The organism is Colwellia marinimaniae (assembly GCF_002207865.1).
Lineage (GTDB): Bacteria > Pseudomonadota > Gammaproteobacteria > Enterobacterales > Alteromonadaceae > Colwellia > Colwellia marinimaniae.
The window spans coordinates 1-42,739 of the sequence record NZ_BDQM01000030.1; the positions used below are offsets into that span (position 1 = coordinate 1).

42 protein-coding genes and 1 tRNA gene are annotated in these 42,739 nt (G+C 39.9%); 23 read left to right on the forward strand and 20 right to left on the reverse strand.

Going from position 1 to position 42,739, the window contains the following annotated elements; translation table 11 throughout:
- Positions 1-182 precede the first annotated feature (182 nt).
- The 5 genes from MTCD1_RS14440 to MTCD1_RS14460 all read left to right on the forward strand — a co-directional run bounded on the left by MTCD1_RS14440 (position 183) and on the right by MTCD1_RS14460 (position 3,804).
- Positions 183-953 (forward strand): hypothetical protein, encoded by a 771-nt coding sequence (locus MTCD1_RS14440; protein WP_057181414.1) that lies wholly within the window; start codon positions 183-185, stop codon positions 951-953.
- A gap of 115 nt (positions 954-1,068) precedes the next feature.
- The gene (locus MTCD1_RS14445; protein ID WP_057181413.1) at positions 1,069-1,725 is read left to right on the forward strand and encodes a hypothetical protein; all 657 of its coding nucleotides are present in this window, start codon (positions 1,069-1,071) and stop codon (positions 1,723-1,725) included.
- Between the two features lie 255 nt (positions 1,726-1,980).
- Entirely contained in the window at positions 1,981-2,505 is a 525-nt protein-coding gene (locus MTCD1_RS14450) for a hypothetical protein (RefSeq protein WP_057181412.1), read from the forward strand.
- 441 nt (positions 2,506-2,946) lie between these two features.
- Positions 2,947-3,357: an acyl-CoA thioesterase gene (locus MTCD1_RS14455; RefSeq protein WP_057181411.1), complete on the forward strand. Its 411-nt coding sequence runs from the start codon at positions 2,947-2,949 to the stop codon at positions 3,355-3,357.
- A gap of 102 nt (positions 3,358-3,459) precedes the next feature.
- Positions 3,460-3,804 (forward strand): YajD family HNH nuclease, encoded by a 345-nt coding sequence (locus tag MTCD1_RS14460; protein WP_057181410.1) that lies wholly within the window; start codon positions 3,460-3,462, stop codon positions 3,802-3,804.
- A gap of 21 nt (positions 3,805-3,825) precedes the next feature.
- On the opposite strand, the gene MTCD1_RS14465 is transcribed toward MTCD1_RS14460, so the two are convergent.
- From MTCD1_RS14465 to exaC, 5 genes are all read right to left on the reverse strand, one after another.
- Positions 3,826-4,017 (reverse strand): hypothetical protein, encoded by a 192-nt coding sequence (locus tag MTCD1_RS14465; RefSeq protein ID WP_057181409.1) that lies wholly within the window; start codon positions 4,015-4,017, stop codon positions 3,826-3,828.
- Positions 4,018-4,063: 46 nt separating this feature from the next.
- On the reverse strand, positions 4,064-4,300 hold the full coding sequence (locus tag MTCD1_RS14470; RefSeq protein WP_057181408.1) for a hypothetical protein: 237 nt from the start codon (positions 4,298-4,300) through the stop codon (positions 4,064-4,066).
- A 75-nt stretch (positions 4,301-4,375) separates the two neighbouring features.
- Positions 4,376-5,644, reverse strand: a complete 1,269-nt coding sequence (locus MTCD1_RS14475; protein ID WP_057181407.1) for an MFS transporter — start codon at positions 5,642-5,644, stop codon at positions 4,376-4,378.
- 74 nt (positions 5,645-5,718) lie between these two features.
- The gene (locus MTCD1_RS14480) at positions 5,719-6,528 is read right to left on the reverse strand and encodes a ribonuclease H family protein (protein WP_057181406.1); all 810 of its coding nucleotides are present in this window, start codon (positions 6,526-6,528) and stop codon (positions 5,719-5,721) included.
- A gap of 196 nt (positions 6,529-6,724) precedes the next feature.
- The gene (exaC, locus tag MTCD1_RS14485; RefSeq protein ID WP_057181405.1) at positions 6,725-8,245 is read right to left on the reverse strand and encodes an acetaldehyde dehydrogenase ExaC; all 1,521 of its coding nucleotides are present in this window, start codon (positions 8,243-8,245) and stop codon (positions 6,725-6,727) included.
- Between the two features lie 152 nt (positions 8,246-8,397).
- Between exaC and MTCD1_RS14490 the strand changes: the two genes are divergently transcribed.
- The 3 genes from MTCD1_RS14490 (at position 8,398) to MTCD1_RS14500 (ending at position 10,980) form a co-directional block, all read left to right on the forward strand.
- Positions 8,398-9,315, forward strand: a complete 918-nt coding sequence (locus MTCD1_RS14490) for a helix-turn-helix domain-containing protein (RefSeq protein ID WP_057181404.1) — start codon at positions 8,398-8,400, stop codon at positions 9,313-9,315.
- A gap of 91 nt (positions 9,316-9,406) precedes the next feature.
- Positions 9,407-10,339, forward strand: coding sequence for a ribosome biogenesis GTPase YlqF (ylqF, locus tag MTCD1_RS14495; RefSeq protein ID WP_057181403.1), 933 nt, complete (start codon positions 9,407-9,409; stop codon positions 10,337-10,339).
- Between the two features lie 206 nt (positions 10,340-10,545).
- Entirely contained in the window at positions 10,546-10,980 is a 435-nt protein-coding gene (locus tag MTCD1_RS14500) for an HIT domain-containing protein (RefSeq protein ID WP_057181402.1), read from the forward strand.
- Positions 10,981-11,180: 200 nt separating this feature from the next.
- On the opposite strand, the gene megL is transcribed toward MTCD1_RS14500, so the two are convergent.
- Both megL and MTCD1_RS21260 read right to left on the reverse strand, forming a co-directional pair.
- Positions 11,181-12,422 carry a methionine gamma-lyase gene (gene megL / locus MTCD1_RS14505; protein WP_057181401.1) on the reverse strand — a complete coding sequence of 414 codons (1,242 nt, stop codon included), beginning with the start codon at positions 12,420-12,422 and terminating at the stop codon, positions 11,181-11,183.
- A gap of 132 nt (positions 12,423-12,554) precedes the next feature.
- Positions 12,555-12,695 (reverse strand): hypothetical protein, encoded by a 141-nt coding sequence (locus MTCD1_RS21260; protein WP_157447807.1) that lies wholly within the window; start codon positions 12,693-12,695, stop codon positions 12,555-12,557.
- Positions 12,696-12,832: 137 nt separating this feature from the next.
- Here MTCD1_RS21260 and MTCD1_RS14510 point away from each other — a divergent pair, with 137 nt between their 5' ends.
- Both MTCD1_RS14510 and MTCD1_RS14515 read left to right on the forward strand, forming a co-directional pair.
- Positions 12,833-14,446, forward strand: a complete 1,614-nt coding sequence (locus MTCD1_RS14510; RefSeq protein WP_057181400.1) for a sigma 54-interacting transcriptional regulator — start codon at positions 12,833-12,835, stop codon at positions 14,444-14,446.
- A gap of 119 nt (positions 14,447-14,565) precedes the next feature.
- Positions 14,566-16,425 (forward strand): protein kinase domain-containing protein, encoded by a 1,860-nt coding sequence (locus MTCD1_RS14515; protein WP_057181399.1) that lies wholly within the window; start codon positions 14,566-14,568, stop codon positions 16,423-16,425.
- Positions 16,426-16,743: 318 nt separating this feature from the next.
- On the opposite strand, the gene lipA is transcribed toward MTCD1_RS14515, so the two are convergent.
- The 13 genes from lipA to leuS form a co-directional block, all read right to left on the reverse strand.
- On the reverse strand, positions 16,744-17,730 hold the full coding sequence (gene lipA, locus MTCD1_RS14520; RefSeq protein WP_057181398.1) for a lipoyl synthase: 987 nt from the start codon (positions 17,728-17,730) through the stop codon (positions 16,744-16,746).
- Complete coding sequence (gene lipB, locus MTCD1_RS14525; RefSeq protein ID WP_057181700.1) at positions 17,723-18,355, reverse strand: lipoyl(octanoyl) transferase LipB; 633 nt, start codon at positions 18,353-18,355, stop codon at positions 17,723-17,725. Before lipB ends, lipA begins: the two co-directional genes overlap by 8 nt.
- A gap of 128 nt (positions 18,356-18,483) precedes the next feature.
- A complete protein-coding gene (gene ybeD, locus MTCD1_RS14530) occupies positions 18,484-18,747 on the reverse strand; it encodes a DUF493 family protein YbeD (protein ID WP_057181699.1) in 264 nt (87 codons plus the stop codon).
- A 217-nt stretch (positions 18,748-18,964) separates the two neighbouring features.
- Positions 18,965-20,164 carry a serine hydrolase gene (locus tag MTCD1_RS14535; RefSeq protein WP_057181397.1) on the reverse strand — a complete coding sequence of 400 codons (1,200 nt, stop codon included), beginning with the start codon at positions 20,162-20,164 and terminating at the stop codon, positions 18,965-18,967.
- Positions 20,165-20,356: 192 nt separating this feature from the next.
- Positions 20,357-21,220: a septal ring lytic transglycosylase RlpA family protein gene (locus tag MTCD1_RS14540; RefSeq protein WP_057181698.1), complete on the reverse strand. Its 864-nt coding sequence runs from the start codon at positions 21,218-21,220 to the stop codon at positions 20,357-20,359.
- Positions 21,221-21,310: 90 nt separating this feature from the next.
- Positions 21,311-22,426: a rod shape-determining protein RodA gene (rodA, locus tag MTCD1_RS14545; protein ID WP_057181396.1), complete on the reverse strand. Its 1,116-nt coding sequence runs from the start codon at positions 22,424-22,426 to the stop codon at positions 21,311-21,313.
- Positions 22,426-24,387 carry a penicillin-binding protein 2 gene (mrdA, locus tag MTCD1_RS14550; RefSeq protein ID WP_057181395.1) on the reverse strand — a complete coding sequence of 654 codons (1,962 nt, stop codon included), beginning with the start codon at positions 24,385-24,387 and terminating at the stop codon, positions 22,426-22,428. The genes rodA and mrdA overlap by 1 nt, the downstream gene beginning before the upstream one ends.
- Before the next feature lie 65 nt (positions 24,388-24,452).
- Positions 24,453-24,923, reverse strand: coding sequence for a 23S rRNA (pseudouridine(1915)-N(3))-methyltransferase RlmH (gene rlmH / locus MTCD1_RS14555; RefSeq protein WP_057181394.1), 471 nt, complete (start codon positions 24,921-24,923; stop codon positions 24,453-24,455).
- A gap of 199 nt (positions 24,924-25,122) precedes the next feature.
- Positions 25,123-25,443: a ribosome silencing factor gene (gene rsfS / locus MTCD1_RS14560; protein ID WP_057181393.1), complete on the reverse strand. Its 321-nt coding sequence runs from the start codon at positions 25,441-25,443 to the stop codon at positions 25,123-25,125.
- Positions 25,444-25,536: 93 nt separating this feature from the next.
- On the reverse strand, positions 25,537-26,208 hold the full coding sequence (gene nadD, locus MTCD1_RS14565) for a nicotinate-nucleotide adenylyltransferase (RefSeq protein ID WP_231733044.1): 672 nt from the start codon (positions 26,206-26,208) through the stop codon (positions 25,537-25,539).
- Positions 26,209-26,226: 18 nt separating this feature from the next.
- Positions 26,227-27,291: a DNA polymerase III subunit delta gene (gene holA, locus MTCD1_RS14570; RefSeq protein ID WP_057181391.1), complete on the reverse strand. Its 1,065-nt coding sequence runs from the start codon at positions 27,289-27,291 to the stop codon at positions 26,227-26,229.
- A gap of 61 nt (positions 27,292-27,352) precedes the next feature.
- The gene (locus MTCD1_RS14575) at positions 27,353-27,871 is read right to left on the reverse strand and encodes an LPS-assembly lipoprotein LptE (RefSeq protein ID WP_057181390.1); all 519 of its coding nucleotides are present in this window, start codon (positions 27,869-27,871) and stop codon (positions 27,353-27,355) included.
- Between the two features lie 15 nt (positions 27,872-27,886).
- Complete coding sequence (gene leuS / locus MTCD1_RS14580) at positions 27,887-30,481, reverse strand: leucine--tRNA ligase (RefSeq protein ID WP_057181697.1); 2,595 nt, start codon at positions 30,479-30,481, stop codon at positions 27,887-27,889.
- 196 nt (positions 30,482-30,677) lie between these two features.
- Between leuS and MTCD1_RS14585 the strand changes: the two genes are divergently transcribed.
- The 13 genes from MTCD1_RS14585 (at position 30,678) to MTCD1_RS14640 (ending at position 42,738) form a co-directional block, all read left to right on the forward strand.
- A complete protein-coding gene (locus MTCD1_RS14585) occupies positions 30,678-31,163 on the forward strand; it encodes a zinc ribbon-containing protein (protein ID WP_057181389.1) in 486 nt (161 codons plus the stop codon).
- A gap of 147 nt (positions 31,164-31,310) precedes the next feature.
- The gene (locus MTCD1_RS14590; RefSeq protein ID WP_057181388.1) at positions 31,311-33,728 is read left to right on the forward strand and encodes a Lon protease family protein; all 2,418 of its coding nucleotides are present in this window, start codon (positions 31,311-31,313) and stop codon (positions 33,726-33,728) included.
- 421 nt (positions 33,729-34,149) lie between these two features.
- Positions 34,150-34,446, forward strand: coding sequence for a hypothetical protein (locus MTCD1_RS21810; protein ID WP_231733043.1), 297 nt, complete (start codon positions 34,150-34,152; stop codon positions 34,444-34,446).
- Positions 34,439-34,600 carry a hypothetical protein gene (locus MTCD1_RS21815; protein WP_231733042.1) on the forward strand — a complete coding sequence of 54 codons (162 nt, stop codon included), beginning with the start codon at positions 34,439-34,441 and terminating at the stop codon, positions 34,598-34,600. Before MTCD1_RS21810 ends, MTCD1_RS21815 begins: the two co-directional genes overlap by 8 nt.
- Before the next feature lie 466 nt (positions 34,601-35,066).
- Positions 35,067-36,890: a DEAD/DEAH box helicase gene (locus tag MTCD1_RS14600; RefSeq protein WP_057181387.1), complete on the forward strand. Its 1,824-nt coding sequence runs from the start codon at positions 35,067-35,069 to the stop codon at positions 36,888-36,890.
- A gap of 210 nt (positions 36,891-37,100) precedes the next feature.
- Positions 37,101-37,529 (forward strand): tol-pal system-associated acyl-CoA thioesterase, encoded by a 429-nt coding sequence (gene ybgC, locus MTCD1_RS14605; protein ID WP_057181386.1) that lies wholly within the window; start codon positions 37,101-37,103, stop codon positions 37,527-37,529.
- A complete protein-coding gene (gene tolQ / locus MTCD1_RS14610; RefSeq protein WP_057181385.1) occupies positions 37,519-38,211 on the forward strand; it encodes a protein TolQ in 693 nt (230 codons plus the stop codon). The genes ybgC and tolQ overlap by 11 nt, the downstream gene beginning before the upstream one ends.
- A gap of 2 nt (positions 38,212-38,213) precedes the next feature.
- Positions 38,214-38,639: a protein TolR gene (gene tolR, locus MTCD1_RS14615; protein WP_057181384.1), complete on the forward strand. Its 426-nt coding sequence runs from the start codon at positions 38,214-38,216 to the stop codon at positions 38,637-38,639.
- Between the two features lies 1 nt (position 38,640).
- Entirely contained in the window at positions 38,641-39,585 is a 945-nt protein-coding gene (gene tolA, locus MTCD1_RS14620; protein WP_057181383.1) for a cell envelope integrity protein TolA, read from the forward strand.
- 111 nt (positions 39,586-39,696) lie between these two features.
- The gene (gene tolB / locus MTCD1_RS14625) at positions 39,697-41,046 is read left to right on the forward strand and encodes a Tol-Pal system beta propeller repeat protein TolB (protein ID WP_057181382.1); all 1,350 of its coding nucleotides are present in this window, start codon (positions 39,697-39,699) and stop codon (positions 41,044-41,046) included.
- 62 nt (positions 41,047-41,108) lie between these two features.
- Positions 41,109-41,663: a peptidoglycan-associated lipoprotein Pal gene (gene pal, locus MTCD1_RS14630; RefSeq protein ID WP_057181381.1), complete on the forward strand. Its 555-nt coding sequence runs from the start codon at positions 41,109-41,111 to the stop codon at positions 41,661-41,663.
- Between the two features lie 33 nt (positions 41,664-41,696).
- Complete coding sequence (gene ybgF / locus MTCD1_RS14635) at positions 41,697-42,488, forward strand: tol-pal system protein YbgF (RefSeq protein ID WP_057181380.1); 792 nt, start codon at positions 41,697-41,699, stop codon at positions 42,486-42,488.
- A 174-nt stretch (positions 42,489-42,662) separates the two neighbouring features.
- Positions 42,663-42,738 (forward strand) — tRNA-Lys (locus MTCD1_RS14640).
- Position 42,739: the final 1 nt, after the last annotated feature.

The window sequence follows — 42,739 nt, forward strand, 5'->3', positions numbered from 1 at the left end:
CACCGCCTTTGTTGACGGATAGTTTAAGTAGAGACGAGGTTTGCTTTTTCTGCCGCATAGCGGCTTCGTTCAACAAGCTGTTAAACAAGGACAAAATACAGTTGGCTTTTTGTCACTTCGTTCCTCATTTTAGCCAACTGCATTTTGCCTGTTAACAGGGCGTTATATTTCAATAGGTATCTATGGAAACAGAAGTGCTAGTAAAACGTGTTCTCGAAGAGCACTTTGGCTTTCAAGTTGAGAAAATACCCGAGTCAGATAGAAAAACTCCTGACTTCCTCGTTCACGATAATGAAAATGAATACTTGATCGAAGTTAAAGAGAAAAAAGCAAACCCTTCTCTAGACTTAGCAAGAGAAGCAGCTTTTGCTAAAGGTGAATTATTTGAGGTGTCTGAATCACTTGCGACTAAAAGTGTCCTTCAAAACATAGTTAGAGACGGTCGAAAACAAATCAAAGAGCACGTAACAGACGATTCAACTTTTAGGGTCGTTTGGGTTCATTGTACAGGTCTCGCTTATGATGCAACATTGGAGCAAATTATTACTGGTCTTTACGGCAGTAAAACCGTCGTAGACTTTAGCTCAGATAAAGGTTTTTCTGGAATATGCTATTACTTTGGTGATAGTCAGTTTTTTAAATACAGCGACTCTATAGATGCTGTCATGGTAACTGGTTGCGAAGGCGAAACTACACTCTGTCTCAATAATTTCTCTCCTCGTTATGAACAATTGAAAAAATCATCATTAGTAAAGCTTATACCTGATGGCGTTCGCGATCCCATTCATGAAGAAAAAGAGGGTTCTGCATTTCTAGTTGATGGGGAGGTTAACCGAAAAAACCCAAACGATGTATTGGGTTACCTTAAGGATAAATACAAAACAGGTAAACTTAACGTTATGAATATGCGGCATATGCAACTTCATATGGCAGTCCCGCATAATAAAATATAAGTCATTAAAGCAGGACAAATAACAGTTGGCTTTGCTCCTGCGTCGCTTATTTTAGCCAACATATTATTTGCCTCTTAATGAGGCGTTATATTTTTTATAGGGAGATTTGTCGCTGATGCAGAAAAACTGGAAGTTTAAGTTTGCTTATAGTGCTTTAATAATGGAATTGGATAGTTACAAAGCACATGTTAAAAAAGTTGACTCATTACTTGAAATTGAGAGAACTGATTTTGAGGGGCAACTGCAGTCAGATATTAATCAAATGGACGAGCTAGATGCAAAAGCTTATGTGGATTTTATGCATGAAGAACATTGGGAGCTATTAGAAACACTTCCGTCCATTCAAAGGAAATCTGAACTAATTAGTATGTATACAATTCTTGAAAACGGTTTAAATCAAGTGTGTAAGATTTTCCAAGACGAGATACAAAACCCAGTGAAGCTTTCAGACTTATCTTCTCATGGGATTATAGACAAATCTAAAAAATATTTAGAAAAAGTTGCGTTAATAAAATTTCCGTCAGGAGCTGGAAGTGACTGGGAAGAAATAATTTTCATTCAACAAATAAGGAATGCATTTGTCCACAATGAAGGCTTGGTAAAAGAAGGTAATAAAAAGCTAATCACTTACATCAATAACTCTAAATTTTTCGAATTAAAAGCTGATTCAAAATTGCTTATAAATAAAGGTTTTAGCTGGTATTGTTTACAAGTATTTCAAGATTTTTTTACTTCATTGTTTTCTGAAATAGATCGCTCAACAAAAATATAAGCAAATTAATCAGGACAAATAACAGTTGGTTTTTGCTCCTGTGTCGCTTATTTTAACCAACTATTCTTTGCCCATTATTTGGGCGTTGAGGCTGTAGAATAACTAATTCAGCCAAAACTACTAAAATTTTGTGCTCCTGTATCGAACTGTAGAGGATTAACTCGATATAGGTAATGCATTTACCACCTCGATTTTAGGGGGTAATTCATAATAAACGAGTTATTCTACAAGCTCGTTACGTGCTAGTGAGGTTTAATGAATATCTATAGCCATGAGATTTCATCCTACAAATTAGAAGTCAAGAAGCTTACTCAAGAGTATGAGTCAGGTAGCAATGGCGAAAATAGGACTCATTTTTCATTAGCTTTAAGTAATAGGAGCAACTTAATAATCATTGGATTATGCTCACTTATAGAAGCTTACTTATATGAAGTTGCTGAAAAAGAAGAAGAAAATTCTTCTTTCAAAATTGATGATATAAAAGGAAATGGCCTATCTAGATTACGTCTTTACCTATCACGTTCAAATAAGATTGATTTTGGTACAATGAAAAATTGGGGCAGTTTTAGTCAGGTATATATATTAAGAAATGCCCTTGTTCATGGATATGGTGGGTTAGTTGACTCAGTCGACATTGATAGAGTTAGAAAGGCTTTGAAAGTTTTAAAACTCGAGGAATGTTTAATTGCAGATAGGCGAATACGACTGTCTCCTCCTCATTTATTAAGCATTTGTTTAATCGTAGAAGACATAGTAGATAAGTTAAATGAATGCACGTAACAAGGCAAAGCAATGTGACTCCGCAATCTGTTTGCGGCGTTATCGATACAAAATCTAATCTAACCTGTCCAATTAGCCGTAATAGCTAATGCCCGCAAAGTGGTACTTACCGCCCTTAGCATCTAATTTTAAAAAATTAGTAAATTTCAAAGGAAGTAGCCCTTTTGTTAAAGGCAACTTGGTGGTAAAAGTGATCATTAGAAGTTAATTTCATTTGCGGATTGATAAACTCAAACATAATGCGCAGTCACAAATCATTGTAAATTAATTGTTAAATTTTCTCATCACATGACACATTTCTCATTATTTGTGACGATCCACACATAGCCCAGTGCTAGTCTAGGAAAAGTTAACAGCATAGCCATTAGAGTTAATACTCAATAAATGCTAATAAAAGTGCTATAATAGGTCATACCAGTAAAACCTACCTTAAGGCTTATTATGCATTTCCTTTCCCGTCGTCTTGTTATGCCCAATGATTTAAATTACGCCAACTCTTTATTTGGCGGTCGTGCCCTTGAATGGATTGATGAAGAGGCCGCTATTTATGCTATCTGTCAATTAGAAACTAATTGTCTAGTGACCAAGCATATTGGTGCAATTAGTTTTGAGTCTGCCGCTATGCAGGGTGATGTGGTTGAGTTTGGCTTAGAGACTAAGAAGGTCGGCCGTACTTCTATTACTGTCACTTGTTTGGTGCGTAATAAAGCCACTAAAAAAACCATTTGTTTGGCTGATGATATTGTTTTTGTACAAGTTGATCCGAAAACACGTTTACCTATTCCTCACGGTAAAACGCTGGAACTATTAGAGCAGCAAACAAAAATAGAAATTAATACCCTTAATATGTAGCATTAGCTGACACATCTCTATTGCTAAGCCCTCAGTATTGCTAAGTAAGGTGCTTAGCAATACACTAGCCTTATTGTTTACTTTATTATGTCCTGAAATCCTATGTCCTCAGATCGTTTTGGCACCAGTGCCAACTACAAACAACAAGAAAAAGGTTATCGTGACCGAGCATTAAAATTGTTTCCTTGGGTATGCGGTCGTTGTGCGCGCGCTTTTGAATTCTCTAACTTAAAAGAATTAACCGTACATCATGTTGACCACGATCATAGCAACAATCCTAATGACGGTAGCAACTGGGAATTATTATGCATCTATTGCCATGATAACGAACATGATAAATATACTGATCAAGCTAGGTATCAAAGGGAAGTTAAAGCGGGCGATACCAATCAAGATACTGCCACCTATAATCCCTTCGCCGATTTAAAGTCTATGTTGAAGAAGTAGCACACTCGTTCAACATGGCTTTTAGCTAAGGTACTGTTCATAGCCTGAAATGCCAAAAAAACGAATAGATTTATGCTGTTTGATTTTTTTGGCAATCAACAAGTCACCACAATAAATTTTTACTACTTGTTTATCGCCATTGCTGTCAGTTTCATAATCATGTTTACTGTTGAGTCTAAGGTTATCAAACTCAGTTTTCATAATCAGTTTCATCGCAAGTATTCACCTTAATAAGAGAAACAAAGAGTGATGCACAGCGTTAAAGGTTATTGATATCCTTTTGCACTTGGTAGCCTTCGTCGGTTACTATTTTTTCAAGAACTTGTACTCGTTCATTAAGCGCGTGTATTTCTTTTTTTAACTCATCATTCTTGTCGTCAGTATTGTCATTGTGAGCAAAGGTTTTGGCTTTGAATTCAAGATGTTTGTTATACATCTTATATAAAATACCACAGACCACACAGACAATAACGACCACCATAGTTGTACCACTCATAATCACTTCCTTCTTTATTTATTATTGTTAATGGCTGACGTATTGGTCAGCCGTTATCTTTTTCATCTTAGCAAGTTAATGCTTTACTTGCTCTTGCGCCGATAGCGCTTGCTGATGTTTATGATAAAACGCTAGCACCGCAAAAAGTACTAGGATAAAAGGAATGCTAGTTATCACCACCCAATGCCAGCCAGCATTAAATAGGACCCAGCCCGCTAATAGCGAAGCCGCCGCTTGAAAACCAAATAAAATAAAGTCATTGGTTGCTTGTACCTTATGACGTTCGCTGGCGTGATAACTTTGTGGCAATAAAGAGGTACCGGTTAAAAATAAGAAATTCCACCCAATGCCGAGTAAAATTAGTGCCCACCAATAATGCATCACCTCCTGGCCTGACAATGCTATAAAGGCGACTATGGCATAAATTAATATACCGATAAACATAAGGCCTTTTAACTGCAGGTGTTTGATTAACCAAGGGGTAAACAATGACGGTAGGTACATGGCGGCAATATGGCTTTGAATCACCCATTTTGTCTCTTGCAAGCTGTGTTCTTGCATATGATGCATGCTTATAGGTGTGGCAGTCATTAAATAACTCATCAGGGCAAAGCCGATAGTCGCGGTACAAATGGCAATTAAAAAAATGGGTTGCTTGGTGATTACCTTTAACGGCCTGGCATCACCCACTATTTCATCTTCATTCACTGGCGGGTTTTTGAAGCCTATCATCATCAGCATTGCGCAAAGGATAAGGATGGCCAGTAATAAAAAAGAGCCAGCATAACCATATGGAGAGCTTAATAAATCTTTACCAACTAATGCCACCTCAGGGCCTAAAAAGGCAGCGAAGACGCCGCTGAGCATTAATATCGATAATATTTTAGGCACATCGTCAGCATGCAAACTACTTTCAATCGCGGCAAAACGTAGCTGTTGAGTGAAGGCACCACCAACGCCAATTAATAAGCTAGCAAAACAAAACAGCTGAAACAGGGCGGTTATAGCAGCAAACATGGCAATAATTGCCGCCATTAAAGAGCAGCTTAAACCGGTATATACGGCAAACTTTCGACCTTTATTTTTAGCTAACATAGCCGCAGGAATAGAGCCTGCGGCAACACCGAGAATCATTAAGGTTAATGGCAGTGTCGCCAGCGAAGGATCGCTGGCCATTTTACTCGATAAAATACCACCAATAAAAACGATAATTGACGACGCTGACATCACTAAGGGTTGAGAGACAAATAACAACCAGATGTTTCTCGGTAGGGTAAATATTCGAGAAAGTATTAAGGCCGTTAACAACAAAAACGCGATAGTAATAAGGATATTCGTTGGCATGTTCTTATCCGTTTAATGTAGGTCCGTTCAATTTGAGTTCAGCTTAAGTTGATATTAGTTTAGTGTAAATCAGCCTAACCAGATTGCAGGGCAAGCAGGGCTTTTATGTCGATTACTTCGCTATAACGAATCATCGTTTCTTGGTGTTGCTTTCTTGCTAATACCGCCATTCTATCGGCTAATTCATTACCCTCTATATTGGCATGGGCTTTAACATGGCGAATAGTGATTTTAGTGTGCATGGTTTTATAGAGCGCATAACATTGTTGTACCAGCGCTAAATTTTTGACTTCTTCGCCTTTACCGCGAGTCCAGCCTTTTGCTTGCCAGCCTTTTGCCCACTTAGTGATGCAGTCAATTGAATACTTTGAATCAGAGAGGATACAAATGCTTTGCTCTTTATCTTTATCAATAAAGTGCTGTGCTAATTGAAAGGAAGAAAGTAAGCCATTTAACTCGGCAGTATTATTGGTGCCGTTTTTTTCATACAAGCCATAATATAACGAGGTTACTTTACCTTGTTCATAAACGGCAATGCCGGTGCCTGATTTACCTGGATTAGGTGAGCAGGCACCATCACAATAAATTTCAACATCGCTGGGACCATTAGGGCTGACAGTCGCTGTTTTAGCGCGAGTACCTTTGCTGCTACTGGCTTTACGGCTAGAGTTAGGTGCTGTACTGGCAGTCCCCTTGTTATTTAAGGAGCGCTGCATTAACGCTTTGGTATAAGTTGCGGCAAATGCTTGCTCCGCGGCACCTTTCGATTCAAAGCCCATATATTGTGCATCTGAGCGACCAGCAGTATGTTGCTGTACTTCAGGCCAAGTAGTGAAAATGCCGGTTTTTGCACCTTTCCAGATAACGTAGAATTTTTTACTCATAAATGATTAGCTAATTTTTATAAAGGATAAAGACAATTAATGGTTAGCATTATCATCAAAAAATCAATTCTTTGCTACTAAAAGTAGAGGGAAGTGGTAATAAATTAACAGCGAGTAATAACAGCAGAAAAGTCAGTATAATGTTCATTGAGTATAAAATTATACTGACTAACGTGGCGGCTTGCTAATTTAACGGTTAAAAGAAACCGAGTGAATTAACATCATAACTTACCAATAAGTTCTTGGTTTGTTGATAATGCTCTAAGGCCATTTTATGGGTTTCACGACCAATACCTGATTTTTTATAACCACCAAAGGCGGCATGTGCAGGATATAGATGATAACAGTTGATCCAAACACGACCGGCTTGGATTTTACGACCCATGCGATAAGCCAGGTTGGTATCTCGAGTCCAGACACCTGCACCTAAACCAAACTCAGAGCTGTTGGCAATTTCAATGGCATCTGCTTCATCTTTAAAGGTGGTTACCGAAATAACCGGGCCAAAAATTTCTTCTTGGAAAATACGCATATCATTTGTGCCTTTCAATAAGGTGGGTTGAATATAAAAACCCTGGTCTAAGTCAGTTGAGACCTGTTCAACATTACCACCCATTAATAATTGCGCACCTTCTTGTTTACCAATTTCAATGTAAGATAAAATTTTATCAAATTGCTCTTTTGACGCTTGCGCGCCGACCATGGTTTCAGTGTCTAGTGGATTACCGCGTTTAATGGCTTTAGTACGTTCAATCACCATTTCAATAAATTTAGGGTAAACCTCTTCTTGCACTAAAAGGCGGGAAGGGCTACTACATACTTCGCCTTGGTTAAAATAAGCAAGTACAGCACCTTCTACACACTTACTTAAATAGGCATCTTCATGATTTAAAATATCGTTAAAGAATATATTGGCTGACTTACCACCCAGCTCTACCGTGGAAGGAATAATGTTTTCTGCCGCGCACTTTAAAATATGTGAGCCAACCGGGGTAGAGCCAGTAAAGGCAATTTTAGCAATACGTTTACTGCTTGCTAAGGCTTGTCCCGCCTCACCGCCATAACCATTGACAATATTGAGTACCCCAGGTGGTAATAAGTCTTCAATCAGTTCCATTAATACCAAGATAGAAGCCGGCGTCTGTTCTGCCGGTTTTAGCACAATACAGTTACCAGCCGCTAAGGCTGGTGCAAGTTTCCAAGCAGCCATGAGAATGGGGAAGTTCCACGGAATAATTTGCCCAACAACCCCTAATGGTTCATGAAAATGGTAGGAAACGGTATGTTCATCAATTTCACCGACAGAGCCTTCTTGGGCCCGCAAACAACCGGCAAAGTAGCGAAAGTGATCAACGGCTAATGGAATATCAGCCGCTAATGTTTCTCTTATTGGTTTACCGTTATCCCAGGTTTCGGCCACGGCGAGTAATTCTAAGTTGTGTTCGAGGCGGTCAGCAATTTTTAATAGCGTGTTTGAGCGATCAGTCACCGATGTTGTGCCCCAGGCATCTTTTGCTTTATGTGCCGCGTCAAGCGCAAGTTCAATATCAAGGTGATCAGATTGTGGGATTTGGCAAATAATTTGACCATTTACCGGACTAATATTATCAAAGTATTTACCATTTTGTGGTTCAACCCATTGGCCACCAATAAAGTTTTGGTAGCGTGACTTGAAGTTCATTATGGCATTTTCTGCACCAGGTTTTGCATAAATCATAATATTTCCTCTGAGGTGTAATCGCTTATTTAGCTGGTTATTATGGTTGTGTTTTTGACTAAGTTTATTTACCTTAGTCAATAAGCGATTGCTTAACTGTGCTGTAAATTCAGAAAACTTGCCTACTAGTTCAAATTAGCGGATAAACTTTTATGATCAGACAAGCTATAGATAGTGTCAGAAACCCACTTAAGGTACTGGTTGAAAATAAAATCAGCTTTGCTGGGCCTGAATCGGAATTAAGTATTTATGATACTTATCAACAGGCTACGAAAGTTAAACTAGTGTCTGATCAACTACTTTTTTGTGCCATGGTGACAGGTAAAAAAGTGATGCATAGTGTGCAAGATAACTTTCATGGTGAGTTTTTGCCCCATGAATCCTTTATTATGGCGCCGGGCAGTTCAGTAGAAATTGATTTTCCCGTAGCACAACTTGCTCAGCCGACAAGGTGTTTAGCCATTGAAATATCAAGTGATAGGGTGCAGCAAGTTTCGGCCATGTTAAACCAGCAGCAACCGCTTAATAAAGTCTTTGGTCATTGGCACTATGATAATAAACTGGTGCATACCCATCATAATAGTGCCACACAAAGCGTATTAAACCGTATAGTGCACATCTATACGGAAAACCACCCAGAGCGCAGTGCCATGGTTGCTTTAGCGGTATCGGAGTTAACCATTCGGTTATTACATCAACAAACCCGTGAATTTATTTTGGCATTTTCACAGCAAGAGCCCGATAACAACGGCTTAAATGCCGCGGTAAACCATATTGAATTACACTTACATGAACACCTCAATATTGATGATTTAGCGCGGCTTGCTTGCATGAGTAGGACGAAGTTTTTTCAGGCGTTTAAATTGCATCTAGGCTGCAGTCCGATGGTTTATCAAAGCCAACGTCGCTTAAAAAAAGCCGCTACTCTGTTGAAAAAAGGTCAGCAGATAACTCAAACATGTTTTGCTTTAGGTTTTAGTAATACCAGTCACTTTAGCCGATGTTTCAAAAAGTTCTACGGTATCAGTCCTCGACAGTACAAAGAACGGCATTTAAGTGGTTTGCTATAGCTTGTTTGAACTAAATTGTCAGTATGGCTAGCCACCTGGGCTAAAAACTTGTTAAAATTAGCGCATTATTATTAGCTAGATTAGGATTTTCATGGCGATTAACTGGTTTCCAGGCCACATGCATAAAGCACAAAAAGAAATAAAAGAGATATTACCGCAAATAGATGTGGTAATTGAAGTGTGTGATGCGCGTTTACCCTTTAGTAGTGAAAACCCTATGATCACTGAGATCCGAGGTGATAAACCACTGATAAAGATCCTTAATAAAAGTGATTTAGCCGATCCGGCAATCACCAAAATTTGGTTAGATTATTTAGAATCTCAGCATAATGTAAAAGCGATTGCTTTAACCACGGAACAGCCGAGTGTAGCAAAAAACCTGGTCAAATTAATTCGAAAAATGGTGCCGAATAAAAATCAAGAAGGTAAACAAATTAACGCCATGATAATGGGTATACCCAATGTTGGTAAATCCACATTACTCAATACCTTAGTAGGTAAAGCAAAAGCTAAAGTGGGTAATGAACCAGCAGTAACTAAAGGCCAGCAGCGTATTCGTCTTGAAGAAGGTTTATACCTTTTTGATACACCTGGCATGTTGTGGCCTAAAATTTACAATGAAAACTCGGGCTATCGTTTAGCGGTATCGGGTGCGGTGAAAGATACTGCCTTTGAACATGACGATATTGCCTACTTTGCCGCAGAGTACTTACTGAAGAATTATCCTCAACGGCTAATGGATCGCTATAAGCTTGACGAATTACCTGAGCATGAAGAAGACCTCATTGAAGCCATTGGCAGAATACGCGGTTGTGTTAAAAGTGGTGGTCGGGTGGATTTATATAAAGCGTCGGTCATTCTGATCAATGAAATTCGTGATAAAACCCTAGGGCCTATTTCTTTTGAGTTACCAGATATGGTAGTGGCAGAGAATCTGCACTTTGCCGAATTAGAAGAGAAACGCATTGCGGCGCGAGAAGCTAAAAAAACGGCTCGTGGTCGTGGTCGTAAAAACAAACGTTAAAATTTTTATATGATGACTTAGTGTTAATGTTTGTACTATCTAGATAGAGTGATTGCAGGGCATACCGCTCTCATTGTTCACTCAATTAGAAGATAAACGCATTGTATCACGCACACACAGAAGCTAAAAAAACGGCTCGTGGTCGTGGTCGTAAAAACAAACGTTAATATTTTTATTTATAATATTTTGATTCATAAGGTTTTGATATGAGCGAAGAGATACTTTTTACCCTACATCCACAGTTGGCAAAAGATGGTATTGAGTTGGCCGATTTTCCTTTGTCTAAGTTGCTACTGTGTAATGATAGTGCTTACCCTTGGTTTATTTTAGTGCCAAAAGTAGCTGATATCAGTGAAGTGTACCAACTAGATTGGCAACAGCAGCAACAATTACTCAATGAGTCGAGTTTGCTCAGTGAGTTACTTATGCAAGTATTTAGCGGCGATAAAATGAATGTGGCAGCGCTCGGTAATGTGGTTGAGCAACTGCATGTCCATCATGTGGTGCGCTTTAAAGACGATGCTCAATGGCCAAAACCGATTTGGGGGCAACAAGCATTAACGCCTTATTCCGATGAAGAATTAACGGCATTAAAAGATAAGTTATTACCACAGTTAGCGGTGATTTTTGCGGAGAAGTAGTTTTACCGGTAAGTCACTTTATTAGATAAGTCATTCTTTTGAGTAGTAAATGTTATTTGTATTCATTAAAACCTCAATAGGCTCAGCGCCTATTGAGGTTTTTTATTAGCAGAAATCCAAACACTACCCCCTGAATTAACTCGAGAGGTTAATCACTGATAACATCCATGTACTTAAAGCACAGATGTCATGAATGCCAGCTAGGCAGCATTGGATGTTTTAGTGATAGGGGTAACATTATCGGCTTTACCTTGAGTCACCTGTGCTAAGGCTTGCGATAAATCAGCAATAAGATCGTCGACATGTTCTAAGCCAACTGAAATTCTGATTAAGCTATCGCTAATACCAGCCTCTGCTCGCTCTTCTGGTGTGTAAGGTGAGTGGGTCATGGACGCTGGGTGTTGAATCAATGACTCGGCATCACCTAAACTCACCGCAATGGAGAAAAGCTCCATGGCATCAATAAAGGTTGTGCCACCGGTGAGGTCGGTATTTAATTCAAAAGCAATGACACCACCAGCGGCTTTCATTTGTTTACCAATGAACTTGTACCCTGAGTGGCTTTTAAGACCTGGGTAATAAACTTCTTTCACCATTGGGTGTTGTTCTAAAAACTCAGCGACGGTTTGAGCATTGCTGCAATGTCTATCCATGCGAATAGGTAATGTTTTCAGACCTCGGATGATCAACCAAGCATCATGAGGACTGATTGTTGCGCCTATATCTTTCAACGTGGTCATTTTGATTTCGTTAATCATCTCAAAACTAGCACAGACTATACCCGCAACAACATCGCCATGACCATTAAGGTATTTAGTGGCGCTATGGACAACAATATCGGCGCCAAATTTTGCTGGCTGCTGTAATACTGGGGTAAGGAAGGTGTTATCTACGATTGACAATAATTTATACTCTTTGGCAATGGCGCAGATTTTTTCTAAATCTAATACGACTAAGTTGGGGTTAATGGGCGTTTCAAGAAAGATCAACTTGGTATTTTCTTTAATGGCCGCTTTGATATTTTCCGGCTCGGTCATATCGACAAAAGTTACTTCAATGTTGAATTTTTTTAGCATATGACTCATTAATGCAAAAGAACAACCATAAACCGCTTTTGATGAAATCATATGATCGCCAGCTTGCAAGTTGGTCAATAAGGCAGCAGAAACTGCAGCCATACCCGTTGCGGTTGCAGCAGCATCTTCCATGCATTCCATGGCAGCAACACGTTGCTCTAATTGACGGGTGGTAGGGTTGCCTAAACGGGTGTAGATATAACCTTCGCTTTCACCCGAAAATCGATCGCCACCTTGCTTAGCATTATCAAAAATAAAGGTTGAAGTTTGATATAACGGCGTGGCAAGTGAGCCAAATTGTGTGTCATCTATTCTGCCCGCATGAATGGCTTTAGTTTCTATATTGCTGCTCTTAAACTTGGTCATAGCTTCTCTTCCTAAATAAGGTGTAATTATTATTATTTTGTTTTATCTGGTTTTATTCTCTTTCAAGATGAGCAGGGTCAATACAGGTTTGCGATGTAAGCGGAGTGAATGGTTCACCGTTATAACGCTAACCTAGTCTTGCTCAATGGCATCTAATACTCGTTTACTCTTGCCATTAGCCTTGCAACTATGCTGCCAACAAATAAAGTCTTTATTTTTCAATGAGATAAATTTATCGCAAGGGTAAATAGGTTTTATTTGTAATATTATCATTACAAATAAACTTATTTTTAACGACAATTTTGGTAAATTATTGCTTCAGGCCTTTATTACTGCAGTCATTATGATTTGTACTATTTTTATTACTGTGTCATATTTATAGTACGATCTATTTATTAACATGTCTTTTTATGCGTATTGTTATTGAATCAAGCGACAGAATTGGTATTTCACAAGAAATATTAGCGGTGTTCGCCCAACAAGCTTGGAATTTAAAAGCGGTAGAAATCACCAGCTGTTTTACCTATCTTTATCTTGAGTATGATGGACTAAGTTTGGCGCAAATTAAGCGTTGTTTAGCTCATGTCGCGGGAGTGATAAGTGTCGAGTTAATTAACTTGCTACCTAGCGAGCAGCGAGCCAATCACTTACAAGCATTATTAGACAAAATGCCAGAGCCTATCATTGATGTTGATAGTCAGGGGCTTATTTTAGCGATGAATAAGGCCAGCCATAAACTTATGCCACCAGCCACGGGCGTTAAGCCTGATTTTATGGCTACGGATTACTTAGGCAAACCTATTAACACCTATATAGAGCAAATTAGTAGCGCCATGCTGACGAATACCGCAACGAGCCAGGCCATTACCATTCAAGGAAAAGCCTACATTCTTGATATAAGCCCAGTGTTATCGAATTCCGCCACGAACTCGACAGCTAATAAAGGCAAAGAAGTCAACGGCTCGGTCTTACTGCTGCGCTCTATGAATACCGTAGGACGACAAATATCGTTAATGCAAAGCCATCAAGAGCACAGTTTTGATAATATTATTGGTCAATCAAAAAGTATCCGTTTAATTAAGGCCCAAGGAGAGCGCTTTGCTGCCTTAGATTTACCGGTATTAATCAGCGGTGAAACAGGTACTGGCAAGGAATTAATTGCTCGGGCTTTACATCAGGCGAGTTCAAGAGCTAAAGCGCCGTTTTTAGCGATTAATTGTTCGGCATTACCGGAACATTTATTAGAAAGTGAACTGTTTGGTTATGAAAGTGGTGCCTTTACTGGCGCACAAAAAGGCGGTAAACCAGGCTTAGTTGAGTTGGCGGAAGGCGGCTGTTTATTTTTAGATGAAATTGCTGAAATGTCACCCTATTTACAAGCTAAGCTATTACGTTTTTTACAAGATCTGACTTATCGCCGTGTGGGCGGGACAAAGGAGTTGATCGCCAATATTCGTATTATCAGTGCTACTCACCAAAATTTAGCCAAGTTGATTAGCCAAAAAACCTTTCGAGAAGATCTCTATTATCGGTTAAATGTACTCAGTATTGAGCTGCCCCCCCTGCGCGATCGCATTGCTGATATGAGCTTATTAGCCAACTTATTTATTGACAATGCCGCCAAACAAGTCAGTCATAGTCAACCAAGTAAGCGTGCTAAACCTAAACTTACCGCTTCGGCACTGGCCTTATTACAGAGCTTTGCTTGGCCAGGTAATATCAGGCAATTGCAAAATGTTTTATTTAGCGTGGTAGCCTTAAGTAATGGTGGTGATATTTGTGTTGAGGAATTGTTACCTGTACTCACAAAACATGCAGGTCATAGTCATGCAGGTAATAGGGAACAAGGCGGTAAGCTAGCTATGGAAGATGTTAAAGATTGGTCAAGTGCACAAGCAGATTTTGAAGCTAAATTACTCGGGCATTTTTACCCCTTATTTCCAACGACGCGTAAACTAGCAGAGCGTTTAAAAGTATCACACAATAAAATTGCGATGAAGTTAAGGCAGCATGATATTCGATGAGCGCTGAGCGAGCTTGATAAACCGTCAGCCCGGTACTTGTTATTTAAACCGTAACTACCCCTTTAAGTAGAGACATCCCTGTAGTAAATATAAGTAGTAAATATAAATGGCAAATAAAAGTGACCAATAAAAAATTACAGCATTTCTACATTGCTCAAGAGCAATCCATTTACTTACTCAGTCATAAAGACGCGACTAAGTTAAAACAATGGGTGGAACTTTGCCAGCAGCAATTAAAACAACTCGGCTTTGAGGACGTTGCTCTGTTAGGTAAAGGGGCGTATGGCTTTGTTTTTTCGGCTATTAAGCGTAAAGGCTCTGTTGAGCAAACACAGCCGGTTGTCTTTAAATTCTCGCGCATTAATTTGCCTCAACATGTGCAAGACCGTTTAGCTGAAGAAGCCGATATTCAAGGTCAGCTTAAACACCCACAAATCCCTCATGTGATTGACTACCAAAAAATTAAACGCCAATCTATTTTGCAGATGACTCGGGCCCCAGGCATAGATTTAGAACAATTATCTTTACAAGTTGGCCCTTTATCGCCTGAGTTGGTGGTTAGTATTGCCTTACAATTGGCCGATATATTGCTGTATTTACGGGCAGAAAATAATCATAGGCAGCTAAAACCCATTGTTCATGGCGATATCAAGCCTTCTAACTTGGTTTATGATGAAAATACCGGCAAGGTACAACTCATTGATTGGGGCTCATCAGTGAGTGCACAACTTGATTGTCATCAGCAAAGTACAAGCACTAACGTGATGGAGCTGATGAGCAGTGATTTACAACATAGTAACGCCCGTTTAGGCGATGTCTATTTTATTGGGCCAGAGCAACTTAAGGGCGAATTATCTAGCCCTCGTTTTGATGAGCAAGGCTTAGCGGCAACCTTGTATGCACTAGCGTCAGGGCAATCATGCCGATATGGTATCAAAGTGATACCGCCAAATGCCTTAGGTTTACCTAAGTTATTGGCGCAAGTGTTAACGGGTATGTTAAGTGACGATAAAAAGCTGCGCAACCAAGCAGGGGATTACTTTTTTAATAACCTCAACTACCTCAAACAAGTTGTCTTGGCAGATAAACCGACAAAAATTGCCGCCATTGCCCAGATACCTATTTGGGTAAAACCTCAGAGAGAGCACATTGATACGGTAGTGTATGGCTCGCGCAAGTCATTTTTACGAGAGCAAAGCGGTCATGATAGTTTAGCGGATATTGATGATGCTCAATTGGATAAATACTATAAAAATTACCTTATGGGCATGGGTGATAATGAAAAAGCGTTTATCGCGGCGTTAAGCCGGCTAGGTAATTTCCCTGTGGTTGGTGGCATTGCCATTCGTTGGGCCAAAGAGGGGGTTTACATTGACTCTAATTTAACCTTATTTGATGAAACACTGAAAGCTTCATTTACCAGTGCGGTAAACAATATTATTTATTTGGCGCAAGGTATATTTCGTATCGGGGTCTTTAAAAGTTGTTTATTTAATGCCCGTAATACTTTGCATGTTGAGCGGCTGAGTGAAAGTCAGCCTTTTATTGCGGACAGTAGCCAAGAACTACCCTTTGAAGTAAGTGATGTCGCTGATGTTGATGATATAACCCGATTGCACTCCTATTTTGAGGATGGTAAAGATCCCGATGAATACTTATATCTACCCGATGAGTTAATGACGGTTTTAGCCAGGTTGAACTTAATTCATCATACCGGTTGTATTATCTTTGAAGTTTTGCCCAAACATTTAAAAATCCATAGTTATTTAATGCTGCTAAACCATGAAAAAGAAGCTGAATTTAAAGCCTGTTTGGCGAAAATTTTAACCTTATTACCTACTATCGATGGTATTGGTATTTCGGGCTTTATGAAATTACCTTATAAAGACACCCGGTTTTTTGAACATATTAGTAGCATGCCAGATAAGTTCTATCCAAAAAATCCTAAGCTAAACCGTCAAGCTAGTGAGCAACACTGATGTTGAAGTATGCTGATCTGCCAGCATAGATCCTTATATGCTGATAAAATTCCTGCTGGTACCATGGCATCAATACACTAAAAGGCGTGCTGACTAAGATTGTACCCAGCTCAGTGTTAGCCCAGTAGCCCACGGTTTTTAGGCTATTAATGACTTTGATTGGGCTGCTGCAGGCTACGCCATAAAGGCAGCATCAGCTCTGCGCCCGCAGGTGAACGTAGCAAAGGTGTAAACATAAAAAAGCCAGTAGTGATACTGGCTGTTAATATTTAACGTTAAGTTACTGACTAACTAACTGACTAACTAAAGTGAATAAGGTTATTTTACTTCTTCACCGGCCGCTTGTTTATCAGCATGGTAGCTTGAGCGAACAAGTGGACCACAAGCCGCATGTTCAAAGCCCATTTTGTGTGCGGCGCGTTCAAACATGGCAAAATCGTCAGGGTGAACATAACGCTCAACCGCTAAATGATCTTTACTCGGTTGCAGATACTGACCAATGGTTAACATAGTTACACCATGGTTGCGTAAGTCTTGCATTACTTCTAAAATTTCATCGTTAGTTTCACCTAAACCGACCATTAAACCTGATTTAGTGGTAACACTTGGATTTGCTTCACCAAAACGTTTTAATAGGTCTAGCGACCATTGATAGTTGGCGCCTGGGCGTACCTTAGTATAAAGGCGTGGCGCAGTTTCCATGTTGTGGTTAAACACATGGGGGGGATGTTGATTAAGGATTTCAAGCGCTCGGTCCATACGACCACGAAAATCAGGTACTAAAATTTCTATTTTGGTATTGGGTGCTTGTTTACTAATTTCTCTAACACAGTCGGCAAATTGTTGAGCGCCGCCATCTCGTAAATCATCTCTATCTACCGAGGTGATAACCACATATTTTAAGCCCATATCTTTTAAACTATTGGCAAGTTTTTTCGGTTCATCTTTGTTGGGCGGTAGTGGGCGGCCATGGCCAACATCACAAAATGGGCAACGTCTGGTACATAGATCACCTAAAATCATAAAGGTAGCCGTACCGTTATTAAAACATTCTGCTAAGTTGGGGCATGATGCTTCTTCACAGACCGAGTGTAGATCGTGTTTACGTAAATTAGCTTTGATGGCATCAATACGTTCACTAGAGCGAGGTAACTTGATACGTAACCAACTTGGTTTACGTAACATAGTCGCTTTTGTTGAGCTAACTACTTTAATTGGAATGTGAGCTAATTTATCGGCATCGCGAAATTTTTCGCCGGCGGCACGATTGGCTGTTTTTGTTACTGAGGTTAAATCACTACTCATGATGCGTGTTATTCTCGTTTGGTAAACCGCTTTGATAACTAACATTATTAGCTTCAAGTAAGTTTATTAAATGTTTCACTAACGCAGTACTTGCACTAGCGGTATCTTGTGGGCCTTGTAAATCAGCAGTTTGTATCATTTCTAGACCGGCATAACCACAGGGGTTAATTCGTAAAAAAGGTGATAAATCCATATTCACATTGATGGCTAAGCCATGAAAAGAGCAGCCTTTGCGTACTCTTAAACCTAAGGAGGCAACTTTTTTCTCATCAACATATACACCCGGTGCGTCGGCTTTGGCATAAGCGGCAATATTATAATCCGACAAAGCCGAGACAATACTGGTTTCGATCAAAGTGACTAACTGTCTTATGCCTATTTTCTTACGGCGCAGGTTAATCATACAATAAATAACGAGCTGACCTGGACCGTGATAAGTGACTTGACCGCCACGGTCTACTTTTACTACTTCAATATCGCCAGGTAGTAACAAATGTTCGTCTTTGCCAGCTTGCCCTTGGGTAAAAACAGCAGGGTGTTCTACTAACCATAATTCATCAGCAATGCTGTCATCACGATTATCGGTAAAGCTTTTCATGGCATGCCAAACTTGCTTGTAATCCATGGTATCTAATTGTCGGATGACTAATGAGTCGGCAAGGTTAATAATGTCTCGCTCGACTGTTGAATTTGACTGCACTGGGCAAACCTCGTTAATCTAGGGTGTTGAAAACTGATAGCGTTAAAGGGGGGTTATAAAACGTACCGTACTTGTTCAATAGCCATTAAGGTTTTATAGATAGTTTCAATGTGCTCTTTACTGGTAACGGTTACCGCAATAGAAACCGCATGATAAGTACCTTTGGAACTGGTTTTTATTTTGGGAGAGTAATCTCCGGGTGTGTGTTTTTGTAGTTCGGCAATGATCAAGTCCGGTAATTCGTCACAGGCAAGGCCCATCACTTTAAAATTTAATACCGTTGGGAACTCTAATAATTCGTCAAAATGGGTTTTCATGGTCATTTACTTCTTTATCTAGCGAGGTTTTTACTTTAGCGCCATTTTATCATCAATTATCATGTGCTGATATTGTTTTTATTCTCTGCCTTATATGTTTTGTTGCTAGGGCAGTATTAGTCGTGTTTAAGGGCGGCGATTTTTGCTTGCTAAAAACAAAAAAACCTCAATAAAGAGGCTTTTTTATGCATTGATTATTTACCATAATGAATGCTAATTAATTAGCAAACTGTAGTTTCACATAGTCAACCAAACGACTAATTAGGCTGCCTTCATTTACTTCCTCAAGTGTTACCAGAGGGTATTGTGCTATATCTTTATCATTGAGTTGTAAAAATAAAGTACCAACTACCGTGCCTTTAGCTAATGGCGCTGTTAATTGTTGGTTTAACTCAAAGTTTGCTTTTAAATTTTTACGTTGGCCGCGAGGAATAGTGATCGGGGTATCATAGAGAATACCTAAGTCAACATTCTCTTTGTCGCCCATCCAAACACGGTTAGAAATAAATATTTCACCAGCTTTGTAAGGTGTTATGGTTTCAAAAAAGCGGAAACCATAATTTAATAATTTCTTACTTTCTACTTTTCGTGCTCGCTCACTTGCCGTGCCCATAACAACGGTAACTAAACGCATATCGCCTTTAGTTGCTGAGGTCACTAAACTGTAGCCAGCATTTGAAGTGTGACCGGTTTTCATACCGTCAACGTTTAAGCTTTTATCCCACAATAAACCATTGCGGTTATACTGTTTGATATTGTTATAGGTGAAAGATTTTTGTTTATATATCGCATACTCTTCTGGCACATCGCGGATCAGCGCGATAGCTAGTGTTGCCATATCTCTAGGCGTAGTCATATGTGAGTCGCTGTCTAAACCGTGACTATTTTCAAAGAAGCTGTTGGTCATACCAAGTTGCTGGGCATGGGCATTCATTAAATCAGTAAAAGCACTTTCACTGCCGGCAATATGCTCAGCCATAGCAACACAAGCATCATTACCCGAGGCAACGATTATCCCTTGGTTTAATAAGCTAACCGTTACTTCAGTACCCACTTCGATAAACATCTTGGAGGAGTCAGGGAATTTTTTCGCCCAAGCCTTTTCACTGATCAACACTTTGTCAGTGTTTTTAATATTACCGTTTTGAAGCTCTTTACCAATAATGTAACTGGTCATTATTTTGGTTAAACTTGCTGGCGCTAACAGAGTATCTGCATTTTCTTCAGCAATAATTTTACCTGTGGTGTAATCAATTAAGATAAAACCTTTGGCATTAATTTGTGGCGCGTCGGGGATAATGGTAAGGGCATAAGCCGTTGGTGTAAGAATAACGGCCGCGCTAAAAACAGCGCCACTGAAAAAGGTAAATAAATTGTTGGCGCTATATTTGCCAGAAAGTTTTGTTGTTTTAGTCATAGTGTTAGTCGTGTGTGAAAAGTAAGGGAAAGCAACTGAACGAAAGTATACCACTTATAAAAAACTTGGCTACGGGAAAAAAACCGATATTATCAATAATTTCGCCGATAAAAGCTTATAAATGTAACAAGATTTATAAGCTTTTGTTGTAGATACTGCTGCTGGCTTCTTTTTAGCTTCTTTTTAGCTTTGTTATGGCGAGGTTCTTGGATAAGCATTAGGGTAGCCATTTTGTTTTAAGGCCAATAAAAGCGCATTTAACGTGGCAAGATCGCTAATAGGTCCAAGTTGAATACGATAAAGTCCTTGATGTTCTGCATAGTTAGTTTCTTGTTTGTATTGACTTTTTAGCAGCTTGGCTGTGCGGCTAGCTAATTCTATGTTGCGGGTTGCCAATACTTGAATAAAAGGTGTGGCAATGCCCATGTTATCTGGTGTGTTTGGGCTGACTGGCTTTTCCTTAATGGCTGGACTTACTATGACTTGAGATGTTGCTTGGATAGTAGTGACATCTTTAACTTTAGCCGTTTGTTTATCGAAATTAGTAATTGCGCTTATTTTAACGTTTGCGGTGCCGGTTTTTAACATGTCGAGCTTATAAGCGGCACTATAGGATAAATCAATAATACGTGACTGATGAAAAGGACCCCTGTCGTTCACGCGGACAATAACCGATTTATTATTGGCGGTATTGGTGACTTTTAAATAGGTGGGTAAAGGTAAATTTTTATGGGCGGCGCTCATGGCATACATGTCATAGATTTCACCATTGGAGGTGAGGTGGCCATGGAACTTTTTCCCGTACCAAGAGGCAGTGCCGGTTTGTTCAAAGCCTTGCGCCGTGGTTAATACTTGGTAAGGTTTACCAAATACTTGATAATCTTTATTACCGCCGCGACTATAGGGCTCTGCGCGGGCTATAGCATCTTTCAATTCTGCTTGGCTTGGTAGACGTATAGGTGTACTGTCATGCTTTTGTTGATAGCGGCCAGAGCTGCAGGCACTTAACAAGGTTAGCATGGATATTAACAAGAGCAGTAGCAGTCGTTGGTTCATCACTTTTATAAGTTTCATCAATTTTATAACGTTCATCAATTTTATAACTTTCATCGCACAGGGAAGAAGGGGGCTGGTGACTTGCTCAGCTTAAACATGGATACGCCTATGGGTACTAATAGCCATTAATATGCCAAAACCTAGCATTAATGTCACCATAGAAGTACCGCCATAACTAACTAAGGGTAATGGCACACCCACAACAGGCAATAAGCCAGACACCATACCTATGTTGACAAAAACATAAACAAAAAACGTTAACGTCAGGCTGCCCGCGAGTAACTTAGTAAAGGCGTGTTGAGCATTGACGGCAATCCACAAACCGCGCATTACCACAAATAAATAGACGCCAAGCAGGGCGGCAACACCAATTAAGCCAAACTCTTCACTGAATACCGAGAAGATAAAGTCGGTATGGCGCTCTGGTAAAAACTCTAATTGTGATTGGGTACCTTGTAACCAGCCTTTACCGTCAATACCCCCTGAGCCAATGGCTATTTTAGATTGAATAATATGGTAGCCTGAGCCTAGGGGGTCTTTCTCTGGATTTAGAAAGGTCATAACCCGTTGTTTTTGATACCCTTTCATTAAAAAGAACCACAAAATAGGCGCAAAGGCCGAAGCTAAACCAAGACAAAAAACAATTAACCGCCAACTGGCACCAGCAAGAAAAATTACAAAGATCCCTGAACTCGCTATAAGTAAGGATGTGCCTAAATCAGGCTGCTTAGCGATAAGTAATGTCGGTAGTAGTACCAGGATAAAAGCAAGCATCACCGTTGATATTTTTACCGGTAAGTTTTCTTGACTAACAAACCAAGCAATCATAATAGGGACTATCAATTTCATAATCTCAGAGGGCTGAAACTTTATAAAACCTAAATCAAGCCAACGCTGTGCACCTTTACCGACATGACCAAAAAGTAAGACACTGATCAGCAATAATAAACCTAAGACAAAAACCGGTACCGCCCACTTACGATATACCAGTGGCGGAATTTGCGCGACAACAAACATGCCAACCAGAGCTACACCTATACTTCGAGCTTTTCGATAAACCACGGCGGTTTCCTGACCGCCAGCGCTATAGACCAGAAAAAGCCCTAAAGCTAATAAGGATAAAATACCTAACAACAAGGGTATATCTATATGAAGCCGCTGGGCAAAACTGTGATTTTTTTGTTGCTCTTGTCTGTTTCTGCGCATTAGTCAGCCTCTTGGGGTAACATTGCTATGGCTGCAGGTATTTGGTATGTCATGGTAGACGCTTGGCTGGTAATCACTCTGTCACCAAAATACTGGTCCATAATCTGCCTTGCCACTGGCGCAGCATTAGTGGCACCACCACCTTTCGCGACATTTTCAATGGCTACCGCAATGACAATTTCAGGGTTATCAAAGGGGGCGAAAGCAATAAACATGGCGTTATCACGTTTATTTTCGGATGTGGTTTTAGCGTCATATTTTTCATCTTGTTTGATACGTGCAACCTGAGCTGAGCCAGTTTTACCTGAGGCATCATAGGTAGTGCCTTTAAACGGTTTGTAAGCGGTAGCACCAAATTTTTGCACGGTATTATGCATGGCATTTAACACCAGATCCCAATTTTTTTCTTGTTTTAATACTAAAGGTGCTGGGGGCTCATAGTTGGCGGGTATAATTTTATGATAAGTATTACCATTACTTTCAATAATCAACTCAGTATTAGCTTTTAATAAATGTGGAATTTTACGCTCACCATGATTTACTAAGGTTGTTAATGCTTGGGTTAATTGCAGTGGCGTTACTGTCCAAAAACTCTGGCCAATGCCCACTGAAAGTGTTTCTCCTGTGTACCAAGGTTGATTATAACGGGCGCGCTTCCAAGCGACACTGGGCATAATACCTTTACTTTCTCCGTGAATATCGAGGCCGGTACGCTCGCCAAAGCCAAATCGTTGCATCATATTACTGATTTTGGTGATACCTAATTTAAAGGCGAGATCATAGAAGTAGATGTTACAAGACTGCTCAATGGCTTTGCTTAGATTCACTATACCATGGCCCCAAGGTTTCCAATCACGATATTTATTGGGTAAACCTGCCAACTGATACCAGCCTGGATCATTAATGGTTGTGCTTGGCGTGATCACATTCTCTTCTAAACCGGTTAACGCCAGAAAGGGCTTAACAGTAGAGGCGGGCGGATAACCACTTTGTACACTGCGGTTAATAAGCGGTAGGTCCTTTGATTCAAGTAACTTTTTATAGTTTTTAGTGCTAATACCATGAACAAACAAATTACCGTCGTAACTTGGATTTGAATACATGGCTAAAATGCCACCAGTTCGTGGGTCCATAGCAACTACAGCACCACGTTTTCCTGATAAGGCACGTTTAGCTATCATTTGTAATTCAATATCTAAGGTCAAGGTCAGGTCTTTGCCCGGTATAGGCGGTGTGTAATTTAGCGTGCGGATCACTCGGCCTTGGTTGTTGACCTCTACTTCTTGATGGCCAATGGTGCCATGCAGCATATTTTCATAATATCTTTCAATACCCAACCTGCCAATAGCATAGGTGGCTGCATAGTTTTCAGACTGACCTGATTGCTCTAATTTATTGAGATCTTTTCTATTGATACGAGCCACATACCCCAAGGTATGGGTGGTTAAATCAGCAAAAGGGTAATAGCGTTTTAAACGGGCATTAACAAAAATGCCGGGGTATTTATGTTGATTTACCGAGAATAAAGCCACTTGTTGATCACTTAAACGTGAGTGCAATTCTACGGGTTTGAAACGACGTTTGCGTTTCATCGATTTGAAAAACTTAGTTTGTCTGTCTGCGCTGATATTTAGTAACAGGCTTACTTGCGCTATGCTGGCTTTTATATCGTCGACATCCTCGGCTATCACTTCTAAACTATAGACTGGCTTATTATCAGCAAGTAATACGCCATTTCTGTCATAAATCAAACCACGATTTGGCGCTACCGGCAGTAGCTTGATACGATTAGAGTTTGAGCGTGTTTGATATTTTTCGAAAGATTCAACTTGTAAGTTATAGATATTGGCAAAGAGTATCAGTAATACCAGCACCACGCCGACAAAAGCAATAAAAGTACGTCGGGCAAATAAGTTTGCTTCAGCGGAGCGATTTCGAATGACAATACGACGTGGAGACACTAGCGCACGCTATCAACAATAAAACTATTTACTAAAAGTATGGCCAAGGTAGTCATCAACACAAGCTATTCTCTATGATAAGGGTGGTTAGTATTTACACTCCAAGCGCGATAGAGACTCTCTGCAATGAGTATTCGCACCATGGGGTGAGGTAGTGTTAAGGCGGACAATGACCACTTTTGCTCAGAGGCTTTAATACAAGCGGGCGCTAAACCTTCAGGCCCACCGACAAGTAAAGCGACATCTCTGCTATCAAGTTGCCAGCTTTGCAGTTGTTTGGCAAGTTTTGCTGTTGTCCACGCTTGTCCTTCAACTTCAAGAGTGACAATACGGTTACCCTTGGGGATTGCCGCCAGTAACAATTCACCTTCTTTTGCTAGGATACGGGTGATATCGGCATTTTTACCGCGCTTGCCTGCCGGAATTTCAACTAGATGAAAGCTTAAATCACGGGGGAAGCGACGGCTGTATTCAGCAAAGCCTAGGCTAACCCATGCAGGCATTTTGTTGCCAACAGCATATAAGGTGAGTTTCATAAATCTATTTTGATTATTGGGTTTATTATCATCGACAAGGTTATTACATTCTTTGTTCGGTTAAAACTAACTCGCTGGAAAGTAGAGTCGAGCGAAATGCTACTGAACAAAGTAACGAGAGCCGGCGGTTGATAGAGGAAAGTACATCCTCTTGTTTAAAACCCAGCTGGCACTCGTCTTTTCATTAAGCAAAAGTTAACTATTCTGCCCAAAGCTGCTCTAGGTTATATTTATCACGTTGTTCATCCGTCATCACATGAACAATGATATCGCCTAAGTCGACTAATGCCCACTCGCCAACATCGTGACCTTCCATACCACGCGGCTCTTGACCTTGAGCTCGATACTCAATAGCTACCGATTGCGCAATAGATTTTACATGGCGTTTTGAATTACCTGAACAAATAATCATGTAATCAGCAAAGCTTGCTTTGTCGCTAATATTAAGAGCGATGATATCTCTGCCTTTCATGTCTTCAAGTGTTTTTATGACAAATGCTTTAAGTTGTTCAGTTTGCAAGGTGTTATTCCTATCGTTAATCGTAACGTTTGGGCTGCTCTTTACGAGCAACAATACATAATATTGCAATATTAACACTTTTTACGCTCAGGGTTAACGGTAAAGCTTATTTTTGTGAATAAATTCTGCTATTACCGGTAGTAGCTGCTGCTGACAACTTTGTTGTTGCGCCAAACGTTGACGAATTTGTGTTGATGAAATATCAACATAATTCGCTTGGGCAAAAAAAATATTACCACAATTATTACGAGATAACTGTGCAATATCAGTTGTTTGATAATTAGTGAGCAATTTTTTTGTGGCCTCATTAAACTGTGCCATGGGATAGTTAGGGCGGGTATTAACCACTAGGTGACAAAGGGTTAATATGTGCTGATATTGATACCAGGAGGTAAAGCTCATCAGTGAGTCCATACCTATTATAAAATAAATAGGCTGCTCAGGGTACTGTAGCTTTAACTCTTTCAGAGTCTCAACAGTGTAAGAGTGGCCAGCACGTTTTAATTCTCGTTGATCACAGCTAAATAGCCTACTGTCTAGGCAAGCAATTTCCACCATAGCGGCGCGTTGCTCAGCACTGGCACTGGGCACTAGATCTGCTGAGGCTTTATGAGGGGGAATATGGGCAGGAATTAACAGTATCTTAGTTAAGCCCAGCTCATTGGCAACCGCTTGCGCTGATTGAGTGTGCCCCAAGTGAATTGGATCAAAAGTACCGCCTAAAATACCTATACCCTTAGTCATAGCAGGCGTTGCTGAACTCATGTCACTAGTCATCAGTTATTAGCCATAGTTCAGGCTAAAGGCGGCAGTCTTTTCGCCGTGGTACACAGTGATACACAAGTCAGCCAACAAGATAAAAATATTAAATTCGCTGCTGGTTTTACTTAATAGGTCTATATCTGCAATACGACTCATGGCACGCTTTATGTTATCAAGTTTGATGTGAGTTAAGGCATGCTGGTACAAGGGTTTTCGCTTGTCCCAAATACGAAATTCTTTATAAATATTAGCAAGACTCTCACCTTGAGCTAATTGATTTAGCATGCTGTAGAGTTGGTTTATTTCTTTATGGAAAACCCAAATTAATTGTGCGGGTGCCATGCCTTCTTGCTGCAGTTGATCGAGCATAACGATACATTTTGCGCAATCCCCTCTAAGTAAGGCATCGATAACTTGAAAGGGGTTAAACTTTGCTTGTTTTAGTATTAACGGCTCGGCTTGCTCAATGCTGATGGGCTGTGAGCCAAATAATAAAGCAAGTTTATCTAGCTCTTGGGCAAGGGCGAGTAAATTACCTTCATACAGTTCAATAAGTAGCGCGTTTAACTCGCTAGATATATTAACTTGTCGCTGTCTGGTTTGATTATTCAACCATTGCGGCATGGCTTTTAACTCAATATCATACAAGGGTAAATAGCAGCCTAATTGCGATAGACTCTTAAACCACTTTCGATTAGCACTCGCCGCATCAAGTTTTGCGCCATGAAATATGAACATTACATCTTGTGGGGCATGGGCACCCGTGAAGTCTTGTGTTAATCGTTCCGCTAAAGCTAATAAGGCTTTATTACCTGAATCGCCTACTTTTACCGTAGTTAACTCCACTTCAATGATACGTTGACTGGCAAAAAGACTTAACGCTTGATACTCATCAAGTAATTGTTGCCAGTCAAAGCTGGCGTCACTGCTAAAACGAATAACTTCACTAAAACCTTGTTTTTTTGCATGAGCTTTAATAACCGCTAGGCTGTTATCTTTTTGCCAAGGTTCATCACCAAAAACCAACCAAACAGGTTTGAATCCCTGTCGTAAGGTATTGTCTAGCTGGTTATGGTAAATTTTCATAAATACCCTAGGTAAGTTTTACAGTAACTGGCTTTTTTTAACAAAAGCGCTTTGCGAATAACTAGCGTTGGATTCTTGCTAAATCACGTAGTATTTTATCGGCCGCTGATGTTCTCATTTCACTTAACAATAATGATAACTCGCGGCTTTTTGCTAGGGCGAGGTTAGGATCGTCTTGATAATCGCGATAGAGTTCAAAGCGAAAATCTAGCGCATCTTCGCCAGTAAAGCGTACTTGATAATGCACTGAATAAATCAATTCATATTCTGCCACCTGACCGTTAGAAAATACCGATAACGTCCGTCTATCTAATTTATCAGTAAGAATACGTAATTCAGGAATGTCAGTTTTAGAGTGCTTTAATACCTGAACTTGGTTGCGTGTTAAACTGAGTTTAACTAACCGAGTCAACTCACCGTGAACATCACTGGAACTAAGGTAAAGTGTTTGCAACTCATCGTCGAGTAAATAATCACCGCGAAGTTGAAAACCACAAGCAGACAATAAGCTTGTGGTTAACAGAGCGATAGCTAATTTTCTAAAGGTTAAGCTTTTAATGACAAGGCTTAATTTAGTCATTGGGTATTTACCACGTTAATTAGCGACAATATTAAGTAACTTACCTGGGATATAAATAACTTTTCGTACCGTTTTACCCGTGGTAAATTTCAACACGTTTACATCATTTAAACCCAGTGCTTCAACCTCTTCTTTACTGGCATCAATAGCAACGGTGATTTTTGCCCGTAATTTGCCGTTCACTTGTACCACAATCAATTTTTCATCTTCAACGAGAGCACTTTGGTCAACGACTGGCCAGCTGACATCTTCAACATGTAAGTCGCTACCGCCAACCGTTTGCCATAAGTGATGACATACATGCGGGGTGATAGGTGTTAGCATTAACACGACAGCACGAATAGCTTCTTGCATTACCGCTTTATCTTCAGCGCTTTCAAGTTTAGCTTTGCCTAAGTGATTCATTAACTCCATGATGGCAGCAATAGCTGTGTTAAAGGTATTACGACGACCTATATCATCGGTTACTTTAGCAATGGTTTTATGTAACTCACGACGTAACTTCTTCTGGTCACTGTTTAAGGTTAAGCCAGTAATATCAGCCACGGGGGTATAAGTGGTCATTTCAACGAAATCATGGGCTAATTTATAAACACGTTTAACAAAACGATACGCGCCTTCGACACCGGCATCAGACCATTCTAAAGTTTGCTCTGGTGGTGAAGTGAACATGATAAATAAACGCACCGTATCAGCACCGTATTTTTCAATCACTTTTTGTGGGTCAATACCGTTATTTTTTGATTTAGACATCTTGCTCATGCCAGCAGATAATACTGGCAGACCATCAAGTTTACTTATTGCTAAAGTAACATGACCTTTATCGTCACGCTCTAATACTTCAACATCTGTTGGTGCAATCCAATCCTTCGCGCCGTTGTCAGCTTCACGGTAATAAGTTTCAGCTAATACCATGCCTTGGCATAACAACTTTTTATAAGGTTCGTCACAGTTAACTAAGCCGACATCGCGTAATAATTTATGGAAAAATCGTGAATAAAGTAAATGCAAGATAGCATGTTCAATACCACCGATATATTGATCTACCGGTAACCAATAATTCGCTTTAACCGGGTCAATCATTTGGCTATTGTCATTGGGTGAACAATAACGGGCGTAATACCAAGAAGACTCCATAAAGGTGTCAAAGGTATCTGTTTCGCGTAAGGCTTCTTCGCCGTTATAGGTGGTTTTTGCCCACTCTGCATCATCTTTAATCGGCGAGGTCACGCCATCCATTACCACATCTTCGGGTAAGATTACCGGTAATTGATCTTCAGGTACGGGCACTGATTCACCGTTTGCTAGGTTAATCATTGGGATTGGTGTACCCCAATAACGTTGACGAGAAACGCCCCAGTCACGCAAACGGTATTTTGTGGTAACTTTACCTTTATTTTCACGGGTCAATTTATCGCTAATGGCTTTAAATGCTTGTTCAAAATCTAAACCATCGAACTCACCAGAATTTATTAAAGTCGATTTTTCTGTGATAGCGGCTTTACTAATATCATCAGACTCTTGACCGGCAATCACTTGCTCTATGGCCAAGCCATATTTAGTGGCAAACTCATAATCGCGTTGATCATGACCGGGTACTGACATAACGGCACCTGAGCCATAATCCATTAAGACAAAGTTAGCCGCCCAAACAGGCACTAACTTACCGGTAATAGGGTGAATAGCTTTAAGACCGGTATCGACACCTTTCTTTTCCATTGTGGCCATGTCGGCTTCAGTGGTTTTACTGTTTTTACATTCATCAATAAAAGCCGCTAAATCGGCATTATCTTTTGCTGCTGCTAGCGCTAATGGATGCTGCGCGGCGAGCGCTACATAGGTAACACCCATTAAGGTATCAGGTCGTGTGGTGTAAATATCAAAACTTTCTGTTGAATCTGCAAGCACAAAAGTCATCTCAACACCTTGCGAGCGACCAATCCAGTTACGTTGCATGGTTTTTACTTGCTCAGGCCATTCGGTTAACTGATCTAAATCATCGAGTAATTCTTCGGCGTAATCGGTAATTTTGATAAACCATTGTGGAATTTCTTTACGCTCGACCAGAGCGCCTGAACGCCAACCACGACCGTCAATCACTTGCTCGTTTGCTAGCACAGTTTGATCAACGGGATCCCAATTGACGGTAGAATTTTTCTTATATACCAAGCCTTTCTCAAAAAGTTTGGTAAAAAACCATTGTTCCCAACGATAGTAATCTGGCTTACAGGTCGTTAATTCTCGGCTCCAATCATAAGCAAAACCAAGTGATTTTAATTGATTACGCATATAATCAATATTTTCGTAGGTCCATTTTCCTGGCGCGGTATTATTTTTAATAGCCGCATTTTCAGCAGGTAAGCCAAAAGCATCCCAGCCCATAGGTTGCATGACATTTTTGCCCTGCATACGTTGGTAGCGAGAAATAACATCACCTAAGCTGTAATTACGCACATGTCCCATGTGTAACCGACCACTTGGGTAAGGGAACATAGCTAAACAATAAAACTTTTCTTTGTCAGGGTCTTCGGTCGCTTTAAATGTGTTGTTATCAGTCCAAAATTTTTGTACTGTTGCTTCAATAGCTTGATGATTATAAATGGCTTCCATTAAGGTTTTCTCGAATGCTTTTAAGGTGTTACCGGCTTGCTTACTACCCAAGGGGAATTTGCATGAATAGTGAATAAACCAATGTTAGATTATCGCAGTAGAATACCTTATCTCGTTGGGTAACAACAAGCAGATCTTTCAACTTTTCCTATACTTGAACCTATAGTGAAAGTAATACGCGTGAGGGAGAATATTAATGTCACATCAAAATGATTACTTTGCTGATATCTATAAAAATCTCAATAACTGGTTAGTCGCAGTAAAAGCTGAGCAAAAGCCATACATTGATGAATTTATTAAACAGGCTAAGTTGTATGCCAATGCCGCTGAAGCTATGTCTGAAGAAAAGCTGAAACAATTTGCCGATAATTTAAAATATGATCTGCATGACTTTTATCAATTAAATCGCTCACAAGTTAAACATTCGCTCTACTTGGGATTATTAAATGAAAGCCTTTGGGATACTCTCGCTAAGTTAACCGATAAATCACAAGTAGAATGGGCTGAACTGGTTGAAGATTTTAGTCATGATGGTTTATACAAAAGTGGTGACTTCATTGGTTTTGGCGAGCTGCAATGTCAACAATGCGATGAAAAAATAACTATTTTGCACTTTAGTGAAATTGGTGATTGTGTTCATTGTGGCTCAACAGAGTTTTTTCGTCTGCCGCTAAACCCTTAGTTTTATAATCAACTTGTTAGCCTAAATATTTGCCAGTACACTAGCGCAATTTTCGATACCTTAATTCGATGCAATGATTTCCAAATATTAGCGTCGATATGTTATTTATTAAACTCGTTATTTAATAACGCTTTTTAAAGGATTTATATGACTAAAACTTTTACTGCCCTTGCAGATCAAACCCGTATTGGGGTAGATGATCTAACCTCTCCCTTGTCAGCTTCATTATTTTCCGATAATCAAAAATCAGCCAGTAGCGCCCTTGATACTGACTCACAAGGCTTTGTTGGCCATGAACGGGCCAAAGAGGCCTTAGCATTCGGTTTATCAATGTCGACCATAGGTTTTAATGTTTTTGCTATGGGTGAACACGGCACGGGGCGACAAACATTAATTAAACAAATGTTAACTTCGCTGGCCACTGAGAAAAAGGCACCTGATGAATGGTGCTACACCAATAACTTTGAGGAAAGCCATATTCCATTAACCTTGTCCCTTAAACCAGGCGATGGCAAGCAACTATTATTCAGCATGAATAAGTTTATTGATGGTTTACTCAGTTTATTCCCTGATGTTTTTGATAACCCGGGTTACCAAAGACAAAAATCAGCCATTGATAGGGAATTTAATAAAAAATACGACCAAGCCATTAGTATTGTGGAAGAAGCGGCCTTAAAAGATAACGTGGTTTTATATGAAGAAAATGGCGAATTGGGCTTCTCGCCTTTGGTTGACGGTAAACCCTTAAGTGATAAAGAATTTGCTAATTTAAAGGAAACGGAACGAACCAAGTTTTATCAACTACTGAGCGTATTAGAGAATGTTCTTTCTGAGCAATTATTAGAATTACCACTGTGGAAGCGACTGTCTTTTGATCAATTAAGAAAACTTAAAAATGACACCGCTGAAAAAGCCATTAAACCTTATTTAACTGAATTGGAAAAATCATTTAGTAATAATCAAGATGTATTAAAATATTTAGAGACAGTAAAAAACCATGTAGTGGATGTGGTATTAGAGATTTTAGTCAGCGAATCTGATGATGCACCAACAGATAAAGAGTTACGCAAATTGATGGTGGAGCGTTTTTTGCCCAATTTACTTGTACCTCGCGATGAATCTCAAGGCGCTCCGGTCATTTATGAGCAAAACCCAAGCTATCAAAACCTATTTGGTCATGTTGATTTTGCCAGCTTTCAAGGCAGTAGTTATACCAGTTATCGTTTAATCAGACCTGGTGCTTTACATAAGGCTAATGGCGGTTATTTATTATTAGATGCCGATAAAGTATTAAGCCAACCTATGGTGTGGTCGCGCTTGAAACTTGCCTTGAAAACTCAGCAAATTACCATTGAGAATCCTTATTCAGACCTTAGTCAGCCAAATGGCTATAGCTTGCAGCCAGAAAAAATCCCCCTGCAAGTTAAAGTGGTACTACTTGGTGATGCTGAAATTTATTATACCTTACAAGATTATGATCAGGAGTTTACTGAACTTTTTCGGGTGTTAGCTGATTTTGATCGCCATCTCGATAAAACGGATAGTAATTTAATTGCTTTTGGTCGTTTAATAAGGCGACGTGCTAAGCAATATAATTACCCCGAGGTTAGTAATGAAGCGGTATTAGAGTTGGTTCGTTATGCGCTAAGACGCGGTGAACATAAACACAAAATTTCAGCCAATATAGTGCAAGTAAATGATTTACTCGATGAAGCAAATTATTGCTGGCAACAGCAAGGTGCTACGGGGAATTTAACCGCACAGCATATTGCTTTGGCACAAGCGGCTAAAAAACGTCGTATTGGTCGAATCAGTGAAACCTGGCTCAGTGAAATTAAAGAGCGGCAAGTTTTAATTAATACCGAAGGGGAATGCCTAGCTAAGGTAAATGGTTTAACTGTCTTAGAAATAGGTGATAGTGTTTTTGGTACCCCAGCCCGTATAACCGCAACCGTATATGCGGGTAGTGAAGGCGTAACCGATATTGAGGGAGAGGTAGACTTAGGCAAATCTATTCATTCAAAAGGGGTTTTACTGTTAACAGGATATTTAGGCCATAAATACGGGCAAACATTTGCGGTAAATATTTCCGCTAATATTGCCATAGAACAATCCTATGGCCATATTGATGGTGATAGTGCTTCTATGGCTGAACTTTGTGCACTTATCTCTGCCATTACCTTATTACCGATAGATCAAAGCCTAGCGATAACAGGATCAATTAATCAACATGGTGAAGTGCAATCTATTGGCGGTGTTAATGAGAAAATAGAAGGTTTCTTCCAGTTGTGCCAAGACAAAGGTTTAACCGGAAAGCAAGGGGTCATCATTCCACAAACCAATGTTATTAATTTAATGCTTAATGATGAGGTGATAGCGGCGGTTTCTCGCGGTGAATTTTCCATCTATGCCGTTGAAACTATTGATCAAGCGCTGGAACTCTTAATGAAAGTTGATGCCGGTGTTATTAGTCGAACCGGGCGCTATCCACGTAAATCTATTCATGGTTTAGCCCTTGATAAACTCCAAAATTTTGCCGATTTACTTAATGGTGCTGAGGAATAAATGGCGCCGAAGAGTCATCTTATCTGACTCTGTTGTAGTTGAGTGTTGCTGAGTAAACAAGCGAGATGCGTATACGCTCTTTGACATCCTGTCACCGCGATATACCGTTCGTCCTGAACATAATCCCGTCATGGGGCTCTACACAAGCATTAGGACAGTATGTTCCTGTACTGTCTAATCAGGTATATCCATTACCTTCATGCTGGTGAAGCTCGCTTTTACCACTTCAGCAACACGCAACATAAAATTATATAGTTACCATGTGGACCACAGTATCATGGAACATAGGCTATTATTTGTATCCATTGATAGGTGTAAATATAAGCTCTGGTAGCTCAATAATTACACTGCGTCCAGGTTTTTGTTATGGTGTTTAACCTAACCTAACCTAACCAAACCAAACCTGCGGTATAACATTTAAATGGAATTTTCGACGGAAGAACTGGATTTTTTCAATAATATTTTTACTAAAACATCAACTGATTGCATGGTGACGGGTACAGAACACCAGCTTAGTATGCAAACTGAGGTGCCACAATCGTTAAAACAAGTGTTAGTTGGCAGTAAATTAACACTATTAGCCGAAATTAGTCACTATCAATTATGGTTTCCTGTCTCGCTCTCACTGAATAACTTAGGTGAGTTCTCACCTAAGTTAGCTACCTCCGAAATAATTGATGTCACTTTCTGCCACTGGGTTAACGTTAAAAATGGCTAGCTCCGAGGGTAAGAACTTAGATTTACAGCAGGCTTCATTAGAAATGAGTTTAGCGGGCGAAGAGCCGCTAAACTCGAACTTGACTTGGTTCAACATGAAGAAAATGTTGTTGCCGCTAAATTTACAGACTTACAACAAGGTCGGCAGGCATTAAGAACGTTTCTATTTAATTCACACAAAATCAAATACCCCAACCTATATCAAGACGTTATTTTATAAAGTTCTTGTTAATTCTGTCGTTCTCTGTATAATGCGCGCCTCGATAACAAGGTGAATGTTTTTTACCTTAAGTTAGTCCGACGGCTTACTTATACTAATTATCAAATAGTTAAACAAAGGTATAAGTATATCGAGATGAGTGGGGTTTTACCGCCCAATAGACTTGCCCAGCTAATTCGCCCCTAGAATTAGCAAGAAATATAGCGTCAAGAGCACGCTATATGCCTAAAGTCTTCCTGGTGGTTTCCTCGTATATTTACGCAGGTTAAGACTTAGCAATTTAAATCAAATGCTATAAAAGTGCAGCTAATTAACAACCGTTAATTTGGCGGCCTCTTGGTGATTGATTTTTAATATTGCTCCCAAGTAATATGCCTGCCTTGAGAAGATGAACATTTATTATGACCGATCAAAGCAATCCCGAAAATACCGAAAATACTGAAGCTGTTACATTTGATTCTTTAGGTTTACCTGAAGATTTATTATCTGCGATAACGTCTATCGGCTTCACTTCAGCAACTGATATTCAAGCACAAACTATTCCTCCGCTTTTAGCTGGTAAAGATGTTTTAGGTGAAGCGCAAACAGGTACAGGTAAAACAGCTGCTTTTGGCTTACCTGCACTAGCAAAAATAGATACTTCAATTAAAAAACCACAATTGATGGTTTTAGCACCAACACGTGAATTAGCAATGCAAGTTGCTGAAGCCATAGAATCTTTCGGTAAAAACATGCAAGGTTTACGTGTTGCTACCTTATATGGTGGTCAATCCTATGGACCACAATTTCAACAACTAGAGCGTGGCGCACAAGTTGTTGTCGGCACTCCAGGTCGTTTAATGGACCATTTACGTCGTAAAAGCTTAAAATTAGATGACTTACGCGTTTGTGTATTAGATGAAGCCGATGAAATGTTAAACATGGGTTTCTTAGAAGATATCCAGTGGATTTTAGACCATTTACCAAAAACTACACAAATGTGTTTGTTCTCGGCAACTATGCCACAAGCAATCAGAAAAATTGCTAACCGTTTCTTAAAAGATCCGGAGCATATAAAAATTGCAGCATTAAAAAAATCCAAAGCAAATATTACTCAGTACGCATGGAAAGTAAGCGGTATTAGCAAAATGACGGCATTGGAGCGTATTGCTGAAACTGTTGAATTTGATGCCATGATTGTTTTTGTTCGTACACGAAATGATACCGTTGATATTGCTGAAAAGTTAGAGCGTGCTGGTTATCCTGCACTAGCCTTAAATGGTGATATGAACCAAGTACAACGTGAACGTTGTATTACTCAAATGAAGTCGGGTCAATCTTCTATCTTAGTAGCAACCGATGTTGTTGCCCGTGGCTTAGATATCCCACGTATTTCTCATGTAATTAACTATGACTTGCCTGGTGATAACGAAGCGTATGTGCATCGCATTGGTCGTACCGGACGTGCAGGTCGTGAAGGCACAGCAATCTCATTTGTTCGTCCTCGTGAAATGTATTCATTACGTCACTATGAGCGTTTAACCTCTGGCACAGTGAATATGTATGAGTTACCAAATATTGAAGAACTTGGTAAAAAACGTATTGAACGTGCTCGTGTTGAAATTTCGACTATTGTCAGTGATAAAGATTTAACTAGTATGCGCGAAATTATTGAAGCCATGGCTGCAGAGTCTGAGCTGTCAATGACTGATTTAGCCGCAGCTTTGTTATATCAAAAACAGTTAAAGCAACCACTACAGCCGAAAGAAGATCCTAAACCGCGTCGTGATACTCGTGATAATAGTCGCGACAGAAACAGCCGAGATCGTAATGACCGAGGTGGTAGAGATAATCGTCGTGACTCTCGTAGTGATAGCCGTGGAGAGCGAAATGGCAACCGTGGCTCACGTGATGACAGACCTCGTAAAGAAAAAGTAAACCGTAACGATGTTGATTGGCAGACTTACCGTCTTGAAGTAGGTAAAGACCATGGGGCACGTCCAGGTGATATTGTTGGTGCTATTGCCAATGAAATTTCACTTGATAGCAGTTATATCGGTGCGATTAACTTGCACGATAAACATAGTTTTGTGCAATTACCAAAAGGTATTCCTGCCGACTTGTTTAACAAATTAAAAGCTGTCCGTGTCCGTCGTCAACCTCTAGCAATCACTACTTCAGATGAAGTTATTGTTAGTCAAAAACGTGCACCTCGTCGTACTGACCGTGCACCACGCCATAGCTAATATTTGTTAATGTTTGTTAATATTTAATCTTTAAAAAGCGCCTGATGGCGCTTTTTTTGTTTTTTGTTAGCAGAAAAGCGATTTTAGTGGTTTTTCTGCTAAAAATTGTAAATTATTAACTCCGCAACCTTGTTTGCCTGTTGCTTTTTCTATTACTATAGAGCCATCTAGCTTAAGTCATCAATCAACTACAAAATAATACCCATAGTAATGTCTGAAGAAGTATCTAAATTATCAACCGTGCACCATTTTGCTATTCGTGTCTATTACGAAGATACGGATGCTGGCGGTATTGTCTATTATGCCAATTACTTAAAGTTTTTTGAGCGAGCACGTACCGAATGGTTACGAGAGATAGGGATAAATCAACAATATTTTTTGCAACAAAAACTAGGCTTTGTGGTCAGAAAGGTTGAAATGGATAACCTTGCCTCAGCCATGCTCGATGATTTACTTGAGGTGAAGTCAACAATAATAACCTTGAAACGTGCCAGTTTAGTGTTTCAACAACAAATAACCAACCAAGCACAGCAAGTACTTTGTACCGCTAAAATACGTGTTGCTTGTGTTGATTTTAGCCAGAAAAAACCCTGTGCTATTCCAAAACCAATACTAGGAGTCTTTAAACGTGTCAGCTGAAATTTCCTTTTTTCGCTTAGTCATAGAAGCAAGCATATTAGTGCAATTTGTTATGCTTGTTTTACTCATCTTCTCAATTATGTGCTGGGCAATGATATTCCAGCGGAGAAACGTACTGAAAAAGGCCGAGTTAGCGTTAAAGGCGTTTGAAGATAAATTTTGGAGTGGTGCCGATTTAAGTAAGCTCTATAGTGATATCTCGGCTAAACCTCAAGTGCAAGGTATTGAAACCTTATTTATTGCCGGCTTTAAAGAATTTGCCCGATTAAGAAAAAGTCATATTGATAACCCACAAATTATTATCGATGGTACTTATCGTGCCATGCGTGTCGCATTATCCCGAGAAGTAGATAGTTTAGAGACCCACTTGCCCTTTATGGCAACCGTTGGCTCTATTAGTCCATATATTGGTTTATTTGGTACCGTGTGGGGTATCATGAATTCATTTATCGCTTTAGGTGCGGTAAAACAGGCGACACTTGCTATGGTGGCCCCCGGCATTGCCGAAGCATTAATCGCTACCGCCATGGGTCTTTTTGCTGCTATTCCTGCCGTCATTGCTTTTAACCGTTTTAGTCATAAAGTAGAAAAGCTGGAGAACAGCTATGGCAATTTTATGGATGAATTTTCAAGTATATTACAACGTCAATCTGCCGCTGAGCAATCTGCACGTAAGGCATAACTATGTACAAAAGAGTTAGACGCCGTATAGTGGCTGAAATTAATGTAGTACCCTATATCGATGTAATGTTGGTATTGCTAATTGTTTTTATGATTAGCACCCCGTTAATTACCCAAGGGGTTAAAGTTGACTTACCACAAGCGGACGCTGAGCCCTTAGATGAGCAAAGTAAAACGCCATTAGTGGCCAGTATTGATGCGCAAGGACGGTATTACCTCACCGTCGGGGCCAACGAAAAAGAGCCTATGTCGGCAGAAGAAGTGGCAATATTAGTAAAAGCGCATCTAGCGATTGAACCGGGAACACCTGTGCTGGTAAATGGTGACGGCGCTGTTTCTTATAATGCGGTTATTCAACTTATGGTCTTGTTGCAAACTGTTGCCGGTGTGCCATCGATAGGTTTAATGACAGACTCTATAGGGGAATAGCGTGGCACAGCAACGAGCTTCTGTTTTTATTAAAAAATCGGCCTATTCTAAAGCCATAGCGTTCAGTATTGCTTTACACATAGTGTTACTTTTTGGCTTGTTTGCCGGGGATTTTTCCTCCATTCCCGAGCCGAAACCCACCCCGTCAGCACAAACTTTAGAGCCGATAAAAGCTGTGATTATCGATAAAGCAAAATTTGAACAAGCAATAAAGAGAATACAGCAACAAAAAACAGCACAACTTGATGCAGAGAAAAAACGTTTAAAAGCGGTAGAAAAGCGGGTAACTGATGCCAAAAAGCGTCGGGCCAGAGAAGAAGCTCGTATCAAGAAATTAGAGCGTCAGCGTAAGAAAAAAGAACAAGAAAAAATTAAGGCGGATAAAGCGGCTAAGTCATCGAAAGTAAAAGCGGCCAAAGCTGAAAAAATTCGCTTACAAAAAGAGCAAGAAAAGCAAGTGGCTGAAAAAGCGGCTGCCGTTGCTCGCTCAAAGCGTTTAAAAGAAGAAGCTGCAGCTAAAAAAGTAGCAGAGCTTCGTCTTGAAAAAATTGCTGAACGTAAGCGACAAGAAGTAGCCGCTAAAGAACAAGCAATTCAAGATGATATGTTAGCAAAACAAATGGCGGCTGAAATGGCAAGCCGTAATCAAGCTCGTCAGCAACAAGTGATGACTGAGATTGCACGGTATTCTGCCTTGATCACCCAGAGTATCAATCGTCATATGAGAAAAGATCGTAGCACCATGGCTGATAAGTCTTGTAAATTGACCATCATTTTGGCGCCTTCAGGCTTTGTTACCGACGTTAAAGTGGGGCAAGGTGATAAAACGGTATGTGCTGCGGCGAAAAATGCCATTTATAAAGCGGGAACTTTACCGGTATCTAAAGACCCTGAAGTCTTTAAAGAAATGCGTCGATTAGCAGTAACCGTTGTACCTGAGTTTTAGCATTTATTAGCGCTAACGTGGTGTTGAGTAAAAAATATTTAGTGCCGAACGTAGTTTTGCCCTAGGTATTACGTTAAAAATGCACCTAATTAAAGGGATAAAATAGAGAACATGAGATTATTACCAAGCATACTAATCAGCGCACTTATTGCGTTGGCTTCACCTCGTGCGATGGCAGCATTAGAAATAGTCATTACCGGCGGCGTAGATAGTGCTCGTCCTATTGCCATTGTTCCTTTTAAATGGCTGGGTAGTGGCGTCAGACCTGAGTCATTATCACAGGTTATTAGTGATGATTTATTACGAAGTGGTAAATTTAGTCCTATCGCAGCAGACAAGTTCCCTGAGACTATTGTTGATGAGAAAAATATTGATTACAGTGCTTGGGCAAGTTTGGGTGCTGAAGCCCTTGTTATTGGTCAAATCAAAGAAATTTCCATCGGCCGTTATCAAGTAAGCTACCAATTAATTGACGTTATTCGCGGGCAAATTACCGGCGGTCAAACGTCAATGCTCAGTAATGGTAAACTGGTGCAAGCACAAGATCATATCTTAGCGCAAAGCAGTGCCAATATTAATACTAACCAAGCTCGTCGTTATGCTCATAGCATTAGCAATGTTATCTATGAAAAACTCACCGGCAGTAAAGGCGCGTTTTTAAGTAAAATTGCCTATATTATTGTTCGCGATCAAGGGAAATATCCATATCAACTGGCTTTTGCCGATTATGATGGTTTTAACGAACACGTCTTGTTAAGTTCTAAAGAACCACTAATGTCGCCCACCTGGCGACCAAATGGCGAGCAGTTGGCGTATGTTTCCTTTGAAAATCGTCAAGCACAAATACATACCATTGATATCTATACTGGTGAGCGCAAGCTGATCAGCTCTTTTAAGGGCATAAACAGTGCACCTCGCTTCTCACCCGATGGTAAAAGTATGGCTATGGTACTGTCAAAAGATGGCAATCCGGATATCTATGTCATGTCGTTAGCGAGCAAAAAAATACGTCGTATTACCCGAAATAGAGCAATAGATACCGAGCCAAGTTGGACACCTGATGGTAAATCATTGATATTTAGTTCAGAACGGGGTGGAAAACCTCAGCTATATCGCGTAGATTTAGCCGGGGGGAAAGTAAGACGTTTGACGTTTGACGGCGAAATGAACCTTGGCGGTTCAGTAACCCCTGATGGTAAACAGCTGATCATGGTCAATAGAACTCGCGGTAAATATCGTTTAGCGAAACAAGACTTAACTTCTGGTTTATTCCAGGTATTAACCGATACACGTTTAGACGAGTCGCCAAGTGTGTCACCTAATGGTGGTATGATCATATATAGCACCTTATATAATAATCGACAAGTGTTGGGTTTAGTGTCGGTAGACGGACGATTTAAAGCTAGATTACCGGCACTTGATGGTCAAGTGAAGTCACCAGCCTGGTCACCATTTTTATAATAATAATATGTAAAAAAAACTAATTAATCTTTAACTTATATTTTTGAATAAAGGAAAATAAAATGCGCTTTAATAACATAGTAAAATGCTTAGCAATTGCTTTACCTCTTACCGTTTTGTCAGCTTGTAGCTCAAACTCAGATACAGATGAGCAAAGCCAAATAGATACTAATGCCCAAGTTACTCAAAATGCTGAAGCCGCTCAAAAAGAGCAAGAAGCCGTACTCGTTACTGCTGCTAAACGTGCTGCAGAAATTGAAGAACAAAAACGTCAAGAGTTAGAGACATTACGTGCTGAGCACATTATTTATTTTGACTTTGATGTTTCAAATGTAAATGAGAAATTTTCAGAAATTTTAGATGCTCATGCTAAATTTTTGACTGCTAATTCAGAGATTAAAATTTTAGTTGAAGGACATGCCGATCAGCGTGGTACGCCAGAATACAACATCGCTTTAGGTGAGCGTCGTGCTAAATCTGTCGTTACTTATTTAGAGAATATGGGTGTTGCCGCTAGCCAAATTACTGTTGTTAGCTATGGTGAAGAAAAGCCAATGATTAAAGATCGTAGCGAAAATGCTTTTGCTAAAAACCGTCGTGCGGTATTAGTTTACTAATACTTAATACGCCTCAACTAAACAGGTACCTGAATGAAACTAAATAAAGTTTTGTTTGGCATGATGATTACAGCTAGCGCCATGAGCGCGTTAGCTGTAGCTAAAGCGCCAGTCATTGATGTTAACGCCAATGCTATTGATTCTGCTGTGTTGATAGAGCAATTAAGCACCTTGTCACGTAAGTTAGACTCACGTAATAAGGCGCAAGTAAATATTCAGCGTCAGTTGGACCAACTACAAAGAGAAGTGAATGAACTTCGTGGTATAACAGAATTACATACTCATAAATTAGGCCAAGTATTAGAGCGTCAACGAGAGCTTTATCAAGAAATTGATAGACGAGTCAATGAAGTACTTGTCTCAACCAGTAAGCCTGCTTCAGTTGCTCATCGTCCTAGTATGAGTATTAATACGGCAGTCAATGCGGGCAGTTATAGCGATAATTTAACTGAAAATGAAGCGTATGACCGTGCCCTTAATTTAGTGTTAAAGGATAAACGTTACCAGCAAGCTATTCTAGAATTTAAAGGCTTTAATAAGCACTTTCCAAATTCTAGTTACGCACCCAATGCTCATTACTGGTTAGGTCAGTTGCTCTTTAATCAAGGGGAACTTGCCCAAGCAAGCCAAGAGTTTATCATTGTCGTTAACCAGCATAAAGAGTCATCTAAGCGTCCTGATGCGCTATTAAAACTTGCTATTGTTGCTCAAAAGCAAAAAGATAATAAAAAAGCCATTGCTCGCTATCAACAATTATTAGTAGAATACCCGGAATCAACAGCAGCAAAACTTGCCAAGCCCCGCTTAGCTAGTTTAACAAACTAAGCCAATTTGGACGAGAATCACCTTTATTGGCTTTTTGTTGTTGATAAAACTAGCGTATTGTTGATAAATCACACTAGCAGTAAATTATATCAATAAAAACGAAATTTATTGTTGCACTTAAATATATTATGAGTATTATATGCCCCGCGTTGAGGCAGTAACTCAACACAACGTCGGCCGTTAGCTCAGTTGGTAGAGCAGTTGGCTTTTAACCAATTTGTCGAAGGTTCAAATCCTTCACGGCCGACCAC

Coding starts and splice junctions, on each gene's coding strand:
- tolR (WP_057181384.1), top strand. CDS start 38,214: ATGTACAAAAGAGTTAGACGCCGTATAGTGGCTGAAATTAATGTAGTA.
- MTCD1_RS14445 (WP_057181413.1), top strand. CDS start 1,069: ATGCAGAAAAACTGGAAGTTTAAGTTTGCTTATAGTGCTTTAATAATG.
- pal (WP_057181381.1), top strand. CDS start 41,109: ATGCGCTTTAATAACATAGTAAAATGCTTAGCAATTGCTTTACCTCTT.
- rlmH (WP_057181394.1), bottom strand. CDS start 24,923: ATGAAACTCACCTTATATGCTGTTGGCAACAAAATGCCTGCATGGGTT.
- MTCD1_RS14480 (WP_057181406.1), bottom strand. CDS start 6,528: ATGAGTAAAAAATTCTACGTTATCTGGAAAGGTGCAAAAACCGGCATT.
- MTCD1_RS14490 (WP_057181404.1), top strand. CDS start 8,398: ATGATCAGACAAGCTATAGATAGTGTCAGAAACCCACTTAAGGTACTG.
- MTCD1_RS14535 (WP_057181397.1), bottom strand. CDS start 20,164: ATGACTAAAACAACAAAACTTTCTGGCAAATATAGCGCCAACAATTTA.
- MTCD1_RS14460 (WP_057181410.1), top strand. CDS start 3,460: ATGTCCTCAGATCGTTTTGGCACCAGTGCCAACTACAAACAACAAGAA.
- MTCD1_RS14590 (WP_057181388.1), top strand. CDS start 31,311: ATGACTAAAACTTTTACTGCCCTTGCAGATCAAACCCGTATTGGGGTA.
- MTCD1_RS14600 (WP_057181387.1), top strand. CDS start 35,067: ATGACCGATCAAAGCAATCCCGAAAATACCGAAAATACTGAAGCTGTT.
- MTCD1_RS14540 (WP_057181698.1), bottom strand. CDS start 21,220: ATGAACCAACGACTGCTACTGCTCTTGTTAATATCCATGCTAACCTTG.
- MTCD1_RS14450 (WP_057181412.1), top strand. CDS start 1,981: ATGAATATCTATAGCCATGAGATTTCATCCTACAAATTAGAAGTCAAG.
- MTCD1_RS21815 (WP_231733042.1), top strand. CDS start 34,439: ATGGCTAGCTCCGAGGGTAAGAACTTAGATTTACAGCAGGCTTCATTA.
- ybeD (WP_057181699.1), bottom strand. CDS start 18,747: ATGAAAACCCATTTTGACGAATTATTAGAGTTCCCAACGGTATTAAAT.
- MTCD1_RS21810 (WP_231733043.1), top strand. CDS start 34,150: ATGGAATTTTCGACGGAAGAACTGGATTTTTTCAATAATATTTTTACT.
- MTCD1_RS14470 (WP_057181408.1), bottom strand. CDS start 4,300: ATGAGTGGTACAACTATGGTGGTCGTTATTGTCTGTGTGGTCTGTGGT.
- MTCD1_RS14475 (WP_057181407.1), bottom strand. CDS start 5,644: ATGCCAACGAATATCCTTATTACTATCGCGTTTTTGTTGTTAACGGCC.
- MTCD1_RS14585 (WP_057181389.1), top strand. CDS start 30,678: ATGTCACATCAAAATGATTACTTTGCTGATATCTATAAAAATCTCAAT.
- exaC (WP_057181405.1), bottom strand. CDS start 8,245: ATGATTTATGCAAAACCTGGTGCAGAAAATGCCATAATGAACTTCAAG.
- ybgF (WP_057181380.1), top strand. CDS start 41,697: ATGAAACTAAATAAAGTTTTGTTTGGCATGATGATTACAGCTAGCGCC.
- MTCD1_RS14500 (WP_057181402.1), top strand. CDS start 10,546: ATGAGCGAAGAGATACTTTTTACCCTACATCCACAGTTGGCAAAAGAT.
- MTCD1_RS14440 (WP_057181414.1), top strand. CDS start 183: ATGGAAACAGAAGTGCTAGTAAAACGTGTTCTCGAAGAGCACTTTGGC.
- tolB (WP_057181382.1), top strand. CDS start 39,697: ATGAGATTATTACCAAGCATACTAATCAGCGCACTTATTGCGTTGGCT.
- ylqF (WP_057181403.1), top strand. CDS start 9,407: ATGGCGATTAACTGGTTTCCAGGCCACATGCATAAAGCACAAAAAGAA.
- megL (WP_057181401.1), bottom strand. CDS start 12,422: ATGACCAAGTTTAAGAGCAGCAATATAGAAACTAAAGCCATTCATGCG.
- lipB (WP_057181700.1), bottom strand. CDS start 18,355: ATGGATTACAAGCAAGTTTGGCATGCCATGAAAAGCTTTACCGATAAT.
- holA (WP_057181391.1), bottom strand. CDS start 27,291: ATGAAAATTTACCATAACCAGCTAGACAATACCTTACGACAGGGATTC.
- MTCD1_RS14455 (WP_057181411.1), top strand. CDS start 2,947: ATGCATTTCCTTTCCCGTCGTCTTGTTATGCCCAATGATTTAAATTAC.
- nadD (WP_231733044.1), bottom strand. CDS start 26,208: ATGAGTTCAGCAACGCCTGCTATGACTAAGGGTATAGGTATTTTAGGC.
- ybgC (WP_057181386.1), top strand. CDS start 37,101: ATGTCTGAAGAAGTATCTAAATTATCAACCGTGCACCATTTTGCTATT.
- MTCD1_RS14465 (WP_057181409.1), bottom strand. CDS start 4,017: ATGAAACTGATTATGAAAACTGAGTTTGATAACCTTAGACTCAACAGT.
- MTCD1_RS21260 (WP_157447807.1), bottom strand. CDS start 12,695: ATGATAATATTACAAATAAAACCTATTTACCCTTGCGATAAATTTATC.
- lipA (WP_057181398.1), bottom strand. CDS start 17,730: ATGAGTAGTGATTTAACCTCAGTAACAAAAACAGCCAATCGTGCCGCC.
- MTCD1_RS14510 (WP_057181400.1), top strand. CDS start 12,833: ATGCGTATTGTTATTGAATCAAGCGACAGAATTGGTATTTCACAAGAA.
- leuS (WP_057181697.1), bottom strand. CDS start 30,481: ATGGAAGCCATTTATAATCATCAAGCTATTGAAGCAACAGTACAAAAA.
- rodA (WP_057181396.1), bottom strand. CDS start 22,426: ATGCGCAGAAACAGACAAGAGCAACAAAAAAATCACAGTTTTGCCCAG.
- MTCD1_RS14575 (WP_057181390.1), bottom strand. CDS start 27,871: ATGACTAAATTAAGCCTTGTCATTAAAAGCTTAACCTTTAGAAAATTA.